The 57,671-nt window shown below is 46.8% G+C and carries 46 protein-coding genes (1 of these 46 running past the window's edge); 36 read left to right on the top strand and 10 right to left on the bottom strand.

Going from position 1 to position 57,671, the window contains the following annotated elements:
• The 5 genes from HMPREF1548_RS03045 to HMPREF1548_RS03025 form a co-directional block, all read left to right on the top strand.
• Positions 1-1,373: the 3' portion of an arylsulfatase gene (locus HMPREF1548_RS03045; RefSeq protein WP_021634257.1), read on the top strand. The gene continues 223 nt to the left of window position 1, outside the view; 1,373 of the gene's 1,596 nt are visible here — the last part of the coding sequence; the start codon falls outside the window, past its left edge; its stop codon occupies positions 1,371-1,373.
• Positions 1,374-1,465: 92 nt separating this feature from the next.
• The gene (locus HMPREF1548_RS03040) at positions 1,466-2,440 is read left to right on the top strand and encodes an aldo/keto reductase (protein ID WP_021634256.1); all 975 of its coding nucleotides are present in this window, start codon (positions 1,466-1,468) and stop codon (positions 2,438-2,440) included.
• A 144-nt stretch (positions 2,441-2,584) separates the two neighbouring features.
• Positions 2,585-3,418, top strand: a complete 834-nt coding sequence (locus HMPREF1548_RS03035; RefSeq protein WP_035320840.1) for a class I SAM-dependent methyltransferase — start codon at positions 2,585-2,587, stop codon at positions 3,416-3,418.
• Between the two features lie 58 nt (positions 3,419-3,476).
• The gene (locus HMPREF1548_RS03030) at positions 3,477-4,082 is read left to right on the top strand and encodes a GNAT family N-acetyltransferase (RefSeq protein WP_021634253.1); all 606 of its coding nucleotides are present in this window, start codon (positions 3,477-3,479) and stop codon (positions 4,080-4,082) included.
• 283 nt (positions 4,083-4,365) lie between these two features.
• On the top strand, positions 4,366-5,613 hold the full coding sequence (locus HMPREF1548_RS03025; protein WP_025488115.1) for an adenosylhomocysteinase: 1,248 nt from the start codon (positions 4,366-4,368) through the stop codon (positions 5,611-5,613).
• A 96-nt stretch (positions 5,614-5,709) separates the two neighbouring features.
• On the opposite strand, the gene HMPREF1548_RS03020 is transcribed toward HMPREF1548_RS03025, so the two are convergent.
• The 3 genes from HMPREF1548_RS03020 to HMPREF1548_RS03010 all read right to left on the bottom strand — a co-directional run bounded on the left by HMPREF1548_RS03020 (position 5,710) and on the right by HMPREF1548_RS03010 (position 9,427).
• Positions 5,710-7,251 carry a glycoside hydrolase family 43 protein gene (locus tag HMPREF1548_RS03020; RefSeq protein WP_021634251.1) on the bottom strand — a complete coding sequence of 514 codons (1,542 nt, stop codon included), beginning with the start codon at positions 7,249-7,251 and terminating at the stop codon, positions 5,710-5,712.
• Between the two features lie 56 nt (positions 7,252-7,307).
• A complete protein-coding gene (locus tag HMPREF1548_RS03015) occupies positions 7,308-8,333 on the bottom strand; it encodes a uroporphyrinogen decarboxylase family protein (RefSeq protein ID WP_021634250.1) in 1,026 nt (341 codons plus the stop codon).
• A gap of 74 nt (positions 8,334-8,407) precedes the next feature.
• Positions 8,408-9,427: a LacI family DNA-binding transcriptional regulator gene (locus HMPREF1548_RS03010; protein ID WP_021634249.1), complete on the bottom strand. Its 1,020-nt coding sequence runs from the start codon at positions 9,425-9,427 to the stop codon at positions 8,408-8,410.
• Between the two features lie 365 nt (positions 9,428-9,792).
• Between HMPREF1548_RS03010 and HMPREF1548_RS03005 the strand changes: the two genes are divergently transcribed.
• From HMPREF1548_RS03005 to HMPREF1548_RS02985, 5 genes are all read left to right on the top strand, one after another.
• Positions 9,793-10,728 (top strand): ABC transporter permease, encoded by a 936-nt coding sequence (locus HMPREF1548_RS03005; protein WP_021634248.1) that lies wholly within the window; start codon positions 9,793-9,795, stop codon positions 10,726-10,728.
• 14 nt (positions 10,729-10,742) lie between these two features.
• Positions 10,743-11,630, top strand: coding sequence for a carbohydrate ABC transporter permease (locus HMPREF1548_RS03000; protein ID WP_035320839.1), 888 nt, complete (start codon positions 10,743-10,745; stop codon positions 11,628-11,630).
• 43 nt (positions 11,631-11,673) lie between these two features.
• A complete protein-coding gene (locus tag HMPREF1548_RS02995) occupies positions 11,674-13,350 on the top strand; it encodes a type 2 periplasmic-binding domain-containing protein (RefSeq protein WP_021634246.1) in 1,677 nt (558 codons plus the stop codon).
• 80 nt (positions 13,351-13,430) lie between these two features.
• Positions 13,431-14,342: a family 43 glycosylhydrolase gene (locus tag HMPREF1548_RS02990; protein WP_198168606.1), complete on the top strand. Its 912-nt coding sequence runs from the start codon at positions 13,431-13,433 to the stop codon at positions 14,340-14,342.
• 171 nt (positions 14,343-14,513) lie between these two features.
• A complete protein-coding gene (locus HMPREF1548_RS02985; protein ID WP_035320807.1) occupies positions 14,514-15,611 on the top strand; it encodes a glycerol dehydrogenase in 1,098 nt (365 codons plus the stop codon).
• Here the strand turns inward: HMPREF1548_RS02985 and HMPREF1548_RS02980 are convergent.
• The gene (locus HMPREF1548_RS02980; protein WP_198168605.1) at positions 15,598-16,482 is read right to left on the bottom strand and encodes a helix-turn-helix transcriptional regulator; all 885 of its coding nucleotides are present in this window, start codon (positions 16,480-16,482) and stop codon (positions 15,598-15,600) included. The genes HMPREF1548_RS02985 and HMPREF1548_RS02980 overlap by 14 nt on opposite strands.
• A gap of 189 nt (positions 16,483-16,671) precedes the next feature.
• On the opposite strand from HMPREF1548_RS02980, the gene HMPREF1548_RS02975 reads away from it, so the two are divergent.
• The gene (locus tag HMPREF1548_RS02975) at positions 16,672-17,844 is read left to right on the top strand and encodes a uroporphyrinogen decarboxylase family protein (RefSeq protein WP_021634242.1); all 1,173 of its coding nucleotides are present in this window, start codon (positions 16,672-16,674) and stop codon (positions 17,842-17,844) included.
• Here HMPREF1548_RS02975 and HMPREF1548_RS02970 read toward each other — a convergent pair.
• Positions 17,813-19,345 carry a helix-turn-helix domain-containing protein gene (locus HMPREF1548_RS02970; RefSeq protein ID WP_021634241.1) on the bottom strand — a complete coding sequence of 511 codons (1,533 nt, stop codon included), beginning with the start codon at positions 19,343-19,345 and terminating at the stop codon, positions 17,813-17,815. The two genes, HMPREF1548_RS02975 and HMPREF1548_RS02970, sit on opposite strands and share 32 nt — an antisense overlap.
• Positions 19,326-21,122: a cache domain-containing sensor histidine kinase gene (locus HMPREF1548_RS02965; RefSeq protein ID WP_021634240.1), complete on the bottom strand. Its 1,797-nt coding sequence runs from the start codon at positions 21,120-21,122 to the stop codon at positions 19,326-19,328. The genes HMPREF1548_RS02970 and HMPREF1548_RS02965 overlap by 20 nt, the downstream gene beginning before the upstream one ends.
• Before the next feature lie 326 nt (positions 21,123-21,448).
• On the opposite strand from HMPREF1548_RS02965, the gene HMPREF1548_RS02960 reads away from it, so the two are divergent.
• The 7 genes from HMPREF1548_RS02960 to HMPREF1548_RS02930 all read left to right on the top strand — a co-directional run bounded on the left by HMPREF1548_RS02960 (position 21,449) and on the right by HMPREF1548_RS02930 (position 31,353).
• Entirely contained in the window at positions 21,449-22,873 is a 1,425-nt protein-coding gene (locus HMPREF1548_RS02960; protein WP_021634238.1) for an ABC transporter substrate-binding protein, read from the top strand.
• Between the two features lie 126 nt (positions 22,874-22,999).
• On the top strand, positions 23,000-23,911 hold the full coding sequence (locus tag HMPREF1548_RS02955) for a carbohydrate ABC transporter permease (RefSeq protein ID WP_021634237.1): 912 nt from the start codon (positions 23,000-23,002) through the stop codon (positions 23,909-23,911).
• Positions 23,911-24,750: a carbohydrate ABC transporter permease gene (locus HMPREF1548_RS02950; protein ID WP_021634236.1), complete on the top strand. Its 840-nt coding sequence runs from the start codon at positions 23,911-23,913 to the stop codon at positions 24,748-24,750. The genes HMPREF1548_RS02955 and HMPREF1548_RS02950 overlap by 1 nt, the downstream gene beginning before the upstream one ends.
• Before the next feature lie 30 nt (positions 24,751-24,780).
• Complete coding sequence (locus HMPREF1548_RS02945; RefSeq protein ID WP_051358301.1) at positions 24,781-25,920, top strand: trans-sulfuration enzyme family protein; 1,140 nt, start codon at positions 24,781-24,783, stop codon at positions 25,918-25,920.
• Complete coding sequence (locus HMPREF1548_RS02940) at positions 25,913-26,809, top strand: glycyl-radical enzyme activating protein (RefSeq protein WP_330680695.1); 897 nt, start codon at positions 25,913-25,915, stop codon at positions 26,807-26,809. Before HMPREF1548_RS02945 ends, HMPREF1548_RS02940 begins: the two co-directional genes overlap by 8 nt.
• Positions 26,810-26,867: 58 nt before the next feature.
• Positions 26,868-29,036 carry a pyruvate formate lyase family protein gene (locus HMPREF1548_RS02935; RefSeq protein WP_035320802.1) on the top strand — a complete coding sequence of 723 codons (2,169 nt, stop codon included), beginning with the start codon at positions 26,868-26,870 and terminating at the stop codon, positions 29,034-29,036.
• 16 nt (positions 29,037-29,052) lie between these two features.
• On the top strand, positions 29,053-31,353 hold the full coding sequence (locus HMPREF1548_RS02930; protein ID WP_021634232.1) for a hypothetical protein: 2,301 nt from the start codon (positions 29,053-29,055) through the stop codon (positions 31,351-31,353).
• A 107-nt stretch (positions 31,354-31,460) separates the two neighbouring features.
• Here the strand turns inward: HMPREF1548_RS02930 and HMPREF1548_RS02925 are convergent, their stop codons facing one another.
• Positions 31,461-32,294, bottom strand: coding sequence for an AraC family transcriptional regulator (locus tag HMPREF1548_RS02925; protein ID WP_021634231.1), 834 nt, complete (start codon positions 32,292-32,294; stop codon positions 31,461-31,463).
• Positions 32,295-32,665: 371 nt separating this feature from the next.
• Here HMPREF1548_RS02925 and HMPREF1548_RS02920 point away from each other — a divergent pair, with 371 nt between their 5' ends.
• The 4 genes from HMPREF1548_RS02920 (at position 32,666) to HMPREF1548_RS02905 (ending at position 37,295) form a co-directional block, all read left to right on the top strand.
• A complete protein-coding gene (locus HMPREF1548_RS02920) occupies positions 32,666-34,072 on the top strand; it encodes an ABC transporter substrate-binding protein (RefSeq protein ID WP_035320832.1) in 1,407 nt (468 codons plus the stop codon).
• Positions 34,073-34,092: 20 nt separating this feature from the next.
• Positions 34,093-34,989 (top strand): carbohydrate ABC transporter permease, encoded by an 897-nt coding sequence (locus HMPREF1548_RS02915; RefSeq protein WP_021634229.1) that lies wholly within the window; start codon positions 34,093-34,095, stop codon positions 34,987-34,989.
• Between the two features lie 12 nt (positions 34,990-35,001).
• Positions 35,002-35,826, top strand: coding sequence for a carbohydrate ABC transporter permease (locus tag HMPREF1548_RS02910; protein ID WP_021634228.1), 825 nt, complete (start codon positions 35,002-35,004; stop codon positions 35,824-35,826).
• 104 nt (positions 35,827-35,930) lie between these two features.
• On the top strand, positions 35,931-37,295 hold the full coding sequence (locus HMPREF1548_RS02905; protein ID WP_021634227.1) for a glycoside hydrolase family 30 protein: 1,365 nt from the start codon (positions 35,931-35,933) through the stop codon (positions 37,293-37,295).
• Between the two features lie 95 nt (positions 37,296-37,390).
• On the opposite strand, the gene HMPREF1548_RS02900 is transcribed toward HMPREF1548_RS02905, so the two are convergent.
• A complete protein-coding gene (locus HMPREF1548_RS02900; RefSeq protein ID WP_025488121.1) occupies positions 37,391-37,936 on the bottom strand; it encodes an NADH peroxidase in 546 nt (181 codons plus the stop codon).
• Between the two features lie 75 nt (positions 37,937-38,011).
• On the bottom strand, positions 38,012-38,413 hold the full coding sequence (locus HMPREF1548_RS02895; RefSeq protein WP_021634225.1) for a Fur family transcriptional regulator: 402 nt from the start codon (positions 38,411-38,413) through the stop codon (positions 38,012-38,014).
• 175 nt (positions 38,414-38,588) lie between these two features.
• Between HMPREF1548_RS02895 and HMPREF1548_RS02890 the strand changes: the two genes are divergently transcribed.
• Genes HMPREF1548_RS02890 through HMPREF1548_RS02880 form a run of 3 tightly spaced genes read left to right on the top strand, consistent with a single transcriptional unit; the run spans position 38,589 to position 40,989 of the window.
• On the top strand, positions 38,589-40,073 hold the full coding sequence (locus HMPREF1548_RS02890) for a sensor histidine kinase (protein WP_021634224.1): 1,485 nt from the start codon (positions 38,589-38,591) through the stop codon (positions 40,071-40,073).
• Positions 40,066-40,755 (top strand): response regulator transcription factor, encoded by a 690-nt coding sequence (locus HMPREF1548_RS02885; RefSeq protein ID WP_021634223.1) that lies wholly within the window; start codon positions 40,066-40,068, stop codon positions 40,753-40,755. The genes HMPREF1548_RS02890 and HMPREF1548_RS02885 overlap by 8 nt, the downstream gene beginning before the upstream one ends.
• Before the next feature lie 3 nt (positions 40,756-40,758).
• A complete protein-coding gene (locus HMPREF1548_RS02880) occupies positions 40,759-40,989 on the top strand; it encodes a GrpB family protein (RefSeq protein WP_021634222.1) in 231 nt (76 codons plus the stop codon).
• 52 nt (positions 40,990-41,041) lie between these two features.
• On the opposite strand, the gene HMPREF1548_RS02875 is transcribed toward HMPREF1548_RS02880, so the two are convergent.
• Positions 41,042-41,944 carry an AraC family transcriptional regulator gene (locus HMPREF1548_RS02875; protein WP_035320798.1) on the bottom strand — a complete coding sequence of 301 codons (903 nt, stop codon included), beginning with the start codon at positions 41,942-41,944 and terminating at the stop codon, positions 41,042-41,044.
• Between the two features lie 393 nt (positions 41,945-42,337).
• Between HMPREF1548_RS02875 and HMPREF1548_RS02870 the strand changes: the two genes are divergently transcribed.
• The 11 genes from HMPREF1548_RS02870 to HMPREF1548_RS02820 all read left to right on the top strand — a co-directional run bounded on the left by HMPREF1548_RS02870 (position 42,338) and on the right by HMPREF1548_RS02820 (position 57,583).
• Entirely contained in the window at positions 42,338-44,107 is a 1,770-nt protein-coding gene (locus tag HMPREF1548_RS02870) for an extracellular solute-binding protein (RefSeq protein ID WP_021634220.1), read from the top strand.
• Between the two features lie 132 nt (positions 44,108-44,239).
• On the top strand, positions 44,240-45,169 hold the full coding sequence (locus tag HMPREF1548_RS02865) for an ABC transporter permease (RefSeq protein WP_021634219.1): 930 nt from the start codon (positions 44,240-44,242) through the stop codon (positions 45,167-45,169).
• Between the two features lie 11 nt (positions 45,170-45,180).
• The gene (locus tag HMPREF1548_RS02860) at positions 45,181-46,068 is read left to right on the top strand and encodes a carbohydrate ABC transporter permease (RefSeq protein ID WP_021634218.1); all 888 of its coding nucleotides are present in this window, start codon (positions 45,181-45,183) and stop codon (positions 46,066-46,068) included.
• A gap of 34 nt (positions 46,069-46,102) precedes the next feature.
• Positions 46,103-47,122: a family 43 glycosylhydrolase gene (locus HMPREF1548_RS02855; protein WP_021634217.1), complete on the top strand. Its 1,020-nt coding sequence runs from the start codon at positions 46,103-46,105 to the stop codon at positions 47,120-47,122.
• A gap of 14 nt (positions 47,123-47,136) precedes the next feature.
• Positions 47,137-48,159 carry a family 43 glycosylhydrolase gene (locus HMPREF1548_RS02850; RefSeq protein ID WP_021634216.1) on the top strand — a complete coding sequence of 341 codons (1,023 nt, stop codon included), beginning with the start codon at positions 47,137-47,139 and terminating at the stop codon, positions 48,157-48,159.
• Positions 48,160-48,182: 23 nt separating this feature from the next.
• A complete protein-coding gene (locus HMPREF1548_RS02845; protein ID WP_021634215.1) occupies positions 48,183-49,208 on the top strand; it encodes a family 43 glycosylhydrolase in 1,026 nt (341 codons plus the stop codon).
• A 36-nt stretch (positions 49,209-49,244) separates the two neighbouring features.
• Positions 49,245-50,252: a glycoside hydrolase family 130 protein gene (locus tag HMPREF1548_RS02840; protein WP_025488128.1), complete on the top strand. Its 1,008-nt coding sequence runs from the start codon at positions 49,245-49,247 to the stop codon at positions 50,250-50,252.
• 182 nt (positions 50,253-50,434) lie between these two features.
• Positions 50,435-51,271, top strand: coding sequence for an RluA family pseudouridine synthase (locus HMPREF1548_RS30350; RefSeq protein ID WP_021634212.1), 837 nt, complete (start codon positions 50,435-50,437; stop codon positions 51,269-51,271).
• Positions 51,253-52,986 carry an O-antigen ligase family protein gene (locus HMPREF1548_RS02830; protein ID WP_021634211.1) on the top strand — a complete coding sequence of 578 codons (1,734 nt, stop codon included), beginning with the start codon at positions 51,253-51,255 and terminating at the stop codon, positions 52,984-52,986. Before HMPREF1548_RS30350 ends, HMPREF1548_RS02830 begins: the two co-directional genes overlap by 19 nt.
• A gap of 114 nt (positions 52,987-53,100) precedes the next feature.
• A complete protein-coding gene (locus HMPREF1548_RS02825) occupies positions 53,101-54,192 on the top strand; it encodes an AI-2E family transporter (protein ID WP_162162438.1) in 1,092 nt (363 codons plus the stop codon).
• A gap of 97 nt (positions 54,193-54,289) precedes the next feature.
• Positions 54,290-57,583, top strand: coding sequence for a UvrD-helicase domain-containing protein (locus HMPREF1548_RS02820; protein ID WP_035320815.1), 3,294 nt, complete (start codon positions 54,290-54,292; stop codon positions 57,581-57,583).
• Positions 57,584-57,671 lie beyond the last annotated feature (88 nt).

Here is a 57,671-nt window from a genome sequence, read left to right as displayed (position 1 = left end):
ATCTGGGAATTAAAGAATATCAGGGTTATTTGAATGATTCATGTATTACTCTTGCCGAAGGCGTAAAAAGCGCGGGCTATCAGACCGGAATGATTGGGAAATGGCATGTGGGGGGAGGTTACCAGAAAACAAGAGAAGCATTGGAAAGGGCAGGAAAAAAGGGATATCCCACACCAATGCAAAGAGGCTTTGATTATTTTTATGGTACATTGGAGGGCGCGGGAAATTATTACAACCCGGTCACATTAATGGAAAATGGGGAATGGATTAATATCCGGCCTGAGGATAATTTTTATTATACGGAAAAAATAGGAGAGAAAGCATGTGAAGCTCTTGAAAGGTTCTCCGGAGATGATGCTCCTTTTTTCCTTTATGTATCATTTAATGCGCCACACTGGCCTCTGCATGCGAGAGAAGAAGATATTGCAGCCTATGAGGGCACTTATCTTGCCGGATGGGACGAAATAAGAAAACGAAGATATCAAAAGCAGTTAGAGATGGGAATTGTAAAGGATATCTGGGATATGTCTCCCCGGGACACCGGTTCTCCTGATTGGGATGAAATTGAGGATAAGGACTGGGAGGATATTAAGATGGCCGTTTATGCGGCGCAAATAGAAGAAATGGACAGAGCAATAGGAAAAATCAGGGAAAAGCTTACCCAGTTGGAATTAGTAAAGGATACTTTTATCTTATTTACATCTGATAACGGGGCATGTGCGGAAGAGCTTCCGGAGGATGGGTGGATCTGTAATTTTGCTTCTGAGAGGACACTTAATGGGGAAAAAGTTGAGATTGGTAATTTATCAAAGAGACGTCCCGGAAAAGAGGATACCTATATGAGCTACGGGCTTCCTTGGGCTAATGCCAGTAATACACCGTTCCGGCTTTTCAAGCATTGGATCCATGAAGGCGGTATTTCTGCTCCCTGTGTGGTTTCCTGGGGGGATAATATTAAGAATCCCGGAAGGGTAGAGGAAACTCCAATTCATTTTATAGACATTATGCCCACGATTCTTGAGCTTGCAGAAGCTGAGTATCCAAGGGAACGGAAAGGAACCCCGATTCATCCGGTTGCAGGGGAAAGTTTCCTCTCCAGTGTACGGGAAAAGTGGGAAAGAAAACGTCCGATTTTCTGGGAACATGAGGGTAACTGCGGAGTTCGGCTGGGGAGGTATAAGCTGGTCCGTTGTTATCCTGAGGATTTTGCGTTATATGATATGGAGCTGGACAGAACGGAGCTGCATGATATTTCAGGAGAACATCCGGAAATAAAAAAAGAACTGCTTAAGGCTTATGAAGAGTGGGCACAGGAAACTGGTGTAAAAAGCAGAGAGAAAATTCTTGAAATCATAAAGAACTCAGAAGTATAGAAAATCCCCCTTCCTCTTTCCATAATACAATGTTAGAATAAACTATCATCATTACATTTACAGAAGGGTATGGGGAAAGGAAGGGACAGGAAATGGAGAAAGTCGGTCTGACGAATACGGAGCTTCAGGTATCACAGCTGTGCCTGGGAACTGCGGATTTCGGGACGAAGAGGAGCCGGGAGGAAGCTTTCCGGCAGATGGATGTTTTCCTGGACGGCGGCGGTAATTTTATTGATACTGCTCATGTTTACGGGGATTGGGCCTGTGAGGAAAAGGGCTGCAGCGAGAAAGTGATCGGGGAGTGGCTGGCTGGTAAGAGGGATAAGGTGATTCTTTCCACTAAGGGCTGCCATCCTCCAATTAATGATATGGAATGTTCCAGAGTGGATGTACACAGTCTGCGTGAGGATGTGGAGGAGAGCCTTCGCTGTCTGAAAACGGATTATATTGATCTGTATTTTCTGCACAGGGATAATCCGCAGGTGCCGGCAGGGGAATTGCTGGAGGCGCTGGAGGATGAGGTCCGCAGAGGAAATCTGCGTTATTATGGATGTTCCAACTGGAGCCTGGGACGTCTGAAGGAGGCCGACAGGTATGCAAAGGAGCACGGCCTGAGAGGGTTTGCATGCAATCAGATGATGTTTGTTCTGGCGGATGTGGTTCCGGAAACGCTTGTGAAGCCTCAGCTTACCATTCTTGACGGGGAGTATTACCGGTATGAAAAGGAAACGCAGCTGTCTTTTATGGCTTATATGTGTATGGCGGGAGGATATTTTTCCAAACGTATGGCGGGAAAGCCGGTGTCCGCACAGCAGAAGGAGCGGTATCACGGGGATGCCAATGAAGCTATCCTGCGGAAGCTGAAGCTGTATGTGAGCGAGGGTTACCAGGTGACGGATTTCCTTTTCAGCTATGTGAAAATGGCAGGTTTTCCATCCATCCCCATTGCGGGTTTTGGCAGCGAGGCGCAGCTGAGGCAGGGGCTTGACTGTATTGACAGGGAGGTCCCGGAGGAAATAATGAAGGACCTGATTTCTTTGAAAAGAACACAGTCCTATCAATGGTAGGAGATTTTACAACCGGCAGTTGATTTCTGCCGGTTTTTCTAATGTCCCGTTATTTTCCAGGGATCCGGTTCGTGTTACAATAGGGCTGTAAAAATGGCAGTTAATAAAAATTGTATGCTCTTTCAGCATACGGATTGGAGCAGGATGGAACTACGGCTGGCAGAAAATATTGCAAGATTCAGGAAATCCAGGGGATATACCCAGGAGGAGCTGGCGAAGAGGCTGAGCATCTCTTCCCAGGCTGTTTCCAAGTGGGAAAATGCCCAGTCGCTGCCCGACATATCTCTACTTCCCGCACTGGCGGGGCTTTTGGAGACGGATATCGACACACTGATGGGATATATCCCGAAAAAGAAAGCGGTAACGCCTTATGAAGAGCGTTATAAAATTGAGGAATATTATTGGGGAACTATGCCCGGAGAAATGTGTCTGGAGCTTTTGCGCAGATGCTATCCCACCAGGCCGCTGCGGCTGCTTGAGGTGGGCTGCGGGGAAGGGAAAGACGCAGTCTTTTTTGCAAGAAACGGATATCAGGTAACAGCATTTGATGTGACGGAGTCCGGAATTGAGAAGGCGAAGCGGCTGGCAGATATCCATCAGGTGGAGGTTAATTTTTTCAGGGCGGATCTGCATGATTACCGGCTGGATGAGGAGTTTGATGTAATATACAGCTCCGGGGTTTTCCATCATATCCTGCCCGAGCTGCGCAGGGAAATCATGGAGAATTATATTGCTCATACTGCGCCTGGCGGCATGCATGCAATTAATGTGTTCGTGGAAAAACCGTTTATTCCCGTGCCGCCTGATTCGGACGGCGGGGAAAACTGGGTGTCCGGAGAGCTTTTTACCTATTACAGGGACTGGCTGCTTGAGGAATGTAGGGAGACAGTTTTTGATTGCCGCAGCGGCGGGATTGGGCATAAGCATTGTATGGATACTGTTTTTGCGAGGAAGCTGCCTGAGAACGGTGGTTTCTGAAAAATACTTTGAAAAAGCTGAGAAAAAGTATTTGAGAATAACCGGGAAGGGATGAGTTATGACTGATTTTATAAAGGAGACACAGAATGCGGTGCCGGGAGCGATCCGGCTGGAAACCGCGCGTATGATTCTCAGGGATCACAGGCTGGAGGATCTGGAAAGCCATCATGAAATGCTGTCTGATCCGGAGGTGATGTATTATCTGCCGGACATTATGACTCACAGCCTGGAAGAATCCCGACGGGATTTGGAAACCTCGGTCAGGGCGGTGACGGCACAGCCCAGGAGGGAGTATTTCCTGCGAATGGAGGAGAAGGGAACGGGAGAGCTGATAGGGGAGATCGGCTATACGGTTACGGAGGAGACACCAGTGGGAAAGCTGGTTCACGCCGGGTATTTCAGCAGGAAAAGGTTCTGGGGCAGGGGATATATGTCAGAGGCGTTTGCGGAGGTGCTGCGTTTTGCATTTGAGGAGAATGGGGTATTCCGGCTGACTACCGGCTGTGACCCGGAAAATAAAGGTTCCGAAAAGGTGATGAAAAAGTGCGGACTGATAAAGGAAGCGGATATGAAGAAAAAAGTCTGGATGCATGGGAAAATGAGGGATCGGGTGGAATACCGTATGCTGCGTGAGGAATGGGAGGTGGGCGGAAAACGGAGGTGACGGCGTAAAAAGAGGGATAAAATCCGGGACATAACAAAACAAAATCCGGGACAAACAGGTCCCGGCCATAAGTGCGGCGTGAACCGTAACAATATAGGACAAATCAGGAGGAAAACCAGAGCACGGTCTTGCATTTTTACAGTATCTTTGCTACCATAAGAACGGAATACTCCAGTGATGACAGGACAGACGACCATCACTATAATAAAAATTCGGCTGGTGAATGTAATGTATGCCGTTCCCTGGGCGGGGACGGAAACTGCAAATTTTAGGAGGAACTAATATGAGTAGCGAAATCAGAGACATTAACCTGGCCGAATCCGGCGAGCAGAAGATCGAATGGGTCAGAAGAAACTGTGATCTGCTTCGGATGCTGGAAGAGGAATTCAGCCAGAGCAAACCGTTTGCCGGGAAAAAAGTGACCCTTTCCGTCCATCTTGAGGCGAAAACCGCGTATTTGTGTAAGGTGCTGGCGGCAGGCGGCGCTGAAATGTATGTAACCGGATCAAATCCTCTTTCCACACAGGATGATGTGGCGGCGGCGCTGGTTAAGGCCGGGCTGGAGGTTCATGCCTGGTATGGAGCAACGGAAGAAGAATACAATGCACATATCCGTGCGGTACTGTCCGCAGGTCCTAATATCATCATTGATGACGGCGGGGATCTGGTGCATATGGTTCATACGGAAATGCAGGAGCTGATCCCCAATATCCTGGGCGGCTGCGAAGAAACCACCACAGGAATTATCCGCCTGGAGGCCATGAACAGGGCCGGGGACTTGAAGTTCCCTATGATCCGTGTCAACAATGCGCAGTGCAAGCACTTTTTTGATAACAGGTATGGTACGGGCCAGTCCGTATGGGATGGCGTGATGCGTACCACCAACCTGATTGTAGCCGGAAAGAATGTTGTGGTAGCCGGTTATGGCTGGTGCGGCAAGGGTGTTGCCATGAGGGCAAAGGGCCTGGGCGCCAAGGTGATTGTAACGGAAATCAATCCGGTGAGGGCTATCGAAGCGGTAATGGACGGCTTTGAGGTAATGCCCATGAAGGAAGCTGCCAAAATCGGCGATTTCTTTGTGACGGTAACTGGCTGTGACAAGGTAATTGATGAAGAGGATTTTGCTGTGATGAAGGAAGGCGCTATTCTGTGCAATGCCGGACATTTTGACTGCGAAATCGACATGGCGGGCCTTCGTAAAATCGCTGTGGAAACAAAGGAAATGCGTAAAAATATCATGGGATATAAGCTGCCTACCGGCCAGTGGATTTTCGTTCTGGCTGAGGGCCGTCTTGTTAACCTGGCAGCAGGAGACGGACATCCGGCGGAAATCATGGATATGAGCTTTGCTATTCAGGCTCTTTCCGCGAAATATCTGGTGGAGCATGGCCGTGAAATGACAGAGATGCTCATCGATGTGCCGGTGGAAATCGACGAGGATGTTGCAGCGAGAAAGCTGCGTTTTATGGGCAAAGAAATCGATACGCTGACTGCGGAGCAGGAGGCTTATCTGAATAAATCCCTGGTATAGGCGATAGTAAGATTTTAAATAGGTTAACACATATATTACAGAAGCATATATCATCAAAAAAGCCTGTCCTGGTTATAAAAAACCAGACAGGTTTTTTTATTCAAGCTTTGCGTCCGGTGCTTCTTTAGTCTCCTCAAGGGAAAAATAGTCAAAATATGCCGGAGGCACACAGGGCTGTCCTTTTCCTGTAGCGAACATTCCCACATATACACCGGTAAAACTGCGGCCAATTACCTCACAGGCCAGAAATCTGGTGGAGGCCGATGCGAGATAAATGGGCTCATGATCTCCTGAGTAATAAAAATGATAATGGCTGCGCGTCGCTTCAATGTGCAAAGTTACCTCACCGGCGGGAGCCGGGACACAGGCAGCAATTTGACAGAAATCGTCCGCTCTTTTCTCAACGCAGATGAAGCTTTGTCCATTCATCAGCCTTTTGGAAAGCTTATAGTAGAAGAGGTTGGTTGCCAGTATGAGAATACCGGCTTCTTGGTTTTCCTTTTGTGGACAGAAATCCATTTTGGCGCGGATCCGGCAACAGAAATACCGCTGCCGCCGCACAAGCAGGGCCGGGGACTCCAAATCGCTTATATCAAATGAATTACCGTATAGTGTAAGGCAGCTTTTTCTTTGAGCCAGGCAATAGCATTCCCTGTGTGGATTGCGCAGATAATTCCAACAATACGCAAGGCTTTCTCCATCAAAATGATCCAGGGAAATTTCATGCGGTACAGGAAACTGTACCAAGTCATGTCCGCAGGAATCCAGGCTTACGCATTTGCTCCCGTTTACAACTGGCCAGCCATCGTCGTTCCAGCTGACGGCTGAAAGAAAGGTCTCACGGCCGATATGGCTCATATATCTGCGGGCCAGGCGTATTCCCAGGTGAACCATCCACCAGTTACCATTGGCATCCTCCACCAAATCCCCATGTCCTATGCAATGGACGCCGGGGGTCTGCACAGGGATATTGGTAAGGATGGGATTGTGGGGACAGGATTCAAAGGGACCCCAGGGGGATTTGCTTCGGGCGATGGTTTCCATATGGGTAAACTGGGTGCCGCCCTCCGCTACCATGAGATAGTACCACCCGCCGATGGCATACAGATGCGGGGCCTCAGCCGCCCGCCCCCCTGTGCCTGTCCATAAAAACCGGATTTCGCTGATAAGCTTTCCTGTTTCCGGGTTGATTTCCGCCTGCGATATGCCGGACCGGCCATCCGATGCACCCAGGTTTGTTGTAAGATATACATGGCCTTTGTCAAAGGTCAGTGAGGGATCAATTCCTCCCATATCCACCCAGATGGGTTCGGACCATTCTCCGGCCGGATCCGTGGCAGTCACGTAAAAGTTCCCATGGCCGGTTACGTTTGTGCTGGCAACATAAAATATGCCTTCATGATAACGGATGGTGGGAGCCCAAATCCCTCCGGAGGGAGGGACATTAGTCAGGGGAATCTGGGAGGCTCGTGTAAGGCAATGACCAATCTGTTCCCAATGAATTAAATCCAGGCTGTGAAACACTGGGATTCCCGGAAAATATTCTGCGGAGCTGGTAACCAGGTAATAATCTTTGCCCACGCGGCAGACACTGGGATCCGGATAAAAACCAGGCAGGACAGGATTCTGATAATCCATATGAAAGCTCTCCTTTCGGGCAGAGAAATGTGGGAGTGATCAATAAAAAGCTTTTTTCAGAAGGACAAGTATTTTTCCTGATGTTGAAATACTTCTGCCATTTTCAATATATTTTCCGGGGGTACATCAAAGGACAGCGCGTGTGTCGGGGCCAGGATATAGCCGCCGCCTTCGCGAAGAATCCGGGAAACCCTTATAATTTCGTCACGGACACCTTCGGGGGTGGCATAAGGCAGACACTGCTGGGTGGATATCCCGCCCCAGAAGGTCAGATCCTTGCCGTAAAGTTTTTTCATTTCCGCGATATCATAGATTTCCGGCTGAAAGGTTTGATAGCAGTCCAGGCCGATTTCGATCAGATCCGGAAATATTTCGTGGCAGTCTCCGCAGGAATGCTGAATGACATATTTCCCCCCGGCTTTCACCCGCTGATAAAGTCTGGCCATCCGCGGCTTCAGAAAATGGCGCCAGTGATTTGGCCCCATAATAAGCCCTCTTTGCTGTCCCCAGTCATCACCGAAATAGACAGCGTCAACATCGTATTCCAGAGCCAAATCGATCATCGGAAGATAGTAATCACAGATGCGGTCAAATAATTCGTCCAGTTCGTCCGGGCAAATTAGCATACTCATCAGAACATTCTCCATCCCCATCAGACTCCAGGCCCGCTCAAACATACAGAAGCCGAACCCTGCCACCGTAAAACGGTCTCCGTTTTTGGCTACAAGCGCTTCATACTCCTGGCGAAGCCTTTTTTCATCAAATACGGGAAATTCGTAATGATAGTCCTCCAGGTCTTTTATCTGCGGCTTTTCCACAATGCCAATGTCCTTGTCCGCGCCGTTGCGGTTCCAGATAACACCGAATTCATCCTGAAAAAAACCGGGTTTTCCAGGCAGCTGTGTGGGCCATCCCCAATACTGGATGATATTGATGCAGCTGCCAATTTTCTCCTCGATTTCCTCATCTTTGGTGTAAGCGATCAGCTGATCCAATGCCTGTTTTGTGAAGTCCATGTGAAAAGGTATTGTTTCATGCTCCCGGTGCTCCAGTGCCTCAATAACAGCTTGACGTCTTGTCATAAAATCCTCCTTGCCCGCAGCGGGCGTTCGTTTTTAGCAGCTCCTTCAAAACGTCCGGGAAGCTGTTTTTAGTATTACCGTTTGTCGGAGAGGGGGTATACGGAATCTCTCAGGATCAGTTCACAGGGAAGCAGGCTGGTGTGTTCCACTTCCTTTCCGTCCAGCAAATCCAACAGAATTGTGGCAGCAAGTTTTCCTATGTCATAAAACGGAATCCGCAGGGTGGTGATAGCGGGGGTGCTGTAAGCGGAGCAGGTTCTGTCATCAAAGCCAATGACTGAAAGCTGCTCGGGCACCTGTCTGCCGCATTTGCGTCCGGCGGCGATAACGCCGCAGGCCATAGGATCGTTCATGGCAAAAATGGCGGTAGGAGGATCTGGGTAAGAGAGAAGTTTACAGGTCTGTTCAAAGGCAAGGTCATAGTTCCAGTCACCGGAAAGTATAAAATGAGGTGGAAGCACCAGTTCCGCATCTACCATGGCGGACTGGAAGCCCATAATACGCTGGTGGACAAATTCCTGTCCCAGATTACCCGTGATGATTCCCATACGTGTGTGCCCCTTGGAAATCAGATGCATGGCGGCCTGTCTTGCAGCCTCAAAATTATCATAATCCACACTATAATCGGTCCTGAGGGCGGAGCTGTAGGCAAAGACGACCGGGAGCTTAATCAGGGAACGGATATGGGCCACATTTTGGGAATTGGCGCCTATGTATATGACACCGCAGGCCCTGGAGGCTTCCAGTATGTGCAGGCTGGATTCCAATAGCTGGGTATCATAATCTTCGTGGCTGTAGGTCCTCAGATTGCATAGGTTTACCGTGAATCCCTTCTGATCCAGAAAGCCGCAGATAGCGTCAATAATGGGAGGCGTGCTGAAGGCGGCAACCTCTTCGGCAATAACACCTATGGATTTATAGCTGTTTGTCTTCAGATTCTTGGCTGCGATGTTGGGGACATAGTGCAGTTCGGCAAGAGCGGCAGTCACCCTGGCCTCCGTAGCCGGTGAAACATTTTTTGTTTTATTAAGTACATGGGAAACGGTTGCTATGGAAACACCGGCTAACCTGGCTACATCATGTATGGTAACCATAATTATCCTCCTCTGAAAGTTGATGCGTTATACGGAACAGTTTTATTTATTTTCAGTTCTTCTTTATTCTATCATAATTAAACGTTTACCACAAGCTAAGAAAAGGAATTAGAGTTTTTAAACAAAAAAAAGAAGCGTAAGGGCATTGTGAGAGATAAAAATCGTGCATAAATCACAAAAAAATAAAGAATCAGACTTGGCAATTGACATATTCAATAGGGTGTGATAACCTCTAACTAAGAAAAACGTTTAACTGTACCGAGAGTATAAAATAAGACATCAGACCAGTAAAATCCAGAAATATGCCTGTTTATAAAAATAATATACCAATAAAAAAGAAAAACGTTTAAAAGGAGGGGAAGTGCGTGTTTACGAAAAAGAAGGAGAAAGGAAATTTCAGAGAACTGCTTCTGCAGTACAGGAAAAATAAAGAACTATTTCTTCTATTTATTCCGGTGCTTTTGTTCTATATCATTTTCTGCTACATACCAATGGGCGGTATTGTGATAGCCTTTAAGGATTACAAGCTGATGCAGGGAATCTGGGGAAGTCCCTGGGTGGGGTTGGAGAATTTCAGAGAACTGTTCACAACGCCGAGTTTTTATGAAATCCTGGGAAACACTTTGTGGATCAGTATTCTCAGACTGGTATTCGGTTTTCCGGCGCCCATTCTTCTTGCCATTTTGCTCAATGAGGTGCGCCATGCCAGATATAAGAAGGTAGTACAGACCTTCAGTTATCTTCCGCATTTTCTGTCGTGGGTTATCCTGGCCGGCGTGTTCCAGCAGCTGCTGAGTCCGTCTACAGGAGCGGTTAACGCTCTGCTTGGAAAATTGGGAATTGACCCCATTTATTTTCTGGGGGATCCGAAATGGTTTGTATTTACAATTATTTTAACAGGAATCTGGCAGAGCATCGGATGGGGAACCGTTATCTATCTTGCGGCAATTTCAGGAATCGATCCGCAGCTGTATGAAGCGGCCATGCTGGACGGCGCGGGTAGATTCAAAAGAATTCTTTATATAACGCTCCCATGCCTGGCGCCGACAATAACCATTACATTGATTCTGAACACGGGCGGTATTCTGAATGCCGGCTTCGATCAGATTATGAACCTGTATAATGAGGCTGTCTATGAGGTGGGAGATATCATTGACACCTATGTATATCGAAGAGGTTTGGAAGGAATGCAGTACAGTTATTCCACTGCGGTCAACCTGTTTAAAAATGTGATTGGTTTGGGATTTGTTCTGTTTACGAATAAAATAGCCCAGAAGCTGGGCGATAATTCCTTATGGTAGGGGGTGAAAGGAAGATGAGCAGCAGTAAAAAAATAAAGCGGAGTGCAGGAGACAGGGCATTTGACTGGATTAACTATCTTTTCCTGGCGTTGTTTTCCTTAACGATTCTGTTCCCGTTCTGGAATCTGTTTGTACAGTCCGTAAGCTCTCCGGATTCAGGAGTTGTGGATGCCCTCCAGATGTGGCCAAAGAAATTTTCCGCTTTTAATTATAAGTATGTGCTCGCTAATAAATATATTTGGACTGGCTACAGGGAAACGCTGATTAGAACAATTGCAGGTACGGCGCTGAGCGTTACGCTGACAGCGATGGGCGCCTATGTGCTTTCCAAAAAAAAGCTGCCCAACAGGAATTTTTGGACTACTGTTGTCCTGATCCCCATGTTTTTTTCAGGCGGTATGATACCCAGTTATCTCTGGATGGTTAACCTTCATCTGATTGATAACCGTCTGGTACTGATACTGCCAGGGCTGATAAGTTCTTACAACCTGATAATTATGAGAAATTTCTTTATGTCCGTGCCGGAGGGATTGGAGGAATCGGCAATGATAGACGGTGCGGGAAGCATCCGGATTTTCTTTAGCATTGTCCTCCCGATTTCCAAGGCGGTGCTGGCTACGGTGGCCCTGTGGGTGATGGTAGGACACTGGAATGCCTGGTTTGATGCAACTATTTACATAAGAGATGCGAATAAGCTTCCTCTGCAGGTGGTTCTGAGAAGAATCCTGATGGAAGGAACGCAGCAGATGATGGATATGAACAGTACGGATACCAATCATGTTACGCCGGATACACTGAAGGCGGCAACTACCTTCGTATGTATGCTTCCCATTATGTGCGTGTATCCCTTTGTGCAGAAGTATTTTGTAAAAGGCGTTATTATAGGTTCCCTGAAGGGGTAGTAATCCGGAAAGCCGGAAAATTATAAAAAGGAGAGGTAAAATTATGAAATGGAAAAAAGCAGGCTGTTTATTTTTGACAGCAGTATTGGGAGCGGGGCTTCTGGCCGGCTGCGGTAATCAGGCGGAAACAGGAAATGCAGGAAGCACACCCACAGATGTTGAGAGCAAAGCAGTGGAAACCGGTGCTGCAGAGGCAGTGGAAACCCAGACAACGGAGAAGAAGGAGGCCCCTCACTATTCCTATCGCATGGTGATGCACAATTTCGGACCGTGGGATGATAAGCCGGAAATGGCGGAGCGCTGGGAAGAGGAGTATAATGCGGATTTTGATCTTGTTTATGTGGAAACTGCAAATGCAGGTGACAGCATTAACCTGATGATTGCATCTGGAGATATTCCGGACGTAATACAAATGGTAGATCAGAACAAATATTATAAGGATGGGATTATCGGTGGATGGACAGAGGAATTTTTCCGCGAGCATGCACCTAATCTGTCCAGGTATATTGACGAAACAGACCCTTCCGCATGGCAGATTGCCAAATTTGACGGAGAACTGATGTACAGCATTCCCTGTTTCCGGAAATATGATACTATTGTAACTCCTGTTGTATGGAGAACCGACTGGCTTGAAAATGTGGGAATCACAGAAATTCCCAGGACTCTTGAGGAATTTGAAGAGGCCTTTTATAAGTTCACTAAAGAAGATCCGGATGGAAATGGAAAAAATGATACCTATGGGCTGTCTGAAACAGGTATCCGTACTATTTATGGTGCGTTCGGCAGTTATCGCGGGAAATGGCTTCTGGGTGATGATGGAAAAGTAGTTTACGGAGATGTGAAGCCGGAAATGAAACAGGCTCTTGAAGTTCTGCATAAATGGTATGTGGATGGTGTGCTGGATCCGGAATTTGTAACTGGTGAAAATGAAGGCGGCTATTGGGCTATTACCCATAAATTCCTGAACAATCAAATCGGTTATACCAACATGGGTAACTTTTACCATTGGCTTCCCGATATGAGCGGGGAGGAAAACGGATCTGCTATTGGTGAAATGGCTGCACAATGGAAGAACTCAGGCAACACGGGAACCTATGCCATGGGCTATGCACCGGAGGGGCCTGATGGACATAAAGGGACGGATAAAGCTGATTTCAGAAAGCTTCGTACCGTATTTTCTGTAAATCTGGTTCAGGATGAGGATAGATTCGGACGCTTACTGGAAATCATCGATGATATGAACTGCGGCAGTGTAGAGAGATCAGTGGAAGTGAACCGCGGGACACTTGGAAAGTATTCGGATATCGTTGATTTTATGGGAAAGAAGGCTTATACTGCAATCGGAGAAGCTGCAGAAGCGGATTCCCTTAATCCTTTTTTAAGTGCAAAGGGAGCAGCAAATACCTTTGCTTTCATTGAAGAAGGTGGCAACCTGGAATATCAGGAGGTTGCTTATGCACAGCAGTTTGCATGGGCTGATGAAGAATTTAAAGACAAAAATGACGGTTATGTAAGTGTTATCTTCAAGACTCCGGAATCCAAGGCAAAATACGGGGCGGAGCTGGATAAGATTCTGAACACCGGATATACATCGATTATAACGGGAGAGAAGCCTCTGGATTATTTTGATGAAATGGTGAAGCAGTGGTATGACAACGGCGGTGAACAGCTGACACAGGAAGCAAACGAAATTTACGCACAGGAACATGCAGACAACTAGGAGGCATGAAACGAAAAGGGGACGTACCAGTGCGCCCCCTTTCACTTTTCCTCCAAGCGGGTGCGGATAAGGAGAAAAAAATGATGATGTTTACAGACGACTCCAATCAGACAAGGCTGGCGAAGGATCCGGCGGTTGTCAGATTCGGAAAGTATTATTATATGTATTATTCCAACTGCAGAATCAGTTGTGACTCCCAGGGTGAGGAAAAGGCCGTATGGGGGATTGGAATTGCCCGAAGCACTGATCTGGAAAATTGGGAAAAGCTTCAGGACATGGATATAGAAGGAGAACTGGAAGCGAATGGTATCTGCGCACCTGGAGCTCTTATTTTTGAAGGAAAGCTACATTTGTTTTATCAGACCTACGGAAGCTTTGAGAAGGATGCCATCTGCCATGCATGGTCGGAAGATGGAGTCCATTTTACCAGAAATGAAACAAATCCGATTGTACGTGCGTATGGAGACTGGAACAATGGAAGAGCGATTGATGCGGATGTGATTATTTTTCAAAATAAGCTGTTCCTGTATTTTGCCACGAGGGATCCAGAGGGAAAAATACAGATGCAGGGCGTAAGCTGCTGTCCTCTGGATGGTGAATTCCGCAGAGAAAGTTGGAAGCAATGCTGTGAGGAGAGCATATTGCGGCCGGAACTGGATTGGGAGCAGGAGTGTATTGAAGCCGCCGCGGCTATGGTCCGGTATGGCAAGGTATACCTGTTTTATGCCGGTGCATATAATAACTGCCCGCAGCAGATCGGCGTCGCGGTAAGCAGCGACGGTATACACTTTGAAAGAATGTCAGACAGACCTTTTCTGGAAAACGGAGGGCCGGGAAGCTGGAATGAATGTGAATCGGGGCATCCGTATGTTTTTGTTGATGATGACGACAGAGTTTATCTGTTTTACCAGGGAAATAACGACAAAGGAAAATCGTGGTATCTTTCCAAAGTGGAAATCGGATTTAAAAATGAGATACCGTATATTATCTAATTGAAAAAAATAATAACTTTTATTGATGTTAGAAATAGGAATTGACTTCCTGCGTCTGCAATTATACAATGAGCATGTGCCATGTTAATTTTATAACAAACTGCGGCTATTCATTACCGGACCGGCTGCATCAGACAGAAAATGACAGAGAACGAACAGGAGGTAAGTATTATGGCAAACATTTTGAACAGCCCCAGCAAATATGTTCAGGGAGCGGGTGAACTCTCCAGGCTGGGAAAATATGCGGAGGGGTATGGAAAGAAGGCGCTGATCCTTATCAGTGCATCAGGCTATAAGAGAATCGGCAGCATGGTGGAGGAAAGCTTCTCTGGCACAGGCTGCAGCACGATATTCGATTATTTTAACGGCGAATGCTGTAAAACGGAAATCAACCGTTTGATCGAAGTGATGGAAAAGGAAGGCTGCGATATGGTCATCGGCATCGGCGGAGGAAAGATTCTGGATACCTCCAAGGCAGTGGCCTATTACAGGCATACGCCGGTTATTATCTGCCCGACTATCGCTTCCACAGATGCGCCCTGCAGCGCGCTTTCCGTTATCTATACGGAAAACGGCGTTTTTGAGGAGTATCTGTTCCTTCCGGCCAATCCTAATATGGTTCTGATGGATACGGAGGTTATCGCGAAATCCCCGGCAAGACTGACCGTTGCCGGTATGGGCGACGCTCTTGCCACTTATTTTGAGGCGCGTGCCGTACAGGCGAAGGATGCGCTTACCTGCGCGGGCGGACGCGGAACCCTGGCAGCCCATGCGCTGGCGAAGCTGTGTTTCGATACGCTGATGGAGGAAGGGGTTAAGGCCAAGGTGGCCCTGGAGGCAGGTGCCTGCACGGCTGCAGTGGAAAAGGTAATCGAGGCCAATACCCTGCTTTCCGGAATCGGCTTTGAAAGCGGCGGACTGGCAGGAGCGCATGCCATACATAACGGCTTTACGGTTCTGGAGGAATGCCACCATATGTATCATGGTGAAAAGGTAGCCTTCGGAACAATTACCCAGCTGGTGCTGGAGGATGTATCTGCGGATGAGCTGGAGGATATTATCGGCTTCTGCATCGAGGTAGGCCTTCCGGTAACCCTGAAGGAGCTGGGAATTGAAGAAGTGACGAAGGAAAAAATCATGGCAGTGGCGGAAGCGGCCTGCGCGGAAACAGATACGCTTCATAATATGCCCTTTGAAGTGACTCCGGAAAAGGTTTATGCGGCAATCATGGCGGCTGATGCCTACGGAAGATATTTCAAAGGCCTGTAAAGTTTTTCTTCTGGTACTCCGACGGCGTCATTCCCAGCCTGCGGACGAAAGCCTTATGAAAATGGGAGTGATCGTAGAAGGCCAGAGCGGCGGCGGTTTCCGTTATCGTATGACCCTTAAGGAGCAGCTCACAGCTCTTTTCAATCCTGGTATCCAATATCAGGGCGGAGAGAGTTGTGTGCAGCTCTTTTTTTATGAGCCGGTTGATGTACTGCGGGTTTAAGAAAAGCTCTGCGGAGATGGTGCGCAGCAGATCCCCTGTGGAAAGGGAAAGATTTTCCCGGATGAGCCGTAGAATACGGTAAATACGGGCGTCCCTGCGTACGAGACATTCCGGGCAGGCCCGGCCGAAGCTGTCGCACAGAAGCAGCAGCACGTTCATAAGACAGTGATAGCGGAAGGCGTCGGAAAGCAGATCACAGCAGGGCGGCGCGTCGCAGGCCTCCAAAAGTGACCTGACAGCCGTCAGCTGATCCTGGGGCAGCCGGATTTCGGCTGTCTGACGCAGGCCGGGATCGGTAAAGTAAAGAAGAAAATCCTGAAGCATGACAGGGGTGCTTTCCTCGGAGGCATCTGACAGGAATATTTTGGGGAGAAGATAGAGATTGCGTACAATAAGCCCGGGCTCAGGCTCCAGGGCATGGGAATGTCCGTCAGGTATGAAATATACACATCCCTCCGTAAGAAGCCTGTTTCCCCTCTCCGTTTTATGCATCATCCTCCCGGACAGAATAATGCCTACTTCCAGAAATTCATGGGAATGCGCGGCTTCCGATAAATGCGCGGTATAACGGTATTCTTCGGTATACAGCGGAAGGGAGGTACGGGCGGTTATGTAGCTGCTGTGAATTAAATATTCCTGTGTTTTCATACTCAGATTATAAACGGCGGGGAAAGGCATAGCAAGAGAAAAGTCCGTATTTTACACAAAAAGCACCGCTGTTTACAAGCGGTTTTGTCCGCCGCATGCTACAATGGACAAAACGCGGGAAGGCTGAGGGCGGCGCGTCCCTTTCCCTCTTGAATTTATTGTGCGCCGGAGTGCGCGGAGGTAGTGGAAATGACGGAATCGGAAAGACTTTTAATGACACTGGGCTTTGAAAAAAGGACGGAAAGGGGAGCGGTACTGGAAACCTTTTTTCCATGGGACAAGACGGTGAATAACTGGTGTAAGCAGGGACTGCCTGAAAAATTTGCGGCCAGCCGGCTGTATCCGCAGGCGGGAAGCTATATGGAGAGATATCTGAGTGATGAAATGACGGAGCCGGTTTATGAATATGAAAAATACCTGGGGTTTGACGGAGTGAAGCGCATGGCCTTCCGTATCCCCTTTGCATGCTTTGATACGACGGTCCTGGAGGAAACCTTAACTTATGTCGTCAGGCTGGATACCGATGGCTGGATAAGAAAGTACCATAAAAACAGCAATCTTGTGGAGGAACTGAAGGCACCGGTGGAGGAGGAAAAGGACTGGTATACGCTGAAGGATAAGGTAAGGGAGCATCTGGAGCTGTATTGTACCGATGAAAATATCGGGAAGGTTTATGGGAAATATGCGCAGGCCCACAAAAGAGGCGATTTTTCACTGCGCTTCAGGGCGCAGGGCTTCTTCTGGCTGCCCCGTACGCTGCTGGGAATCGAGGGGCAGATGTATGCCTTCTACGACATGCCTGAGGTAATCCATGATATGAACCGGTTTGCGGTGGAGGTCTTCCGGGAAAAGCATGGGAAAATATTTGATATTATCCAGCCGGAGGTCATGCTTTTTGAGGAGGATTTGAGCGGCTGCAATGGGCCGATGATTTCGCCGGATACCTTTGAGGAATTTGTGGCGGACTATTACAGACAGCTGTTCCCTTTTCTGAAGGAAAAGGGAGTGAAAAATATTTTTGTGGATACGGATGGTGATTTTAACAGGCTGATTCCGCAGTTTATTGCTGCGGGCGTGGACGGCTTCCTTCCCATGGATGTGAATGCGGGAATGGATATTGTTAAGGTCAGGGAGCTTTATCCCAGGCTGAAATTTATCGGGGGCTTTAATAAGCTTGTGATTGAACAGGGGAAGGACGCAATAGACAGGGAATTCGAGCGGATTCTCCCGGTGATCCGCAGCGGCGGCTATGTGCCGGGCTGCGATCATCAGGCGACGCCGGATTCCACATTGGAAGATTACAAATATTATATCCGGCGCCTGAAGGAGGTTATGGAAGAGAGCGGGGCTGCCTGCTCCTGAATTCCGTAGGCGTCATGCCGGCGTATTTTTTAAATACCTTATAGAAGTAGCGGGGATCCTCATAGCCCACAAGGGAAGCGATTTCGGAGGCCGGAATATCCGTGTTTTTCAGTGTGTCTTTTGCGGCCTCCATACGTACGCCGGTGAGATAATCGATAGGGCTGACGCCCTCCTTTTTCTTGAAGGCGGTGGAAAAATATCTGGGATTAAGATGATAGTGGGCGGCCAGCATTTCCATAGAAAGCTGCTCCCTGTAGTGCTCTCGGAGGAAGGACTTGGCCTGTTCTGTGACAGACTTGTTTATTTCCGCAGGCCTGTTAAGGCAGGTAAAGGATATTTCTTCTTTAATCAGGGAGAGGATTTCGTCCTTATTTTCATAGGAAGCCCAGAATTTCCCATCGGTAAAACGATCCCAGTTTTTCTTGGAGGGAGAATAATTCAGCCGTATGAGCATTTCGTAAATATACTGGATGAGATATTCAGAATTGTGTACCAGGGGATAAAGGCTGTCGATCAGGGAACAGATTTTCCTGGCTGTATATTCGGGGCTTTTGCAGCGAAGATCATTTTCCAGGCTCTTCCAGTCCAGATCTCCGGGAAGCTGTGTCGTATCTGGGGAGGAATTTACTGCATAGTAAACCTTGCCGTTGCCGGAGTGGAACCTCTGGTTCAGCGCTTTTTCGCTCTGTTCAAACAGTTCGGGGCCTACGGCCGGGGCGGGGAAGCTCAGTCCCAGGGTAATGACCGCACCCAGCACATTCAGCTTCGTAACCTGGGATTCCAGCACCTGGTCCAGCTCTTTTTCCAGAGTGTCCAGGCGTGAGCCTGCAAACAGCAGTATCCTGTCCTGGGCGCTGTTTCCGGGCAGCAGGCGGAAGGTCATGGAGAGACGGGGGGCAAGGCTTGCATCCAGGGCGCTGTACACATTTTCCATACTGAAATAACGGTTCTGGTCGTAACGGCTCACATGGGCGGCCCCGGTTATAAACTGCCAGTCTCTGTCCGCGCCCAGCAGGGACAGCAGGGAATCATATTCCTGTTCATTCAGCGGATTGCTCCGGGCCTTCTGAAGCAGCTGGTTGATACGCAGAAGGGTATTCTGTTCCTCCACTTCGGAAAGACGGGTCATATCCGTATATTTTTGTATCGCCTTATCCAGGGCGTCAAAAAGCTTTTCCTGGGTGATGGGCTTTAACAGATAGCAGCAGGCGCCGTGGTACATGGCGTTCTGGACATATTCAAATTCCGCATACCCGCTGATTACGATAATGGAACAGGGTATGCCTGCGGCCTGGCAGCTTTGTACCAGACCCAGACCGGACATGCCGTCCATGCGCACATCGGTGATTATGATTTCCGGACGGTGCTTTTTGGCGGCGGACCAGGCCTCCAGCCCATCACCGGCCTGGTAAATTTCCTCAAATTCATAATTCCCTTTCTTTAATCTGGCAACAATCGCCTCCCGAATCAGGGACTCATCATCAGCAATCAATAGCTTCATAACGTTTACCTCCGTATTTGGGGATAACAAGCTCGGTTTTCATGCCCTGCCCTGCCGCGGTGGTGATGCGGATGCGGTAGAGCGGGCCGAATTTCAGTTTCAGACGGTAATGGATATTGAGAATGCCGATGCTTTCATTCTGATCCTGGAAGTCATCGAAATCATCCTTTTCCAGCAGGGCGGATAGCTTTCTGTAGTCTGCCTCCTCCATTCCGTTGCCGTCATCGGAAATGGAGATAAGAACCTCCGTGCCATGATCCTTTACGGAAAACCAGATATTCCCCCCGGAGGGGATTCCGCTGAAGCCATGGCTGATGCTGTTCTCAATAAAGGGCTGGAAAACAAGCTTGATGATCTGGCATTCCAGGCAGGCTTCATCAATATCGGAATGAAAGGTGAATTTATTGCCGAAGCGGATGCTCTGGATATATACATAGTTATTCATATAGCTGATTTCCTCGGCCAATGTCACAATGCCGGAGGAATTATGGTTGATGCTGTAGCGCAGGAGCAGGGAGAGCCGCGAATTTACCTCACAGGCGGTATCATACCGCTCCACCTCAATGAGGGAATTGATGATTTCCAGGGAATTGAATAAAAAATGGGGGTTGATCTGCGCCTGCAGAGCCATGAATTCCGCATCCTTTTTCTTCATTTCAATGACGTAGTTATTTTCTATCAGCTGGCTTACCTGCCCCACCATCTGGGTAAAAGAGGCGTCAAAAATGCCGATTTCATCGCCGCCCAGATGGGAATCCTCAATCTTAAGATTGCCGCCGCTGACCGTTTTTATTTTGTCAAGTATGATGGCAAAGCGCTTATTTACGCTGGCGGAAAGAAGAATGCCTGCGGTCAGGGTGATGCACACCAGAATCAGGATACCTATGGTAAGGGTCCGGTTGAGGGTGTCAATGCTTTCCAGGGAATTGGCATAGGCAAAATAATACACGGCGCGGAAGCCGGAAGCGGAATTGGTGCTTGTCAGATATATTCCGTCCGCATCCGAAAAATCCGTCACAGGATAGCCATTATAAATAATGCCGTAATTCTTCTGCACGAAGCTCAGGTATTCATCGATGCCGGCAAAGGTCTGACCGTAAATATAGTTGCCTCTGGTATCGATAATAAACAACTGGTGCGAATGCTCTCCGTCCACGCCCTTCATGGCTTTGAATACCTTTTCAGGAAAGAGGCTGAGCTTGATTACGCAGGTGATTTCAGTCCCGTCGGGAGAGTAAACAGGCTTCAGGATGGAGAGCAAATCTGTTTTATAAGCGCCCTCCGTATGCATGAAATAATGATCAAAATAGCGGTCCGTCAGCTTTTCCTTCCAGGATCCGGTATCCTCTGCCAGGGGCCGGATGAAAATGCTTTTCCCATGAATGCTTTTATTAAGAGGGTAAAAGGTGAGGTCATAAAGTCCGTATGGGAACTGGTTATTCAGAATCTGCCGGATGGCCGCATCCACCTCCTGGCAGCTTTCATCCGTGGCTGCCCCCTCGGAAAAGGCCTGCTTGATTGTTTCATTGCTGCTCAGACTGTTTAGCAGGGTATTAAATTTGGAGAGCTTATAGCCTATGTTATCTACATACTGCTCAATAAACTGCCTGGACGTGGTACGGACCTCCTTAGTCAGCAGCTCGGCCGCGTTATATCTGATATAAAAGTTGGAAACAATAATCTCGATCAGAAGAAGCAGAATGAGAAGGAAGAAAAATTTATGCACAAGCTTCGTATCATACAGGTAATGCTTCCACAGACGGATAAAGATTTTCATAAAAAAGCCCTCTCTTATGGTATCGCTGTCAGTAATTGTAAAGGGACAGAATAGCTGTCATTTATATTTGCTTGAACCTCACAGGTGCCCAGGGTTTTCCCTTCCTCTGATATACGGAGCTTCCGGGAATGAATCCATTATACAATAGTAAAAGAAAGCCCCGAAAGAGTAATTTTGTTTTGCACAAAAGGACAAGCTGACTTTTTTCCACACAAGATGTGAAATTTTTTTATTTTGAGAAAAATTCCGTTTTGTTACAATAAGCCCACAACCAAGCTTGGCAGGCAGTGAACAAATAATTGTAGTACGAAACAGGAGGATACAGGATGTTTAAGAAAAAGGGGACTAAAATTACAGCGCTTATACTGGCGGCAATGATGACGGCATCAGCATTTCTGTCAGGCTGCGGCGGAACGGATTCTGCAGGCAGCCAGAACAGCGCAGCATCGGATACAAAGGCGGCTGCCGAAACAGACGGCGCAAAGGAAAGCGCTGATACGAATTCCGGTTCCAAGGAAAAAACAAAGCTTACCATGGTAACCTACCTCGGAAATCCCACAAGAGACGCCCTGGTGCAGGAACTGGTGGCAGGCCTTGACAATATTGAGCTTGAAATCATTTCTCCCCCGGCGGATCAGGCGCGTCAGAAGGTCTCCGCAATGCTTCAGGCAGGAGAGAAAATTGACATTCTGGAACTGGATTCCGTACCGGTGGAGTATATTACCAATGGTTTTGTTGAACCTCTGAATTCCTATATTGATAAATGGGACGAGTGGAGCAGTGTATCCGAGTTCCTGAAGGCACAGCTTACCTCTTATGACGGAAATGTATACTCCATTCCTTACGGCGTATATGAAAGAGCATTATTCTACAGAAAAGACTGGTTTGAAGAAAAAAATATCTCTGTTCCCAAAACCTGGGATGAGCTGTATAACGCGGCAGTGGAGCTGACCGACCCCAGCCAGAACCGTTATGGCTATTCCTTCCGCGGCGGCGCAGGCACCACCGGCTTTTTGCAGATGACAATCCTTTCCTTTGAGGATCCGGCCAAGGTGGATATTGCAGTGCCGTTCATTTCCAAGGATGGAAGAAGTATGTATGATCAGCCGGAGGCGATAGAGGCTCTGGAATTTTATAAGAAGCTGTATGAGGATGGCTCCCATCCCGACTCTATCGCATGGGGCTATTCTGAAATGGTGGAAGCATTTTACTCAGGCGTAACGGCAATGCTGATTCAGGATCCCGAGGTGGTTGCGACCTGTGAGGAATATATGGAAGAAGGCACATGGGATGTGGCGCCTCTGCCCGTAGGACCCAGCGGCCGCGCACTGTTCCCTGCAGGCTTTGCAGGATGGGGAATCGCAGCCAATTCTGAAAACAAGGATGCAGCCTGGGAAGTAATTCAGGCACTCTCCTCCGTGGAAGGAAATACCACCTTCTGCAAAAAGAATGGTAATATTCCGATTCATACCACCGCACAGGAAGAACCTTTCTTCAGTGAAGGTTATTACAGATGCTATATGGAAATGGCAGCAAATCCCGATTCCTATGTAGGCTACGTGGACGGCGGCGAAACAAGATTTGCAACCAAGGAGGAGCTGGATACCATGATCCAGTTCGGCGGAGCGGCGGATGGCCTGGTACAGGAAATGCTGCTGGGCAAAACCTCAGCGCAGGACTGCGCAGCAAAGCTGGGCTCCTATTACAGCTGGTCCCAGGACAGCGAATGGGTAAAGGAAAGATTCAAATAACTGTGAAAGCATTGAGCAGTTATAGATTTGGTAATTAAGCATAAGGCAGTCTGAACCGAAGTCTTATGTCCAACAGGAAGGCTGTCAAAAATGACAGCCTTTCCGATTTGAGAAGGGAAGGAAATTATGCGGCCAAGGACAAACAAGCTGTCAAAAAAGATGAGAGACAGACTTTTCATCGCGCTGTTTCTTCTGCCGGGGCTCCTCATGATTCTTGTCATGCTGTATTACCCTGCGCTGGACGGAATAGTAATGTCATTCCAGGATGTAAAGTCTTACAATATATTCAGTAAAAAATTTATCGGACTGGAAAACTTCCGCCATTTGTTTGCAAATATAACCTATCTGGGGACCTGGAAAAACACGGCCATCTGGGTTTTCGGCTGTGTGAGCGTTGAATTCATACTGGGCTTTGGAATTGCGCTTCTGCTGCAGAAGCATTTTTTTGGAAAAAAACTGTATGAATGCGTGGTATTCATGCCGTGGGCGCTTTCCGGCTTTATGGTAGGCATCATGTGGAAATGGATGTTCAACGGAAGCAACGGTGTAATCAATGACATTTTTATGAGGCTTGGAATTGTGGACAAACAGGTTGGATTCCTGTCCAACCCGGATTATGCCCTTGCCTGTGTAATGGTTGCCAAGGTATGGACCGGTATGGCCTTTTTTGCCATTATCATCATGGCGGCGCTGAAGACGATCCCTCAGGATATGTACGAGGCTGCGGCGATTGACGGCGCTACCCCGTTAAAAAAATTTATTTACATAACGCTTCCTTCGATCCGTGTCATCCTGCTTCTCATGGTTTTGCTGAGGGCGGTGCAGACCATTAACTCTCCCGACCTGATTTTCGGCATGACCCAGGGCGGCCCTGCAGGAAGCAGCCATATCGCCTCCAGCTATATCATGACGGAGGTGGTAAAGGGCAACGACTACGGCCTGGTATCCGCGGCCGGCGTCATTTTATGGCTGGTAACGCTTGCCTGTACGGGAGTCTATATCGCATGCACCAACACCCTGAAAGGAAGTGACGAATAATGGCGGGAAAAGTATTAAAAAAAGCAGTACTGACTGCGGCGAAATATATTCTGCTGGCGCTGTTCTTTATTTTTACGGTGTTTCCGTTTTTCTGGCTGCTGGTTTCCTCACTTAAGGGAAGCAAGGAGCTGTATGAATTCCCGGTGCATTATCTGCCCCGGCAGGCGACCCTGAATAATTACCGGGAAGTGATTCAGATGGGGAATTTCGGGCTTTATATTTTGAACAGCCTTATCATAGCGCTGACGGCTTCCTGCATCGTGGTTCTGATTGCGGGCATGTCCTCCTATATTTTGTCCAGAATGGAGTTCAAGTCCAAGCCTATAGTGTTCATGGTATTTATGATGACCCAGATGCTTCCCGCGGCGGTAGGCTTTGCGCCGTTATATATCCTGATGTCAAGGCTGGGTATGATCGATAAGCTGATTACGGTAATCATAATCCTTGTGGGAGGGCAGATTCCCTTTGGGACAATTCTCCTCATAGGCTTTATGAAGGGGATTCCCAAGGCGCTGGAGGAGGCCGCGCTGATTGACGGCTGCGGACGGATCAAGACCTTTTTCCGGATCGTTATGCCGCTGGCGAAATCCGGCCTGTTCTCCGTATTTATTTTCGTGTTCCTGGCCTGCTGGAACGATGTGTATACCTCCGTTTTATATATTAACTCAAGCGGCAGGAAGACTCTGACCGTAGCCATTTATTCCATGATTGGAAAATATGATATCAACTGGGGCAATGTCGCCGCAGGGACGCTGATCGCCATGCTGCCTGCAATTCTTCTCTTTGGTTTCATGAAGGAAATCTTTGTGGAAAATATTGCGGGAGCGGTGAAGGAGTAGGCGCCGGGAAAACCTGAAAGGATGAGAAAAATGAAAGCAGAAGAAATTTGTACACATTACGGAGAAAATCCCTCCCGGTTTGCGGGAGCGGTCACACCGCCTATTTTCCAAAGCTCCCTGTTTACCGAATGTGAGGGCAACGAGGGCGGCAGGGAAGGGCGTTATGCCTATACAAGAGTCTCCAATCCCACCACGGAGATCGTGGAAAACAAGGTGGCGGCGCTGGAGCAGGGGGAGGCGGCGAAATGCTTTTCCTCCGGTATGGGGGCCATCAGTGCGGCGATGATGCACTATCTGAAAAAGGACAGCCATGTAGTGGCGGTTGCCAGCATCTACGGCCCGGCCCACCGGTTCCTGGAGGATTATATGAAGCGTTTCGGCGTGGAGGTGACCTTTGTGAAGGGAACCGACACACAGGAGCTGGAAGGGGCCATGAGGGAGAATACGGATCTGATTTATCTGGAAAGCCCCTCCAACTATCTGTTCCTGGTGCAGGATCTGAAAAAGATTTCCGAAATCGCCAAAAAGCACCATGCAGCTACAGTAATTGATAATACCTACTGTACGCCGGTGTTCCAGAAGCCCCTTACCATGGGCATTGATATGGTGGTGCATTCCGCTTCCAAGTATCTGGGCGGACACAGCGATATCATCGGAGGCGTGGTAATAGGCCGCAGCGAGGATATCAGCCAGGTTGCGCAGAATGAAAGAGAGCTGTTCGGAGCTGTTATGAGCCCCTTTGACTCCTGGCTGATGCTCCGCGGAATACGTACACTGCCGGTTCGTATGAAGCAGCATATGAGCAATGCGCTGGATATGGCGGCGTATTTCCAGAAGCTTTCCATTGTGAAGGAGGTCATTTATCCATGGTGGGAGACACATCCCCAGTATGAGCTTGCCAAAAAGCAGATGACCGGCGCAAGCGGGTTGATGAGTGTGGTATTTGATCTGCCGGGTGAACAGATTAAGAAAATAGTAAATGAGTTGGAATTTTTCCACAGAGGACCCAGCTGGGGAGGTTTTGAAAGCCTGATTTCCCCGGTAGGCGCAGATCTGGCGCAGGATAATGACACCATGAAAAAAGGCCTGGTGCGTATGCATATCGGCCTGGAGGGCGCAGATCTTCTGATGGAGGACTTTGAAAGGGCTGTGAAGCATGTGCTTGGATAAGGAAGAAAAAACAGCGGTAATTTTCAACATACAGAGATTTTCCATTTTTGACGGTCCGGGAGTCAGGACGGCCGTATTTTTCAAGGGCTGCAATCTGCGGTGCCGCTGGTGCCACAATCCGGAGTCCTATGAAAAAACGCCACAGCTTGCCTATGATAAACAGAAATGTATCGGCTGCGGCCGTTGTGCGGCCGCCTGTCCTGGCGGCTGTCTCATTCCGGATCCGCAGCGGGGGCTGCTTTACCGGAAGGAGAACTGCATAAAATGCGGCCGCTGCGCCCGGGGCTGTTATGCCAGGGCTCTCAGCATCATAGGCAGCAGGGTGACGGCGGATGAGCTGATGGAAGAGCTGCTGGAGGATCTGCCTTATTACCGGGAAAGCGTTGACGGCGGCGTCACCTTTTCCGGCGGAGAGTGTATGCTGCAGCTGGATTTCCTGGAGGAAATGCTCCGGCGCCTGAAGGCGGAAAATATACATACGGCTGTGGATACGGCGGGGAATGTGCCGTATGCGGATTTTGAAAGGATTCTGCCATTTACCGATCTGTTTTTGTATGATATGAAGGCGTTTCATGAGGATGTGCACAGGGCGCTGACAGGGGTATCCAACGAGCGTATCAAGGATAATCTGCTGCGGCTGAAGCAGGCTGGGGCGCAGATTAAAATCAGGATTCCCGTCATTGAAGAGCTGAATGCCGGGGAGCTGCCTTTTATGAGGGATTTTCTGTTTGAGAACGGCATACGTGACGTGGAGCTGCTGGCTTATCACAGGATGGGCGTGGGCAAGGGGGAGCTTCTGCTGGATGAAATCCGCCAGGAGGGGTTTGAAGAGCTTTCCGCGCAGAAGCTGGAGGAGTACAACAGAATTTTCTTTGGAAACGTGAAATAAAGGTAACTGCAAAGGAATAAAACAGTTGCAAAAAGGGCAATTGCAAAGGGAGAACATTATGCTTAATACGGAAAAAACGGTTCTTTCTCCGCAGATCGCGGAAAAGATTGAACAGCTGCACCAGGATAAAATCCGGCTGAATAAAGAAAAAATTGATTATTTCGGATACCTGGATATTGATGATCACGGTTTTATTTATTTCCCTGATTTTACATTTGAGCCGATCACCCATGAGGACGGCCGCGTATATGGCATGAAAATGCTGGGGGACAACTACAGGAAGATCCTTAATGAAATGCCTGTTTACTGCAATACCGCCAGCGCTCTTGCCACCTGCTGGCCCGGCAACCTTTCTACCTGGATGGAAATCGGCTTCAGGAAGGAAAACGAGCCGGAATTCCTGTACCCCATTTATGAAAAATACAATATACTTCAGTCGGGCTGCGGCGGTATGAACCATCTGTGCCCGGATCTTACCATAGGCCTGCGCCTGGGCTGGAAAGGGCTGTTAGAGAAGGTAAGGTATTATAAGGAATTGAATGTTCATTGCGACGTTTCTTTTTATGAGGGAGAGGAGCAGCTGCTTCTTGGCGTATTGGAATGGATAGGCCGCCATGTGGATTATGCGAAAAAAATGGCGGAGACAGCGGAAACAGAGGAATTGAGGGAGCACTATATCCAGGTGGCAGAGGTGAATGAGGCGCTTTTGAATCATCCGCCGCGGACGCTGCGGGAGGCATGCCAGTTTACCGCTCATTTTCAGTGTATTGACAGAATGTATTATGCGGGCGGCGCACTGGGGCAGATAGATGAGCTGTTCCGGCCTTTTTATGAGAAGGATAAAGAGATTGGGGGGCTTACGGACGAGGAAGCGGTATGGTATTTTGCCAGCCTGTTCTTCAATGATACGCATTATTCCCAGATTGGAGGCCTGACACCTTCCGGTGATGCCGATATGGTAAGCAGGGTCAGCTTCCTGGTGCTGGATGCGGTGCATTATCTGAAAATTCCTTCCAATGTGGCTATCCGGGTGCATGACAGTATGAATGAGACGTTGCTTCGCCGTTCGCTGGAATACAATATGGAGGATGGCACAGGAGTATGCTATTCCTGTAATGTCGGGTGTGAGGAAGGCTTTGCAAAGAATGGTTATCCGATGGAGCTTGCGCGGATGCGGATCAAGTCGGGCTGTAACTGGACGGCGATTCCAGGTGTGGAATACCCGCTGCAGGATGTAACGAGACTGAGTATGCCTATGGCATTCCATTGGGCCATGGAGGATATGAGGCCGCTTGAAAACAAGGGGACAAAGGTTCTGTGGGAGCTTTTTGTCAGGCATCTGACCGTAATGGTGAACTGCATTAAGGACGGCTATGACTGGCATTATGAGCATATTTCGGAGGACACGCCGGAGATTATTCTCAACCTCTTTATGCACGGGCCTGTGGAACGGGGGCTGAACTGTGCACAGGGCGGCGTTGATATCATGGATCTGAATATTGACGGTATCGGCCTGGCTACGGTGGCGGACTCCTTTGCAGCGATTGAGCAGAGGATTGAAAAGGAACAGGCGCTTACCTTTGAGGAGCTTTATCAGGCCCTTGACGCGGATTATGAGGGCTATGAAAATATCCGTCTGATGCTGAAAAATATTGACCGTCTCGGCGCGCCCCATTCTCCTGCAATGAAGTGGGCGGAGCGGACAAGGGATCTGTTTGTTGCGCTGTGTATGAATGAGCCGACACCGAAGCACCGGCTGAAGGTTATCGCAGGGATGTTCTCCCATGGGGATATCGTCCGGTACGGGGAAACGCTTCCTGCCACACCTAACGGAAGAAAGTACGGGGAGCCTATTTCCCATTCCAATGAGCCTGATCCGGGCTTTGCCAGCGGACTGCACACCTTTTCACCTTCGCTGAAGGCAAATACGGTTGCAAAGCTGCAGCCGGGATACGGCAACTCTTCGCCGCTGCATCTGGACGTGGATAATTCCATGATCACGAAGGAGGGCGGCGTTGATGCGCTGGAAACATTGATACATACCCATAACCATATGGGAGGAACCCTGATTAACCTGAACTGTCTGACCAGGGAGCGCCTGCTGAAGGCGCATGCGGATCCGGACAGCGATCCGGATTTGGTGGTGAGAGTGACGGGATATTCCGCATTTTTCTCATCTCTGTCACCCAAGTACAGGCAGCAGATTGTGGATCGGTTTTTAAACTAACCGGAAGGGGACTGTGATGGAAGAGAGTGAAAACAGCCTGAAGCTTCTGAGCTTTTGGGCGATCAATGGGGAATTGTGCGGACCAAAGCTCAGGAGGCAGCTGGACGAAATGAAGAGCCTGGGGATGCAGGGAACGATTTTCCATCCCAGATATTATCCGGGCAGGCCCGCTTATATGAGCAAAGAATATTTGCAACAGCTGTCGGAGACAATTCTGTATGCGAAGAAGCTGGGACTGGAATTCTGGATTTATGATGAGAACGGCTGGCCCTCCGGGAACGCCGACGGGCATGTCTTGGAGCGTTTCCCGAAGAGCCGGTGTGAGTGGCTTGCCTGTCACGACGGAACGGTCTGCCTGGAAAGCCGGCCGGGGTTCAATACGCTGTGCCGGGAGGAAATGGCATATTTTATTGAGTTTACATATGAAGGCTATCGGAAAGGGCTGAGTGAGGAAGCATTTTCCTATGTGACGGGTTTTTTCAGCGATGAGGTTGGGTTTCTGGATGGGGAGAGCGTGACGTTGGAAAAGGGAGCGATCCCCTGGTGCCGGGAAGCGGAGGAAACCTATGAAAGCAGATATGGCAGAGCCTTCCGGGAGGATTGGGGGCTTTTGTTCCGGGAAGGCGAGGGCTGCCGGGAGGTAAGGTACCGTTACTGGCAGATCCTTTCGGATATTCTTGCCGATTCCTTTTACCGGCCGGTTAATGAGTGGTGTGTCCGTTATGGAAAGAGGTATACCGCGCATTTAAAGGGGGAAGAAAATCTTTATTTTCAGGTTGGCTGCAGCGGTTCTGTGTACCGCAATCTGATGGAGGTGAATGTGCCGGCTGTGGATGCCCTGGAGAGATATCCGGGAAATCATTACTATCCGCGTATTGCTTCCTCCCTGAGCCGCCAGTTTTCCGACGGACGCTGCCTTGCGGAGGCGATGGGCGGAAGCGGCTGGGGAATGTCCCCGGAGGATATGGTACGGTATGTGGACTGGCTGGCGGAAAGCGGCATAGATACCATTGTATTTCATTTATGGCAGTACTGCACCAAAAGCGCGTCGGTCAGGGACTGGCCGCCTAACATACCGCGGGGGTTGACCTGGAGGACCGCTGCAAAAGAAGTGTTTGCCAGGCTGCGGAAAAAATGGGATGGGAAAATCCGCCAAAACAGGCCTGTGCTGCTGATTGCCCCGGAACGGGGAGTGATGGCCGGCTTTGATCCAGGGTGCGCTCCCGAAATCAACGTCCATAACGGCAGTGGGTATGCGGACTGCGAGGGCGGCAGGATCAGCGCGGCCTTTGGGGCTTTTGTGGAGCATTGCCATGGGCAGGGGCTTGCCTTTGACGTCTGCAGTGAACGGATATTTGAGGAATATGGATGCGTGGAGGACGGACAGCTGCGGATAGGAAATGCGGTGTATTCGGCTGTTATCTGCGGAGAGGGCGCTTTGTTTACGAAGGCTTCGGTCAGGGAACAGGCGGTAGTATCTGGGATTTGGTATGAAGAGGCGCAGTGGAAATGGCGTTATATGGGGCATGGCGGGAATCAGTTTCTTCTGGAAGGAAAGGAGAACTGTATTTCATACAGGGAAGATGCGGACAGGAACGAAGCTGGCAGGGGAGAGGACTGGCGTGTCCGGGTACAGGATCCGGTCAGGGAAGTCTATGTTCAGGAGACCCTGCTTACTTTGGAAGAAAGGGATGGGCTTTTCTATTGCGAAATTCCGGATGATATCATGCTTTCCTGTCGTGAGAAGGGAGAAATCCGTATCCGTTTGGTGCCCTTACCGGATGGGGAGCAGGATCCGTTTGCCTGGCTGGAAGGCGATTTCGCGGTAAAAAGCAGGGCGGGATATACCCAAAAGAACGGACATCAGTGGCGGACCGAAGGGGATTTCTATCTGACGCAGCTAGACGGGGAAAAGATAAAGCTGCAGGATCTTACTGAAAGCGGATTCCCATTCTGCGGCAGCTATGTGGAGGCACAGAGCATGGCATACGTGGGAGAGGATGGGGTGCTTACCTTTGATGCCTCCGGCCTGCATGCCGATTGTATCGCTGCCGCGCTGGACGGAGAAGAGGAGTATGGCAGGTACTGCTGGGGGCCGGAATGGAGGCTGGAGGGGATTGCGCCGGGAATACATACGGTGCGTATCCGGCTGATTCCCAGTACCTTCAATACCTTCGGCCCGCATCACCACCGTGATGGCGACAGGCATCTGACAAGTCCCATGCAGTATAGTGGGGAGAAGGGTTTTGCGGATACGCCGGATGCCCCTTCCTTTACATTGGTGAAGGAATATCATGTTGTGAAGTTTGGAATTTAATTTTTATTTGAAAGAAAGGCGTTACTGTATCCGGGAAGGAGGACGGTGACGCCTTTCACATTTTACGGTACGGAGGATGGTGCACACGCTCTGTACTTTGTAATCTATCAGGGAAGCATGTTCCTTTTTTTCCACTCCCGTGGCGCAATTCCCATTACTTTTTTAAACGCTCTTGAAAAATGGAGCTGATTTTCATATCCCACTTGTATAGAGATATCTCCGATTGACAGTTCCGTATTTCTCAGAAGATCACAGGCGATATTGATCCGATAGCGGATGATGTATTCCTGCGGAGTAACAAGAACAGTGTCCCTGAAAATTTTACCGAAGTAACTGCGGTCCAGATTACACCAGTTGGCCAGTTGGGCGACAGAGATATCCTGATTGTAATGGCGTTCAATATACATCATGGCCTCATGAACATAAAATTCCTGAAGGTTTCCTGCCTTTGGCGTCTTTTTCTGCGAAGAAGTCCGTATCAGTGTTTCCAAAATAAAATACATATTACCCAGGAGCCGGAGAGAACTGTCGTGCTCCTCCAGCATTTTCAGCATCAGCCCCTTTAATTCGTCGCTTCCTGTCGAATTAGACGGAGTATAGATGGGGTGCTTCAGTCCAAGTCCTGCATCAGATAAAAAGGTAGGAATCTTCAAGCCGTCAAACTCAATCCAGATATAGCTCCATGGATTCACCTTATCGGCTACATAAGTGGTAATGCATTTTGGGCAGATAAGAAAAGCCTGGCCGGCTTTAAGCTGAAAATGCCGATCCGTCCCTATGGTAAAAAGCCCTTTGCCCTCCAGAATATAATGAAGGAGGTAATGATTATGAACAGCAGGTCCACAGGAGAGGAGCGGCGCGCATTTTTCCTTTCCGTATTGGTAAAGAGTGAGATCTGTATAATTGGTTCCCTGAAAGATGTGAGTGATATTGTCATCCATAATCCGCCTCGTTGAAACTAGGTTAGCTGTTGAGTGTGGCCTTTGTTATTTTCCATAGATAGCACACTATATAAATGTAGTATATCATAATGCGTTCTATATGCAAGAAAAAAGATAAAATCAAGAAAATGGGTATATTTTGGAATCCTTCTGATATTTACCCGCAAATCGTTTCCGGGTAAGATGATTTCAAGGTTGGAAAACAGGAAGCGGAGATGGAGAAACCCCAGTATTGCCGGGTATCCTCCATTGTATTCCGGCATTCCGGTTTTCTCTGGAAATCTGTCTGCAGAGAGATTGGCCTGGAAAATGTGATTAACAGAATTTACCAGAATGCGTTATTTGGGTATAGCAAAGAAAGGGAGCTTTATATGAAAAGAAAAATGCTAAGCAGTATTATGACAGCAGCGCTTGCAGTATCTTTGCTTGCAGGATGCGGCGGCAGCGGGAATGCAGATAAGGCGACACAGCCAGTACAAAATGAGGTACAAACTGAAGCATCTGCAGTTTCAGAAGAAACTGCGGGAAAAGCGGCGGGAATCGAAGAAGTTTCTAAGTCCTGCAGTCCGGAGGAGCTTACAGGGACGGTTGTAATATGGGATTGGGACGGAGGAACACAACAGAAATATGTGGATAAATTTAATGAGGTATACCCCAATGTAACAGTGGAAGTCCAGGATGTTGCCTGGGATGATTATATGACAAAGCTGCAGACCAGTTATGTATCTGGAATGGAGCTTCCGGATATTATTCTTGGGGAAATGGCCTGGAGAGGCACTTTGTTTGAAATGAATATTTGTGAAAATCTGGAGGAAGCGCCTTATAACCTGGATAGAAGTGAGATGGTTCCTTCTTCCGTGCCATTAGTATCAGATCAAAACGGTAAAATACTTGGTGTTGAGATGCAGGTGACACCTGCAGGATTTGCTTATAAAAGAGACTTGGCTAAAGAATATCTGGGAACAGATGATCCACAGAAGGTTGGTGAAATGATTAAAGACTGGGATTCTTTCCTGGCTGTGGGGGAGCAGGTAAAGGAAAAGAGCGGCGGAAAAGTAAAGATGATGGCATCTCTTGGAGATGTGCTGCTTTCCACCATCAATCAGAATATTGTGGATTATGTGGACGGGACAAATGTCAATATCACTGAAAAAATGACCCGCCCGCTGGAGCTTACTATGAAAATGCGGGATGCAGGAATTATCGGAAATGTGGAAATGTATTCCGCTTCCTGGTATTCTGCTTATGCGGCGGATGAATATCTGTTCTATGAGGCAGGTGCATGGTGCCCTCCCCTGGTTATCGTACCAAACGATCCGGAGGGAGCGGGAAACTGGGCAGTGACAATGCCTCCCGAGGGCTCCTTTAATCTGGGAGGAACTACGCTTAGTATTTATAAAGACAGTAAAAATAAGGAAGCGGCCTGGGCGTACCTGCAGTTTATTTACTTTTCAGAGCAGGGAGGTTCCTATATGTATGATCTTACAGGAAATTACAGTTGCTATCAGCCATATTACAGCAGTGGATATTCACCCGTTGAAAAAGAAGGGCCTGTGGATAAGTTTTTCGGTGGACAGAGTCTGGTGAAATATTATATCGAAGAAGCAGCACCTAATGCAAAAACTATGCCACAGACAAAATATGATGCTATTATCAACGACGTGTTCCAGGCACTGACTCCCAAATTTATGTCGGATTCTTCCATTGATTCTGCAAAAGCACTCGAGCTTTTTAAAGAGGAAGTCTCCCTTAAGGCACCGGAAGCGCAGATTCAATAGGTTAAAGGCACAGGTGGAAAATGAAACGAAATAAATGGCCGTATCTTTTTTCTCTCCCTTTTTTGGGGGCATATGGATTATTCATGCTTTTTCCCATGATATATTCCTTTTATCTGAGTTTATTTGATTATAATGGAATTGTGGAAAAGTATTTTGTGGGATTTCGAAACTACATCAATCTTTTTACCAAGGACAGGCTGTTTTTAAAATCCTTGTTCAATACGGTTTTAATTATGCTGATGTCACTTCCGGTAAACCTGATACTGGGACTTGTTATTGCATATTTGCTGTTTCAGCTGGTAAAAGGCCGGCGTCTGTTCCAGGTTGTAAACTTCCTTCCATATATAACAACACCGGTTGCCATAGGTTTCATTTTCTCCTATATATTTGATTGGAACAGCGGTATCCTGAACGGCCTGCTTACACATTTTAACATATTGCAGGAAAATTATTTCTGGCTTCAGCATCCATGGTCAGCGAGGCTTATAGTTGCGATTATGATAGTATGGCGGAATTTCGGTTACTGTATGATGATTTACCTTTCGGGAATGACGGCAATACCTCAGGATGTTTATGAGGCAGCTGCAATTGATGGCGCAGGCAAGGTGAAAACCTTCCTGCACATCATTCTTCCCCTGCTGAAGAATGTGACCGTTTTTCTTTTTATAACGGCTTTAATCGGCGGCTTTCAAATGTTTGACGAACCGGTTCAGCTGTATTCAGGATGGTCGGCAGCATCAAAAAGTGTCGGAGGTCCCGATTATTCAGTACTGACTGTTATATGGAAATTTTACGATGATTCTTTTGGAAGCAATACCAGGCTTGGATATGGTGCGGCTATTGCATATACATTATTTTTAATTATAGGCAGCTGTTCCCTGTTCAGTTTCTTTTTCAGCAACAGAAAAGAAAAGTAGGAGGGTGCCGATATGCAGCGTAAAAAAATAATTAATGATATATGGGTTTATCTGATTCTTGGAGTGATGTCAATAATTGCCCTGTTCCCTTTTTACATGATGTTCGTGATGGGCACCTATTATAGTGAGGATTTGTTCCATGGGCTGCCGCTGCTTGTCAGTGATTATTTTGTGGAAAATCTGAAGACAACGTTGGATAACGGGCTTTTGGCAACCTACTTGAACAGTATTCTTGTTTCTGCAGCGTCGGTAATTGCCTGCCTGTTTACCAGTATAACCATAGGCTATGCACTGGCAAAATTTACATTTCGGGGACAAAGGGCAATCCTGATACTTGTTTTGATCGGGATGATGCTTCCCACACAGATATCTATTATCGGGTATATTATGGAGATGAGAGTAGCGCACCTGACTAATACTCTCTGGTCGGTTATATGTGTCTGGATTGCCAATCCCTTCAGCGCCTTTTTCATGATGCAGTTTCTCAGGGATTCGGTTCCGGAAGAAATGATGGAAAGTGCGAGAATAGATGGCTGCTCAGAACCAGGAATTCTTGCTTCAATTGTAGTTCCCTGTATCAAGCCTGCCATTATGACAGTAGCAACGCTGGTATTCCTTTGGTCCTGGAATAACTATCTGCTTCCTTTGATTACATTAAATAAACAGGCGGTTTATACCCTGCCGCTTATGATATCCAATATCTCCGTATCCTACAGACAGGATTACGGGGCACAAATGCTGGCGCTGGCTCTTTCCACCTTCCCTGTGCTGATTATTTTCATACTTGGTTCAAAGTACTTTGTAAAAGGGATTACTGCGGGGGCGGTGAAGGGATAAGCACAAGCCGGAAGGGTAATATTTTGAAAAAAGATGCTTGCAACCTCCCTGGTTTGAGGGCGGTATTAGCCGCATGAGCGCCTGGGGCGCAGATTGGAGCAAAAATGAAGACACGATGGATTTATACAGCCCGTGATACCGGAGAAAGACTGGCGGAGAAAGAGCTTTCTCGGGAGAAAGAGACAGGACCGGTTTTGTTTTCTGTGTATCCGGGAGAAAAACGGCAGAAGATTTATGGATTCGGAGGTGCCTTTACAGATACGGCGGCCATGGCTCTCATTCCTATGGAAGAAGCAATCCGGGAAAAAGCAGTGGCCGCTTATTTTGACCCTGAAACGGGCCTGGGCTATAATATGGGACGAATCCCTATAGGCTGTTGTGACTTTTCAAGCGTTGAATACTCCCATGCAGAAATAGCGGGAGATGAAAACTTAACTTATTATTCAATTGCTCAGGATAAAAAAGGCATTCTTCCGTTAATCAAATCAGCCCAAAAGGTTATGAAAAAAGACAATAGAAATAATGAGCTTCTTTTGTATGCGTTACCCTGGAGTCCTCCGGGATGGATGAAATCCAATGGACAGATGAGCTGGGGAGGAAAGCTTTTGCCCGAATACTATCAGACAATGGCGTCCTATCTGGTAAATTTTATCAGGGCTTATGAAAAAGAGGGGATTTCGCTGTGGGGGCTTGCCACCCAGAATGAACCTGTGGAAGTACAGAGGTGGGCATCCTGTGAATTTACCGGAAAGGAAGAAGCTATATTTCTAAAGGATTTCCTGATACCGTCATTGGAAAAAGCAGGATTCGGGGACAAAAAGCTTCTTTGCTGGGATTGCAATAAAGACTTTTTGAGAAAAAGAGCAGAGGAAATGCTGTCTGATGAAGCTTTAAGAAAAAAAATATTCGGACTGGCTTTTCATTGGTATTCTGGTGATTATTTTGAGGAACTGGAAAAAACACATGAAGAATATCCCGGGGTGGAGCTGCTTGCTACGGAATGCTGTGTGGTGATGCCGGAAAATCTCCAGGACTGGTCAGTTGGGGAACGGTATGGGCACGATATTATTGGAGATATGAATCACTGGACCTGTGCATATATGGACTGGAATCTGTTCCTTGATCAAAACAGTGGTCCGGGAATTGCGGATAATCCTTGTGCGGCACCGATTATATTGGACTATGAAAGGCAGGAGCTGATTCGGATGTCATCCTACTATTATATCGGGCATTTCAGCCGGTATGTTAAAAGAGGGGCATATGGCGTGTTGACCCGAAACTATGACTTTTCAGAGAATGGTGAAAAAAATCTGGAATGCTGCGCCTTCTTGAATCCGTGTGGACAGCTCGTAGTGATTATTATGAATGCCGGAGAGAGGGACAGGGCCGGCAGAATCGAAGTTGACGGAAGGTATATTTCAGTCAGTATGCAGGCTCATAGTATTGGTACTCTTATTGTCGAACTGTAAAGTTTAATAAAAATGAAAAAACATCCCGGATTCCATTGGAATCCGGGATGCCTTCTGTGTGAATTTATATAGATCTCTTGGAGGAGTTCCCAATATTATTTGCCGAAGTATCTCTCCAGTAAGCCCTGGAATGCCTTGCCGTGGCGGGCTTCGTCTCTTGCCATTTCATGAACAGTGTCATGGATAGCGTCAAGGTTAGCAGCCTTTGCGCGCTTAGCCAGGTCGAATTTACCAGCGGTTGCGCCGTTTTCTGCTTCTACTCTCATTTCCAGGTTCTTCTTTGTGGAATCAGTTACTACTTCGCCAAGCAGCTCTGCGAATTTTGCAGCATGCTCTGCTTCTTCATAAGCAGCTTTTTCCCAGTAAAGACCGATTTCAGGATAGCCTTCTCTGTGGGCAACTCTTGCCATTGCAAGGTACATACCTACTTCAGAGCATTCTCCTGCGAAGTTAGCTCTCAGGTCTTCCATGATATCTTCGCTTGCACCCTGAGCAACACCTACAACGTGCTCAGCAGCCCATTCCATTGTTCCGCTCTGTGCGGTGAATTTCTCTGCGGGAGCTCCACAAACGGGGCATTTCTCCGGTGCTTTTTCGCCTTCATAAACATAACCACATACCTGACATACGAATTTCATAATTTTTTTCTCCTTTTAATTTTAATATATTTTTTATTACAACTGCTCCGGAAACCGGGAGTTGCGGATGGCTGATTTTTAAGAAAGAGCTTTCAGCTTCTTCTCTTTACAATGGGGACAAAGGCCGTAAAAATAAGTGATATGGCCGGCTATCTGTCCTTCAAAATTTCTGGCGGCCGTTTGATTGATGCTGTCAATGCTATCCATTTCCAAATCAATTACACTTCCGCAGTCGCTGCAGACAAAATGATAATGAGGACTGGTGTCTGCATCAAAATGATCCACACCGTCGCCGACGCGTAATCTTGCTATTTCTCCAAGATCTGCCAACAGCGTAAGATTTCTGTAAACAGTACCAAGACTGATGTTGGGAAATTCTGTTCTCACATTGCTGTAAACTACATCTGCCGTCGGATGGTCATTCCTTGTCATCAGGAAATCTTTGATGGCTTCCCGTTGACGGCTGTATTTCAGCGTCATTTTCTGCCTCCTTTCTGTTAAAAACGATAATCGTTACTGTTACTATAGCAAAGCTTTTCAATTCTGTCAACATGTTTATAATTTTTTTAGAAATTTATTTTTTCGTTTTTATAATTAGGTTTTCTTTTTATGGTAGAATAACAATGGATACTCAGGGAAGGATGTGAAATATGAAATGAAGTTCAGGACAAAGCTGGTGATAACCTTTTTAACGGTTATTCTGCTGCCCCTTGTGCTTTCTGCGATTGCTTTTGTGGCGATCGGCGCTGTGATGGTGCATAATTCCGATTTGAGATACGGTTTTGAGACGACGGACTACAGCACCATGTCCGATTCACTCGCATCCTTCAGCGGAATAACCGATGATATTTTTTACAGTCTGGAGGAAACGGCCGAAGAGGAGCCTGCAAGGCTTGAGGATAAGAATTTTCTGGCGGCTGTGAATGAGGATGCTTTCAAGAAGTCTTCCTATATTCTGGTGAGGAAGGACAATACGGTTTATTATTCCGGCAATGAGACTGCGACACAGAAAATTTTCAGCCGGCTTCCCGCTTATGGTTTTGAAAGCAGGGATTCCAATTCCGGTTTTTATTATAATGATATGCAAAAGCTGGTAAAGCAGATTGATTTCCGCTTTTCCGATGGCTCAGACGGCAGCGTATTCATTATAACCAGGGTAAACAGCGTTATTTCCAAGACACTGCTTATCTATATGTTCTTTGCGATTGTAATTATTCTGATTGTAACAAGCGTTGTTCTTACCCAGTGGATTTATAAGAGTGTTTTTGCCCCCATTAACAGGCTGAACGTGGCCATGCAGAATATTGCGGAAGGAAATTTCGAATATATCCTTACATCGGAGGATACCAATGAAATCGGCGAGCTGTACCGCAATTATGAGGACATGCGGCTTCGGCTGAAGGAATCCACCGAGGAAAAAATACAGAATGAGCGGCAGAACAGGGAGCTGGTGAGCAATATTTCCCATGATCTGAAAACGCCCATAACGGCCATTAAGGGGTATGTGGAAGGAATAATGGACGGCGTGGCGGATACGCCTGAGAAGATGGAACGTTACATTAAGACTATCTACAACAAGGCCAATGACATGAACCGCCTGATTAATGAGCTGACCTATTATTCGGGCATAGACAGCAACAGAATCCCTTATAATTTTCACCGCATCAATGTGGCGGAATTTTTCCAGGATTGTGTGGAGGATGTGGGGCTTGATCTGGAATCCAAGGATATAGAGCTGAATTATTCGAATCTGGTGGATCCCGACACCCGGATTATTGCGGATCCGGAGCAGCTGAAGAAGGTAATCAACAACATTATCGGAAACAGCATCAAGTATATCGACAAGCCAAAGGGAATCATCAACATACGGATACTGGATGAGGTGGACTCCATCCGGGTGGAAATAGATGATAATGGCAAAGGCATTGCTGCCAAGGATCTGGGAAGTATTTTTGAACGGTTTTACAGGACGGATGCTTCCAGGAATTCCGCCATGGGCGGCAGCGGTATCGGCCTTTCTATTGTAAAGAAAATTATTGAGGACCATGGCGGTTACATCTGGGCGACCAGTAAGGAAGGAGAAGGAACCTGTTTGCATTTTGTAATCAGAAAATACAGGGAGGCAGAGGAAAATGAATAAGATATTAATTATTGAAGATGAAGAAGCGATTGCAGATTTGGAGAAGGATTACCTGGAGCTGTCAGGCTTTCAGGTGGAGATAGAACATGAGGGAGACAAAGGGCTGGAACGTGCCATGACCTCAGAATATGATTTAATCATACTGGATTTGATGCTTCCGGGTATGGACGGCTTTGAAATCTGCCGCCGGATAAGAGATGAAAAAAACATACCGATTCTCATGGTATCCGCAAAGAAGGACGATATCGATAAAATCAGGGGCCTGGGCCTGGGAGCCGATGACTATATGACAAAGCCTTTCAGCCCCAGTGAGCTTGTTGCCAGAGTGAAGGCCCATCTTGCCCGCTACACAAGGCTGGTCAGCTCCCAGCAGAAGACCAATGATATCGTGGAAATCCGCGGAATCCGCATAGATAAAACAGCAAGACGTGTATATATCAATGGGGAAGAGAAGGCGTTTACCACAAAGGAATTCGATCTGCTTACCTTCCTGGCGGAAAATCCCAACCATGTATTTACCAAGGAGGAGCTGTTCCGGGAGATCTGGGATATGGATTCTATCGGGGATATCGCAACCGTGACGGTGCATATTAAGAAAATCCGGGAGAAAATTGAGGCGGATACTGCAAACCCGCAGTATATTGAAACAATTTGGGGTGTCGGGTATCGGTTTAAGGTGTAAGCCGTGGGACTGTCTCTGAGGCATATCCATTGCTACGAAAAAAATGAAAAGGAATTTTTTCAGTTGGTTGGCTTCAGGGATTATCTGAATGAACATGCGGAAGCTGCCAAACAGTATGAGGATTTAAAGAAAAAATTGGCGTCGGATTTCCCGGAGGACAGGGTTGCTTATACGAAGGGAAAGGAAGCGTTTATAAAGGGGATCTATCATATTTTGGATTCTCAGGGAGGATAATTAAAGAAACCTTTATTGCGGGTATTGAAACCTGCAATAAAGGTTTTTCTGCTCAATCATGATTAATAATTCTTTTGGCATATGTGTTTCTGTATTCCGAGGGAGTCATGGATGTTATATTTTTGTATGTTCGGATAAAATTGTGATAATTTGAAAAGCCAAGAGAATCAGCTATTGCACTAACAGTCATATTAGTATCACTTAAGAGAAAGTTGGCCCTCTCTATTTTCTGATTAAGTATATATTGCTTCAGGCTTATTCCGGATACCTCTTTAAAATAGCGTGACAGGTACTTTTCATTATAACCAAAATGAACAGCAATGTTTGTTACTTTCAGGTTATCGTTAATATAATAATTAATAAAATCAATAATGTCGTTGTATAGTTGCTTTTGAATCGGAATATTTTCAGAGGCAGCTTTTTCTTTTTCACTTAAGGAGATCGCATGCTGATTGGAAATCTCACTTATAATAAGTGTCGTCATATAATCTGTGTAATGGGTATCATAGCCGGAACGGACACAATTCTGTAACTGCCTCATAAGAAGAAGGACTCTTTCAGGATAAAGCAGTGATTTTTGAACTGGCAGGAGGATATCATTACGTCCTCCATCAATTTTATTGGGAACCAGTCCGGATACAGGAAAAGCACGTTGGCATGAAAAATGAAGCCAGTAAAAACTGCATTCCGACTCACGGTAACCCCGCCTAATTCTTTTCTCATTACTGGGCTTGGGAGATGGTGGCTGAAGTAGCAGGTATTGTCCTGGGGTAACAGTATATTTGACATCCTGGTATTGCAGATAGAGATTTCCCTTTGTTTCGACAATAAGTTCGTAATCCTCTGTAGTCTGTACACTATGAGTCCACTTTGAAGAAAGTGCCTCAAATTTACCTGTTCTGTTAAACATTAGTGGATTAGTGATATTTATCATATATGCCAGACATGGCGGCATTTGTTTCCCTCCTCTTCTATACTTAATAATACAAAAAGTTACTAAAAGACACCTAAAAGGAAAAAGGAATTTTAAACTTATACATATTTTATAAGTGTACAATCCCATCTTTTTTTTCAATTATAGTCCAGAATTTACTACAATTCAATAGTATTGCAGGAAATATAAAATGGAAATAATGCGTGAAGTAAGTAATTTATGCCTTTAAAAAGAAGTACCGTTTTGATACATATTAAAACGTTTGTGTATTTTGGAAAAGTATAACTAATTGTATAATAGTTATAAATAAATTGCTTGTGGAAGAAATAAAATGAGTATTTTGTACAAAAATAAACCTCATATAAACAATTGTAATTGTGTTTTACTATATATAAATTTCTGTCAGGGCAATTTATGAATGTACAATTTAATAAACTAACGGTACCCAAAAAAATGGGGGAGGAATTTTCCAAACTTAGGAAAGCAAGGAGGATAATTATGAGAGGTAAGAAGTTGTTGGCATTTATACTTGCAGCAGGAATGGCAGGAAGTGCTTTAGCAGGCTGTATGCCAGGGACTGGTGCAACCGGTTCGGAACCTGCAGCTGAAACTAAACAGGAATCTGCATCCGGAACTGAAAATGTCATATCTGAGGAAGCATCAGTATCAGAGGAAACACAAGGAGGATATTCACTGCCTTTATGTGAACCGGGGAGTGAAACACTTTCTATTTTAACTTATCAGAACTGGCATGCATCCGCATACTATGATTCTGACGATGGCCTTCCTGTAGAAAATGAAATCGAAAAAATAACAGGTGTTAAAGTAGACTGGGAATGTGTTGCCAGCGGTGACTATAATACTGTCGCACAGACTAGATTAGCTTCAGGCAGTGAACTTCCTGATATTATCAGAGTCCCTAACGGAACAACAGGACTTGCAGATTACAGCTCACAGGGCTTATTGGTAAATATAAAAGAATATATAAATGAAACAGATACACCTAATCTATGGAAGTTGTTTCAGCAACAGCCTATCTATGAAGCACAGATGACATCACCGGACGGAAATATCTATGGGCTGCCTCATGCGGAATTTGATATTAACAACTATGTACTTATGTGGAATATTATCAGGCAGGATTGGCTGGATAAATTAGGGCTGGCTATGCCTTCCACCATTGATGAATATCATGATGTACTTGTTGCATTCCGTGATCAGGATCCCAATGGAAATGGTAAAAAGGATGAAGTGCCTCTTGGTTATCAGAATGATCAGATGTTTGGTTTGTATACCTTTAAGGAAGCCTTTGGGTTTAATAATACAGATATTTGGTCAGTGTCAGATGATGGAGTGGTGGCCTTTGATCTGATGGACGATAAGTTTTTGGATTGTCTTACCACATTGAATCAGTGGTATGGGGAAGGGCTTTTAAGTACTACAACCGATGGCTCAGATTCCGATTCCCTGATTTCTCAGGACAGACTTGGCGGACAGACATTATCATCAACAGATAACGTAATTGGCAAGGATGATTTGGTAAGAGAAACAAATCCTGACGGACATTATGTATTCATACCTGCATTAACAAATGAAAAATATGCAGATAATCAGCCGACAATCAGCAAGAGACAGTCCTTCCATGACTATTATGCTGTTACTGTTGACTGCAAAAATCCGAAGCTGGCCGTACAATGGCTTGATTGGGTATATGCTTCTGAAGAATCCGCCGTATTGCGTTACTGGGGGTTTGAAGGGGATACCTTTACTGTAGAAAATGGACAGAAGGTATTTACAGATAAGGTTACTAACGGCGGCAGCAGCGCAATTGATGTAATGCGTGGAATAGGAGCGTGGCCTAACTTTGTGGGAAATGAAAGCGGAGAACCTTTCAAGGCCATGTATGTAGGTTCATATTTTGATGAAGCTTATAATGAATTCAAGGATATTATGTCGGACAGAGTCCCTATTGCAATCGGTACAGAAGAAGAAAACAAGATATATACAGAGAAATGGCCGGATATTGAAACCTTTGTAAAAGAAAATGTAGTTAAATTTATTACAGGAAACAGACCTTTAACTGAATGGAATTCTTATGTGGATACTTTGAAACAGATGGGAATCGAGGATGTTGTTGCTGTAAAGCAGGCATGGTACGACAGGACACAGGAAGTGATGCAGTAACTGACAGAAAGTAGATAATGCTGCGGCACCATTGTGTGCTGCACCACGGGGAATACCGCAAAATAACTAATATTTAGCTATGGGTCGGTATTCCCTGTCTATGTCAATAGATATCAGGGTGAGGCGAAATGTATGGCAAAAAATAAGACAGTAAAAAAAGTTCCTGTGGGTAAGTTAATTAAAAGAGACAGATATCTTATTTTGATGGTAGCTCCTTGTGTCCTATATTTTTTGATATTCCATTATGCACCTATGGTGTGGAATATTGTAGCATTCCAGGATTATAATGTCAGACGGGGAATTCTTGGAAGCAGTTGGATTGGACTGGAAAACTTTAAAAGGTTTTTTGAAAGTCCTTATGCTTTCCGTTTAATAAGGAATACGTTTCTATTAAGTTTTATGGACTTGCTCATGGGATTTCCGGTTCCGATTCTTTTTGCGCTTCTCTTAAATGAAGTAAAGAAAAACTGGGTGAAGAGGACGGTACAGACCTTTTCTTATCTGCCACATTTTATTTCGGTAGTAGTAGTGGTTGGTATGATGAAAATTTTTCTATCTCCTACGGATGGGATTGTTAATCTAGCTATTCAGGCACTGGGCGGAAATCCTATCAATTTCTTTTCAGAAGCGAAAATTTTCAGGTGGCTGTATGTTTTCTCAAATATATGGCAGAATTTTGGATGGGATTCCATTATATATTTCGCGGCTATTTCAGGGGTAAATCCGGAACTTTACGAAGCGGCCATTGTTGACGGGGCAGGACGTTGGAAGAAGATGTTCTTCATTACTTTACCTTGTATTGCCCCCACTATTATTGTACTGCTAATTATGAGAATTGGTTGGCTTCTGAGTGTCGGTTTTGAAAAAATTATTCTTATGTATAATGAAGCTACCTATGAAACAGCGGATGTTATTTCCACCTATGTCTATCGTGTGGGCCTGCTGAATTCAGATTTTTCATATGGAACAGCAATTGGGCTGTTTAACTGTATCGTCAGTCTTGTATTGATTATTCTTGCAAATGGTTTGAGCAGGAGATTCAGTGATACATCTTTATTTTAGGAGGATTGGATATGAAACGTAAAAAAAGCCTTAAGGAAAGCGGTCTTATTGGTATTGTTCTTATTTATATTATCATAATCCTCGCAGCTTTTATCACGCTGTATCCATTCCTTTATGTTATAGCCAATTCTTTTAGTAATCCACTGAATGTAATAAGAAGAGATGTTATACTCTGGCCGGTAAATTTTTCATTAACGTCATATCAGACACTACTTCAGCAGAAAGATGTGTTTATGGCATATTACAATACCATATGGTATACGGTGGTAGGAACTCTTGTTAATATGATTTTGACTATAATGGCGGCATATGCACTTTCGATTAGGAAGTTTTTTCTGCGTAATCAAATTTCAATATTTATTGCGGTTACCATGTTTGTATCCGGGGGGATTATCCCATCATACATTGTGGTAAATAAACTGGGTTTATATGATACGCCTTGGGCATTAATTGTGCCAACAGCTATTAGTGCATATAATTTAATTGTGGCAAGAAGTTTTTTTGAGTCTCTTCCTGAAGAATTGACGGAGTCAGCACACTTGGATGGGGCAAATGATTTTACTATTCTTTGGAAGATTATTGTTCCCGTATCCAAGCCAATCATCTCAGTATTGATTATTTTTTATGCGGTCGGACACTGGAATGAATATTTTAATCCTATGATTTATTTAAAGAGCAGAGAATTAAAACCCATTCAGCTGTATCTGAGGGATATTCTTGTGGCAAACCAACAGGCGACCACAAGTACTGGCGGCAGTACAGGTGCTGAAAGGCAGTATCTTTTTGAAGCATTGAAATTTTCAACCATTGTAATAACAACATTGCCGATTACAGTTATTTATCCCTTTTTTCAAAAACATTTTGTACAAGGGGTAATGATAGGAGCAGTAAAAAGCTGATTTATAAATTATCGGCGGGAAAGCAGGTGAAATTATGGGAAGATATAAGTATATACCACGTGGTACTGCAGGCGGATGGATAAAATCACAGGATTCTCCGGTAATAGGAGGAGCATTAGGAACTGTCTTTGACTGCTGTGTACGTAAGGAGAATGAAGGATACCGAATGTGGTATTCCTGGAGACCGGCTAAAGGAATTGCTGTAGCGAATAGTCCGGATGGTTATGACTGGAGTCTTCCGCAGATGGTAATGCCAAGACAAATAAGTCTCCCATGGGCTGTAGATGAAGTAAACAGGCCTTGTGTGCTTTACCGGGGCGGGAAGTACAGGATGTGGTTTATAGGAATGGTGCGTCCTTTAGATTTTTGTTATGGAACAAGTGCTGTGGGTTATGCGGAAAGTAATGATGGTATTCATTGGGATGTACGAAGAGAATCGGTTATGAATCCGGATGAACCGTGGGAAAAGAACAGCCTGTACTGTCCGCATGTGATATGGGATGAGGAAAAAAACAGTTATTGTATGTGGTATTCAGGTGGGGAACAATATGAATGCGATAGCATAGGCTATGCGGAAAGCGAAGATGGAATTCACTGGAACAAATATAATAAAAATCCTATTTTTACGGCTGACAAAAATAAATTCTGGGAGGCGCTGAAGACAGAAGCATGCTGTGTTGTTCGTGAGCAGGATTACTTTTATATGTTTTATCTTGGAATCAGTGCAGATAGAACGGCATCGATTGGTATTGCCAGATCCAGAGATGGCATAACGGGTTGGGAACGGCATCCAGACAATCCGGTAGTTGCTGGTACAGACGGCAGCTGGGACTATTTGGGAGTTTGTAAGCCATTTGTATTGAAAACGGATGATGGATTTCTTATGTGGTATAACGGCTGCAATCAATCCGAAGGAGAAGGACAGGTGAAGGAAGAGATAGGTGTAGCTTTACATAAAGGATATCAGCTGTGGCCGGAGGATGGAGCTGCCCGGGAAAGGGATATACCGGATGAAAAAATTGTGTGCCGGGACTTGTTTTTAGGGTGTCGGTAGGAAGAGAGGGAAAAATGGGGCAGAATGTTAAATGGGTTCCTCTTGGAACAACAGGCGGATGGGTAAAGGCAATAGAAAATCCTGTTTTAGGTCCGGAATATGGCACGACCTTTGATATTCATGTGATTAAAGAGGAGCACAAATACCGCATGTGGTTTTCCTGGAGGGATGTAAGGCTGATTGCACATACTATAAGCGATGATGGTATTCATTGGGATTTACCACGGGCGGTGCTTACTGCCATTCCAGGATCAGAATGGGAGGGAGATGAGGTAAACAGACCTACGATTGTTGTTAAGGATGGTCTTTATCATATGTGGTATACAGGACAGGTTTTTGCGCGCGAGAATCAGATGAGTAAAAGCTGTATTGGCTATGCGGTGTCTGAAGATGGAGTAAATTGGATGCGTCGGGAAGAACCTGTTTTAGTGCCAGAGGAACACTGGGAGCGTTACTGTGTTATGTGTCCTCATGTGCTCTGGGATGATGAGGATAATATATTTAAAATGTGGTATTCCGCGGGACATATGCATGAGTCAGATGCAATCGGTTATGCGGAAAGTCCAGATGGAATCAACTGGATACGGTATTCTGGAAATCCAGTTTTTATGCCTGATCCGAACAATTACTGGGATATGAGCAAGGTTGAGGCTTGCTTTGTGATGAAATGGGATGGGTGGTACTATATGTTCTATATGGGGGTCCATGGAGATTATAAATCTGCTGTAGGCCTAGCCAGATCAAAGGATGGGCTACTCTGGGAGAGGCATCCGGACAACCCGATAATTGCAGGAGATGATGACTTATGGGATTTTGGAGGAATATGTAAGGTAAGCGTTGTTGAGGAGGAGAATGGCTTCCGGTTATGGTACAATGCCTCTAACGGGGGTGGGGAACAGATCGGTACGGCATTTCATCGGGGATTTTCCCTGTTCCCTGATGTAGGAAATAAATATGTATCAGAGAGAGGCGAAAATCCTTGCAGAAAGGGAAAGTTCAACTATTATTATAACAGATTTGCATTGTTAAGAGATTAAACATGTGATCAGAGGAGGATGTAATGGATTATTGCGGATACAAATATAAGCCCCGGGGATGTACTGGTGGATGGGAGGTAATAGGCACGAAGCCTGTTCTCGGCCCGGGAATGGGAACTGTAAATGATCCTTTTGTTATTAAGGAAAATGGATTTTACCGTATGTGGTTTTCCTGGAGAAAGGGAAGAGTTATTGCATATACGGAAAGCAAGGATGGAGTACGTTGGGATAATGTTCAGGTAGTTCTCACTGCGGTTAAGGGATCGGTTTGGGAAGGACATGAGGTATGCAGACCTACGATTTTAAAAAAAGATGGAATGTATCATATGTGGTACACAGGTATGATGTATCCTACGGAAATTAATGCTCCAAAAAGCTGTATCGGTTATGCAATAAGTGAAGATGGTATCGTATGGAGACGAAGGAATAGCCCGGTGATGGAGCCTTCTTCTGCCTGGGAAAAAATCGCGGTTGCCCATCCACATGTCATGTGGGATGAAGAAAATAAAAAGTTCCGCATGTGGTACTGTGCAGGAAGACAGCATGAACCGGATGCAATAGGATATGCAGAAAGTTTGGATGGTGTAAAGTGGGAGAAATTTTCCAAGAATCCAATTTTCACACCGGACAGCACACATTATTGGGAAATGGGAAAGGTATCGGCACCTTATATAATAAAAGAGGATGGTTGGTATTATATGTTTTATCTGGGAATGGATGGGGATTTGATTGCGGGTGCAGGATTAGCCAGATCAAAGGATGGAATCCATGATTGGGAAAGGCACCCAAGTAATCCTATTTCCGCCGGAAAGGATGGAAACTGGGATTGGCTTGGAACACGAAAGGTCAGCATTGTGAAAGAAAAGAATGGATATCAGATGTGGTATACTGGGGGAATGAGAGAAGGGCAGGCAATTGGAATTGCGTGGCACGATGGTTTTGACCTGGGATTCCCGGAAGAAGGAGCACCCGGTAGAGATGAAAGGGGCTTTGGAGAAGGTTTGGGAAGTGTAAATTACTATTATCATGATAACATAGCAAAGTATTAATCGAGGTAAATTGGTACAAGAAGAATGGAGGAAGTTATGCATAATCCGAATCAGTATAAGCCTATTCCATGTGGTGTAATGGCCGGTTGGGAAAGAGTGGGAAATGAACCGGTTTTTGGCGGAGCCATGGGTACGGTTTTTGACAATTATGTTATTTATGAAGATGGCATCTATAAAATGTGGTATTCCTGGAGACCGGTAACATGCATTGTATATGCGGAAAGCACAGATGGGAGAAATTGGACACTTCCCAAGGTGGTTCTGACCTATGATGAAGAATCTGAATGGGAATGCTCGGAGGTAAGCAGGCCGACCATAATACATAAGGACGGAATTTATCATATGTGGTATACAGGTCACAAATGGTGTGGCCGCCATTCCACGAGCGTAATAGGTTATGCTACCAGTGAAGATGGAATTCACTGGCATAAGTATGGAAAGCCGGTAATGGTATGTACGCAGCCATGGGAACGCGAAATGATATGGTGTCCGCATGTTATTTGGGAGGAAGAAGAAAATAAATATAAAATGTGGTATTCCGGTGGAGCAACACCTAAAGCGGAGGCAGATGCTATTGGGTATGCAGAAAGTGAGGATGGGATTAATTGGAATAAACATCCTAACAATCCTGTATTTAAGCCGGATCCAAATATCCATTGGGAAATGTATAAGGTTTCTGCCTGCTATGTATGGAAACAGGATGACTGGTATTATATGACTTATCTTGGCAGTGATTCGGACATGCGCGCAGCAAATGGTATGGCGCGTTCCCGGGATGGGATCACTGGCTGGCAGCGCCACCCTGATAATCCTGTATTTGGGGAATGCGAAGGTGAATGGGATTGTGCTGGTGTTTGTAAGGTAAGCGTTCTTAAACAAGAAGATGGATATCTGGGATGGTATAATGGTTTTAACCATACCCTGGAGGAGATGGGATTTCTTGTACATAAAGGATTTGATTTTGATTTTCCTGATTATGGGGAAGAAAGAGAACCAAGAAGGGGTGATGGTACATGTTGTTCTGAAATAAATACTCTTTATTAAAGTACTATAAGTAAATAGAAAAAAGTAAAATCTCATGTCAAAGACAAAATTTGGCATGAGATTTTTTTATTCAGGTCTTTAAAACTAAAGAACAAACATTTTCTTTCAAAGATACGCTGCCATGTCCTTTTTTCCGTGCTATAATAGTCCCCATAAACCAATCGGAAAGGAAATCTCACCAATTGAAATCAAAAATACTGGCAGAAGACCAACATATACTTGTATGCTATAAGCCGCCGGGGCTTGCGGTGCAGAGCGGCAGGATCGGGGAACCGGACATGGTCAGCGAACTGAAAAATTATCTGGGAGGCAGGAATCCTTATCTGGGACTGGTTCACCGGCTGGATCAGCCGGTATCCGGCATCCTGGTTTTTGCGAAAACGCCTCAGGCCGCGGCTAAGCTCAGCCAGCAGGCGGCGGCTCATGGGGAAGCGCCGCAGGGCGGGAAAAACCAGACGGGTAAACAAAAAAAGAACGGAAATCAAAAGCCGGGAATAGAAGCAATACCTTCTATGGAAAAGTGGTACATGGCCCTTGTTTATACCGGAACGAAAAGAGCTGGAACAGCTACAGAGCAGATACATCAGATACAAGAATCAGTACAGGAACCGGGTCTGGATGAGGAACGGAATGAGATACGGAGGAAAGAAATAAAACTCGTTGATTATCTTCTCCGGGATGCCGGACAAAATACATCAAGAGTGGTGAAGGCAGATACAAAAGGCGCCAGGAGAGCGGAGCTATTGTATGAGGTGGTAGAGAAAAGGGACAGGCAGGCGCTTGTCAGGATACGGCTTCTCACCGGACGTCACCATCAGATACGTGTTCAGTTTGCCAACGCTGGGCTGCCGCTTTTGGGAGATGCCAAGTATGGGACGGAAGAAAGCAGGGAGTATTCCGCAGAAAAAGGGTATGGGAATATATGTCTCTGTGCCTTCTCTTTAAGTTTTTATCATCCGGCATCCGGAAAAAAGATGGATTTTCAGTTGGAGGAGCTTCCATGGATCAAAAACAATTGATGGGACAAAATATAAGCGATGGAGCAGAGTCCAAAGACCACATAGGGGCTGGCGGTGACGGCAGCGGGCAGGAAAGCAGGGATGCGGGCTGGGTGATAGCTAATATCAGGGATTTTGCGCAATTTCTTGCCGGCTGCTGGATGTTTCTTATGCTGGCGGTATTTCCGTTGTACTTTGGGGATAAATACCATGAAATAGGCGCTTATAAGTATTCCTTTTTTTCAGGGGTATCAACAATGATTCTCGTTCCGGCAGCAGTGCTGGCGACGCTTGTACTATTGTGGAACCTGGGGAAAAGCAGGCTGCGTGTAGTAAAAGGGGAGATTTCTGCGTTGGATGCAGGAGTCCTGCTGTATATGGCGGCTTCGGCAGTTTCCTATTTACTGAGTGATTTTCCTTCGGAGGCATGGGAAGGCGTGGGAGGCTGGAATATGGGGCTGCGTACCCAGCTGCTTATGGGAATCTCCTATTTTCTGATTTCCCGTCTGTTTCCCTGGAAAAAAGGGGCACAAGGGCCGGGTCTTTCATGGACCACGGGGATAGGCGGGAAACTGATTTTCTGCGGCTTTTTTCTGGGATCAGGAATCACTTTTCTGTTGGGTATTCTGCACAGATTCCTCATTGATCCGTTGGGAATGTATAAAGGGATTGACAGCTCCTACCATATATGGTTTCTGTCCACGATTGGGCAGGCTACCTGGTATTCCAGTTATGTATGTACGGTTTTTGCAGTTGGGCTTTGTATCTTTTTTGCCGCAGAGAGCAGAAAAATCAGGGTGATTTCGGGGATTTACTGCGTATTGGGCTTCATGACCCTGGTAACGCAGAACAGTGACAGCGCATTTTCGTCCATGTTTTTGCTGTTTCTGGGGCTGTTTGCCGTGGCCTGCGGCAGTCCCCATAAGATGGAGAGGTTTCTTGAGGTAATTATTTTGGGCGCCGCGTCCTTTAAAGCGATTGGCTTACTGCAATGGGGGTTTGCGGATAAGGCGCTGGAGCTGGGGACATTATCCATGTCACTTTCTAAAGGATGGATTTCCTGGCTGGTTCTGTTGGTTGCTGCGGCCTGCTATATTGCGCTGCTGCAGCTGGAGGAAAAAAGGGGTGAAGCACGGTTAAAAGAAAGCTGGAAAAAATGGGGAAGCCGGCTGCGCCTGGTTTGTATTTTCATGGCCGTGGCGGGAATTGTGCTGGCGGTTATTTTGATTTATTTTAATACAAACGGATTTTTGCAGGAATGGTTTGGGATTACCCTGAATAACCAGTATCTTCTGTTTGATAATAAATGGGGAAGCGACAGAGGGTTCATATGGAAAACTGCGGCCGGGCTGTTTGCGGCCCTTCCCTTCGGGAAAAAGCTTTTCGGCGTGGGGCCGGACTGTTTTATGCCTTATAGCTACAGTATACCGGAGTATGCGGATAAATTGTATCAATACTGGAAACCCAATATCCTTACCAATGCGCATAATGAATTTTTAAATTTGCTCATTTGCATTGGAATTGCAGGGCTTCTGGCTTTTATTGCCATGCTTTGTATGGGAGTGGCGCGTTTTTACCGTGCATCCCGGAAAAGTCCACTGATTCTTGCGGGAATGCTTTGTATCCTGGCCTATGCGGGATCTAATTTTTTCTGTTATCAGCAGGTATGCTGTACGCCGTTTCTTTTTATCATCATGGGACTGGCGGAAAGCGCCTTAAGGCGGCTGGAAAAGTAAAAAAATCCGGTGGTTGAAACTGGCAGCTTCAAATTGATTCTGAAGCAGGATAGATTTGAGTGAAATCCTTATACTAATCACGTGAAAATTTTGAGGAAAACAGGTGATATGGGTATGGGGAAATTGTTGGAAAAAGGTCCGAAAAAACTGATTTTTGCCGCGGGAGCCGGTTTGGGAGTATTTCTTGGCTTCCGTTATTTATTTCCGCTCATTACGCCCTTTCTGCTGTCTTTCTGTATTGTTTACCTCTGCAATCCATGGCTGAACAGGCTGCAGGGGAAAACACATATAAAAAAGGAAATTCTGCTTGCGGGAATTCTGGCTGCCGCTGCCGCATTGCTGGCTGTTATTGTCTGGGCGGCATTGCAGGGCGGCTTTGGGCAGGCAAAGGTACTGGCGGATAACTGGGACAGTATGTGTGTGCAGATAAGGTGTTTTTTCGGGGACTGCTGTCTGTTTGCCCAGGAGCATTTTGGTGTGGATGCGGTTAAAGTAGAGAAGGCGGTCCTGGAAAAAGTGGACATATTTATAGAGAACCTCCAGGTACAGTTTGTCCCGAACATGGTGAAGGAATCCTGGTGGTATCTGAAAAAAATAATTTCCTGCGCGGCATTTCTGGGAGTCAGCTTCATTGCTTCGATTCTGCTCTGCAAGGACTATGACGGGATGGTGGAAAGGCTGCAGGACGGAGGAGAAGGCGCGGAGGCGGTGGAAAAGGCTTTTGGCATTGCGGAGCGGATTATCCGCCTGGTGGGGGTGTACCTGAAAGCGCAGGCTGTCATTCTTCTGGTGATTATGGTGATATGCTGCCTGGGGCTTTGGCTGGGAAGGATCGGCCATGGGCTGACGCTTGGCATACTGGCCGGAATCCTGGATGCCCTGCCCTTTATCGGGACCGGAATCGTACTGATGCCTACGGCATTCTGGCAGCTGGTAAACGGCCGTATTGGCGCGGCGGTGCTGTGCGTGGTTGTTTATGTGGCATGCATGGGGGCGAGGGAATTCCTGGAGCCTAAGCTGATGGGCGAAAAAACAGGGATTTATCCGATCTTTATGCTTCTTTCCGTATATGCCGGCGTGAAGCTGTTCGGCGTTTCCGGAATTATCAAGGGGCCGCTTGCCATGGTGATCCTGCTGGAATTATGGCGGTATTTCATGGGCAGAGAGAAGGAGTGTCCTTGCGGAGGCGGAGAGGAAAAGCTATAATATTTTATGATGCTTTCATAACGGTTCGGAACCTATGTTGTTTTTTATTTTTAACGCTTTGGTTCTGCATGCAGAAATTTTCAGAAGAGGAAAAACTATGTATATAGGGGATTTGCATATTCATTCGCGCTATTCCAGGGCTACAAGCAGGGATTGTACGCCGGAACACCTGGATTTATGGGCCAGGAAAAAGGGAATCGATATTGTGGGGACTGGCGATTTCACCCATCCGGCATGGCGGGAGGAGCTGAAGGAAAAGCTGGAGCCGGCGGAGGATGGTCTGTATACGCTGAAGGATGAGTACCGGATCCATGACGCGGCGGCTCCGGATGATCGCAGGCCGCGTTTTGTGGTGACCGGGGAAATCAGTTCCATATATAAGAAAAAGGATAAGGTGAGGAAGGTTCACAGCCTTCTGCTTTTGCCTGGTCTGGAGGATGCGGACAGGCTTGCCCGCAGGTTGGAGCTGATCGGGAATATCCATTCCGACGGCCGGCCGATTCTGGGGCTGGACTGCAGGGATTTGCTGGAAATCATGCTGGAAACCTCTCCGGAGGCCTTATATGTTCCCGCCCATATCTGGACGCCGCATTTTTCCATGTTCGGTGCGTTTTCCGGGTTTGATGCCATTGAGGATTGTTATGAGGATATGACGCCCTATATCCATGCGCTGGAAACCGGGCTTTCCTCTGATCCGCCCATGAACTGGAGGATTTCCGCCCTGGATTCCTATCAGCTCATATCCAATTCGGATGCACATTCCCCGGCAAAGCTTGGACGGGAAGCCAATCTTTTTGAGATTCCGCTGTCCTTCTCCGGGCTTGCGGATGCCATAACCACAGGAAACGGCCTTCAGGGAACCATTGAATTTTTCCCGGAGGAAGGGAAATACCACTTTGACGGCCACAGGAAATGCAGTCTCTGTATCAGCCCGGCGGAGGCGCTTTCCTATGGAAATATATGTCCGGTGTGCGGCAAGAAGCTGACCATTGGCGTGCTGCACAGGGTGGAACAGCTGGCAGACCGGGAGGAGGGATTTGTATTACCTCAGGCCAGGCCTTTTGAGAGCCTGGTTCCCCTGCCGGAGGTAATTGCCGCATCCACCGGAAAATCGGCTTCCTCTAAAAAGGTGCTGGAACAATATGAGAAGCTTTTGGGAAAGTTGGGGGCCGAATTCGACATCCTCCGTATCATTCCGGAGGAAGATATCAAGGCAGCTGCGGGGGCGCCGATTGCAGAGGGAATAAAACGGCTGAGGGAAGGCCGGGTTGACCGTACGCCGGGCTTTGACGGTGAATACGGCACTATCAGCCTTCTTACACCTTCGGAAATCAGCAGTCTGGAGGGACAGCTCAGTTTTTTTACCGAAGAGGGCATGGGAAACGAAGATTCTCCGGAAAAAATTCGTAGCCACAGACAGACGGAGGTGTTAAGAGCGGCCCGGCCTGAAGGGGGAACGTCTGTTACTGAAGAAAAAAATGATGAGGAACACGGCGCCGGAATAAGCAATTCCCGGGAAGGGAATGCAAAGGAAAATGGTTCCGGATTGTATGAGGAGGCGAAGCTAAATCCTGATCAGGAAGAGGCGGTGTGCGCCCTGGATCGGGTAACTGCCGTTATTGCAGGTCCCGGTTCGGGTAAAACAAAGACATTGATCTCGCGGATATCCTATCTTCTGAAGGAAAGAGGGATTGCACCTGTCTTCATTACGGCGGTGACCTTCACGAATAAGGCGGCTGAGGAAATGCGCAGCCGACTGGAACGGCTGTCCGGCTGGAAAAGGGCGGCTCACGAAATGAATATCGGTACCTTTCATGGAATCTGCAGCCGGTTCCTGACTTCGGCAGGTCTGGAATTTATGGTGGCGGACGAAGGACTGCGGGAGGAACTGGCGGAAAAAGCCATCGCCAGGTACGCTTTGAAGCTTTCCCCTTCCCGGTTCCTGCGGGAAATTTCCAACAGGAAATGCAGCGCAGCGCAGGGAGAGAGTCCGGCGGTGCAGGAAGAAAGCCGAGTGGTGCAGGAAGGGAGCCACGCATCCGGGGCGCAGGTCACTGCGGAGGCAGCCGCTTTTTATCAGGAACTGCTTGCCGGGGAGAAGGTGTTGGATTACGATGACCTTTTACTGGAAACGCTGCGGCTATTCCGGGAAAATCCAGGCGCAGAGGCAGAGAAGCAGTTTCAGTATCTGCTGGTGGATGAATTCCAGGATATTAACCCGGTGCAGTATGAGCTGCTTAAGGCCTGGAATCGGAACGGCAGGGAGCTTTTTGTAATCGGGGATCCGGATCAGTCCATATATGGCTTCCGTGGATCGGATGCCGGCTGTTTTTCCAGGCTGGAGGCGGACTATCCGCAGATACATATGGTAAGGCTTGAGGAAAACTACCGATCCGCGCCGGCGGTTCTGGAGAGTGCGTTGTCCCTTATTTCTCATAATGACGGGGAAAAAAGAAGGATGCATGCTTTGGCAAAGGAGGACGCTCTGGTCCGTGTGGTGGAGGCCTCCGGGGAGATGGGGGAAGCTATTTTTACGGCAAAGGAAATTAACCGCCTGATTGGCGGAATAGATATGCTGGATGTGGAGGAAAATCATAGCGGTGAGCAAAGAAGGGTGCGCAGTTTTTCCGATATCGCAGTGCTTTACCGCACGCACAGACAGGCGCAGCTTCTGGAAAAATGCCTTCGGCAGGAGGGCATCCCTTACGTGGTTGCAGGCAGGGAGGATTTCCTGCTTGAAAAAAATGTCCGGGGTACGCTTTACTTTTTCCAATATGTCCTTCACCCGGAGGATGAGGCTGCGGGGCAGTTGTGTCTCAGGCTTCTCTGGCCGCCGGAGGAAAAGACGGCAGAGGAACAGCTGACTCTTCTTATTTCCAAATATAAAAGGAGAATACATAAGGACAGGACGGAAAAGCTTCTGGAAAACTGGATAAAGGACAGAAAGCTGGAGGAAAGCGGCGAAATGGAGAAGCTTGTGAACGCTGCGGTTCTATATCCTGAGATGGAGCATTTCCTGGAAACACTTTCCTTAGGCGCTGAGGGTGACATCAGGAGAAGCGGAAGCCGCAGGTTCCCGGCGGACGCCGTTACACTTATGACCCTGCATGGTTCAAAGGGGCTGGAATTTCCCGCCGTGTTTATTTATGGGATCCGAAAAGGGTTGTTACCGCTGGAGCTGGGGACGGCTTCGGGTGATGTGCAAGAGGAAAGAAGGCTTCTTTATGTTGGCATGACGCGGGCCAGGGAGGAATTAATACTCACCTTTTCCGGGGAAACTTCCATGTTTCTTGGGGAAATCCCCGAGAAGTTTTCGCAGAGGGAGCAGGCGAAGAAAGAGAAGCCTGTTGAGGAAGCGGTGCAATTAAGCTTGTTTGATTTTATGGTATAGATTATAGGATAAGTTGCCGTCCGGGTATGAATGAATGCCCGGACGGTTTTTGTTTGTGCAGAGACTGTCTATATAACTGTGTATTGTA

Origin of the sequence: Clostridium sp. KLE 1755 (assembly GCF_000466465.2) — a bacterium.
In the GTDB taxonomy this organism is placed as follows: domain Bacteria; phylum Bacillota; class Clostridia; order Lachnospirales; family Lachnospiraceae; genus Eisenbergiella; species Eisenbergiella porci.
This window is presented reverse-complemented; position numbering and strand designations above follow the sequence as displayed.

Excerpts from the sequence above, each read along its gene's own strand:
- HMPREF1548_RS02845 (WP_021634215.1), top strand. The coding sequence starts at position 48,183 with ATGGATTATTGCGGATACAAATATAAGCCCCGGGGATGTACTGGTGGA.
- HMPREF1548_RS02825 (WP_162162438.1), top strand. The coding sequence starts at position 53,101 with ATGGGGAAATTGTTGGAAAAAGGTCCGAAAAAACTGATTTTTGCCGCG.
- HMPREF1548_RS02910 (WP_021634228.1), top strand. The coding sequence starts at position 35,002 with ATGCAGCGTAAAAAAATAATTAATGATATATGGGTTTATCTGATTCTT.
- HMPREF1548_RS03040 (WP_021634256.1), top strand. The coding sequence starts at position 1,466 with ATGGAGAAAGTCGGTCTGACGAATACGGAGCTTCAGGTATCACAGCTG.
- HMPREF1548_RS02945 (WP_051358301.1), top strand. The coding sequence starts at position 24,781 with ATGAAAGCAGAAGAAATTTGTACACATTACGGAGAAAATCCCTCCCGG.
- HMPREF1548_RS02905 (WP_021634227.1), top strand. The coding sequence starts at position 35,931 with ATGAAGACACGATGGATTTATACAGCCCGTGATACCGGAGAAAGACTG.
- HMPREF1548_RS02950 (WP_021634236.1), top strand. The coding sequence starts at position 23,911 with ATGGCGGGAAAAGTATTAAAAAAAGCAGTACTGACTGCGGCGAAATAT.
- HMPREF1548_RS02890 (WP_021634224.1), top strand. The coding sequence starts at position 38,589 with ATGAAGTTCAGGACAAAGCTGGTGATAACCTTTTTAACGGTTATTCTG.
- HMPREF1548_RS02870 (WP_021634220.1), top strand. The coding sequence starts at position 42,338 with ATGAATGTACAATTTAATAAACTAACGGTACCCAAAAAAATGGGGGAG.
- HMPREF1548_RS02885 (WP_021634223.1), top strand. The coding sequence starts at position 40,066 with ATGAATAAGATATTAATTATTGAAGATGAAGAAGCGATTGCAGATTTG.
- HMPREF1548_RS02895 (WP_021634225.1), bottom strand. The coding sequence starts at position 38,413 with ATGACGCTGAAATACAGCCGTCAACGGGAAGCCATCAAAGATTTCCTG.
- HMPREF1548_RS03030 (WP_021634253.1), top strand. The coding sequence starts at position 3,477 with ATGACTGATTTTATAAAGGAGACACAGAATGCGGTGCCGGGAGCGATC.
- HMPREF1548_RS03015 (WP_021634250.1), bottom strand. The coding sequence starts at position 8,333 with ATGACAAGACGTCAAGCTGTTATTGAGGCACTGGAGCACCGGGAGCAT.
- HMPREF1548_RS02915 (WP_021634229.1), top strand. The coding sequence starts at position 34,093 with ATGAAACGAAATAAATGGCCGTATCTTTTTTCTCTCCCTTTTTTGGGG.
- HMPREF1548_RS02850 (WP_021634216.1), top strand. The coding sequence starts at position 47,137 with ATGGGGCAGAATGTTAAATGGGTTCCTCTTGGAACAACAGGCGGATGG.
- HMPREF1548_RS03020 (WP_021634251.1), bottom strand. The coding sequence starts at position 7,251 with ATGGATTATCAGAATCCTGTCCTGCCTGGTTTTTATCCGGATCCCAGT.
- HMPREF1548_RS02820 (WP_035320815.1), top strand. The coding sequence starts at position 54,290 with ATGTATATAGGGGATTTGCATATTCATTCGCGCTATTCCAGGGCTACA.
- HMPREF1548_RS02935 (WP_035320802.1), top strand. The coding sequence starts at position 26,868 with ATGCTTAATACGGAAAAAACGGTTCTTTCTCCGCAGATCGCGGAAAAG.
- HMPREF1548_RS02860 (WP_021634218.1), top strand. The coding sequence starts at position 45,181 with ATGAAACGTAAAAAAAGCCTTAAGGAAAGCGGTCTTATTGGTATTGTT.
- HMPREF1548_RS02930 (WP_021634232.1), top strand. The coding sequence starts at position 29,053 with ATGGAAGAGAGTGAAAACAGCCTGAAGCTTCTGAGCTTTTGGGCGATC.
- HMPREF1548_RS03000 (WP_035320839.1), top strand. The coding sequence starts at position 10,743 with ATGAGCAGCAGTAAAAAAATAAAGCGGAGTGCAGGAGACAGGGCATTT.
- HMPREF1548_RS03035 (WP_035320840.1), top strand. The coding sequence starts at position 2,585 with ATGGAACTACGGCTGGCAGAAAATATTGCAAGATTCAGGAAATCCAGG.
- HMPREF1548_RS02855 (WP_021634217.1), top strand. The coding sequence starts at position 46,103 with ATGGGAAGATATAAGTATATACCACGTGGTACTGCAGGCGGATGGATA.
- HMPREF1548_RS02985 (WP_035320807.1), top strand. The coding sequence starts at position 14,514 with ATGGCAAACATTTTGAACAGCCCCAGCAAATATGTTCAGGGAGCGGGT.
- HMPREF1548_RS02970 (WP_021634241.1), bottom strand. The coding sequence starts at position 19,345 with ATGAAGCTATTGATTGCTGATGATGAGTCCCTGATTCGGGAGGCGATT.
- HMPREF1548_RS02980 (WP_198168605.1), bottom strand. The coding sequence starts at position 16,482 with ATGAAAACACAGGAATATTTAATTCACAGCAGCTACATAACCGCCCGT.
- HMPREF1548_RS02840 (WP_025488128.1), top strand. The coding sequence starts at position 49,245 with ATGCATAATCCGAATCAGTATAAGCCTATTCCATGTGGTGTAATGGCC.
- HMPREF1548_RS02920 (WP_035320832.1), top strand. The coding sequence starts at position 32,666 with ATGAAAAGAAAAATGCTAAGCAGTATTATGACAGCAGCGCTTGCAGTA.
- HMPREF1548_RS02995 (WP_021634246.1), top strand. The coding sequence starts at position 11,674 with ATGAAATGGAAAAAAGCAGGCTGTTTATTTTTGACAGCAGTATTGGGA.
- HMPREF1548_RS02975 (WP_021634242.1), top strand. The coding sequence starts at position 16,672 with ATGACGGAATCGGAAAGACTTTTAATGACACTGGGCTTTGAAAAAAGG.
- HMPREF1548_RS03010 (WP_021634249.1), bottom strand. The coding sequence starts at position 9,427 with ATGGTTACCATACATGATGTAGCCAGGTTAGCCGGTGTTTCCATAGCA.
- HMPREF1548_RS02875 (WP_035320798.1), bottom strand. The coding sequence starts at position 41,944 with ATGCCGCCATGTCTGGCATATATGATAAATATCACTAATCCACTAATG.
- HMPREF1548_RS02865 (WP_021634219.1), top strand. The coding sequence starts at position 44,240 with ATGGCAAAAAATAAGACAGTAAAAAAAGTTCCTGTGGGTAAGTTAATT.
- HMPREF1548_RS02925 (WP_021634231.1), bottom strand. The coding sequence starts at position 32,294 with ATGGATGACAATATCACTCACATCTTTCAGGGAACCAATTATACAGAT.
- HMPREF1548_RS02830 (WP_021634211.1), top strand. The coding sequence starts at position 51,253 with ATGGATCAAAAACAATTGATGGGACAAAATATAAGCGATGGAGCAGAG.
- HMPREF1548_RS02960 (WP_021634238.1), top strand. The coding sequence starts at position 21,449 with ATGTTTAAGAAAAAGGGGACTAAAATTACAGCGCTTATACTGGCGGCA.
- HMPREF1548_RS02965 (WP_021634240.1), bottom strand. The coding sequence starts at position 21,122 with ATGAAAATCTTTATCCGTCTGTGGAAGCATTACCTGTATGATACGAAG.
- HMPREF1548_RS02990 (WP_198168606.1), top strand. The coding sequence starts at position 13,431 with ATGATGATGTTTACAGACGACTCCAATCAGACAAGGCTGGCGAAGGAT.
- HMPREF1548_RS03025 (WP_025488115.1), top strand. The coding sequence starts at position 4,366 with ATGAGTAGCGAAATCAGAGACATTAACCTGGCCGAATCCGGCGAGCAG.
- HMPREF1548_RS02955 (WP_021634237.1), top strand. The coding sequence starts at position 23,000 with ATGCGGCCAAGGACAAACAAGCTGTCAAAAAAGATGAGAGACAGACTT.